The 54,732-nt window shown below is 58.3% G+C and carries 54 protein-coding genes (2 of these 54 running past the window's edge); 29 read left to right on the top strand and 25 right to left on the bottom strand.

Annotated elements, in window-relative coordinates; all coding sequences use genetic code 11:
- The 3 genes from lepA to G6N80_RS09745 all read right to left on the bottom strand — a co-directional run.
- A protein-coding gene (lepA, locus tag G6N80_RS09755) for a translation elongation factor 4 (protein WP_062555083.1) crosses the window boundary here: on the bottom strand, positions 1 to 1,671 show its 5' portion. The gene continues 150 nt to the left of window position 1, outside the view; only the first 1,671 of its 1,821 coding nucleotides appear in the window; it begins with the start codon at positions 1,669 to 1,671; the stop codon falls past the left edge of the window.
- A gap of 75 nt (positions 1,672 to 1,746) precedes the next feature.
- Positions 1,747 to 2,628, bottom strand: a complete 882-nt coding sequence (locus tag G6N80_RS09750) for a carbon-nitrogen hydrolase family protein (protein ID WP_165133390.1) — start codon at positions 2,626 to 2,628, stop codon at positions 1,747 to 1,749.
- Entirely contained in the window at positions 2,625 to 3,218 is a 594-nt protein-coding gene (locus tag G6N80_RS09745) for a GNAT family N-acetyltransferase (RefSeq protein ID WP_165133387.1), read from the bottom strand. Before G6N80_RS09745 ends, G6N80_RS09750 begins: the two co-directional genes overlap by 4 nt.
- Before the next feature lie 81 nt (positions 3,219 to 3,299).
- Between G6N80_RS09745 and G6N80_RS09740 the strand changes: the two genes are divergently transcribed.
- The 3 genes from G6N80_RS09740 to G6N80_RS09730 are packed head-to-tail and all read left to right on the top strand — an operon-like array spanning position 3,300 to position 4,868.
- Complete coding sequence (locus G6N80_RS09740; protein ID WP_062555086.1) at positions 3,300 to 3,701, top strand: ketosteroid isomerase-related protein; 402 nt, start codon at positions 3,300 to 3,302, stop codon at positions 3,699 to 3,701.
- A 55-nt stretch (positions 3,702 to 3,756) separates the two neighbouring features.
- The gene (locus tag G6N80_RS09735; protein WP_165133384.1) at positions 3,757 to 4,335 is read left to right on the top strand and encodes a helix-turn-helix domain-containing protein; all 579 of its coding nucleotides are present in this window, start codon (positions 3,757 to 3,759) and stop codon (positions 4,333 to 4,335) included.
- A 14-nt stretch (positions 4,336 to 4,349) separates the two neighbouring features.
- Positions 4,350 to 4,868 (top strand): GNAT family N-acetyltransferase, encoded by a 519-nt coding sequence (locus tag G6N80_RS09730; protein WP_062555088.1) that lies wholly within the window; start codon positions 4,350 to 4,352, stop codon positions 4,866 to 4,868.
- On the opposite strand, the gene G6N80_RS09725 is transcribed toward G6N80_RS09730, so the two are convergent.
- The gene (locus G6N80_RS09725; protein WP_165133381.1) at positions 4,865 to 5,926 is read right to left on the bottom strand and encodes an alpha/beta hydrolase family protein; all 1,062 of its coding nucleotides are present in this window, start codon (positions 5,924 to 5,926) and stop codon (positions 4,865 to 4,867) included. The two genes, G6N80_RS09730 and G6N80_RS09725, sit on opposite strands and share 4 nt — an antisense overlap.
- Positions 5,927 to 6,102: 176 nt before the next feature.
- Between G6N80_RS09725 and G6N80_RS09720 the strand changes: the two genes are divergently transcribed.
- Positions 6,103 to 6,276, top strand: a complete 174-nt coding sequence (locus G6N80_RS09720; protein WP_165133378.1) for a hypothetical protein — start codon at positions 6,103 to 6,105, stop codon at positions 6,274 to 6,276.
- Between the two features lie 65 nt (positions 6,277 to 6,341).
- On the opposite strand, the gene G6N80_RS09715 is transcribed toward G6N80_RS09720, so the two are convergent.
- A complete protein-coding gene (locus G6N80_RS09715) occupies positions 6,342 to 7,448 on the bottom strand; it encodes a TRAP transporter substrate-binding protein (RefSeq protein WP_062555090.1) in 1,107 nt (368 codons plus the stop codon).
- Positions 7,449 to 7,698: 250 nt separating this feature from the next.
- Between G6N80_RS09715 and mbfA the strand changes: the two genes are divergently transcribed.
- Entirely contained in the window at positions 7,699 to 8,682 is a 984-nt protein-coding gene (gene mbfA / locus G6N80_RS09710; protein ID WP_165133375.1) for an iron exporter MbfA, read from the top strand.
- Positions 8,683 to 8,757: 75 nt separating this feature from the next.
- Here the strand turns inward: mbfA and G6N80_RS09705 are convergent, their stop codons facing one another.
- Both G6N80_RS09705 and G6N80_RS09700 read right to left on the bottom strand, forming a co-directional pair.
- Positions 8,758 to 9,375: a transglutaminase-like cysteine peptidase gene (locus G6N80_RS09705; protein ID WP_062555092.1), complete on the bottom strand. Its 618-nt coding sequence runs from the start codon at positions 9,373 to 9,375 to the stop codon at positions 8,758 to 8,760.
- Positions 9,376 to 9,517: 142 nt separating this feature from the next.
- Complete coding sequence (locus tag G6N80_RS09700; protein ID WP_165133372.1) at positions 9,518 to 10,309, bottom strand: alpha/beta hydrolase; 792 nt, start codon at positions 10,307 to 10,309, stop codon at positions 9,518 to 9,520.
- A gap of 183 nt (positions 10,310 to 10,492) precedes the next feature.
- Here G6N80_RS09700 and infC point away from each other — a divergent pair, with 183 nt between their 5' ends.
- The 5 genes from infC (at position 10,493) to pheT (ending at position 15,555) form a co-directional block, all read left to right on the top strand.
- Entirely contained in the window at positions 10,493 to 11,029 is a 537-nt protein-coding gene (infC, locus tag G6N80_RS09695) for a translation initiation factor IF-3 (protein WP_082547206.1), read from the top strand.
- Between the two features lie 193 nt (positions 11,030 to 11,222).
- Complete coding sequence (rpmI, locus tag G6N80_RS09690; protein ID WP_062555095.1) at positions 11,223 to 11,426, top strand: 50S ribosomal protein L35; 204 nt, start codon at positions 11,223 to 11,225, stop codon at positions 11,424 to 11,426.
- Positions 11,427 to 11,463: 37 nt separating this feature from the next.
- Positions 11,464 to 11,868 carry a 50S ribosomal protein L20 gene (gene rplT / locus G6N80_RS09685; RefSeq protein ID WP_137134867.1) on the top strand — a complete coding sequence of 135 codons (405 nt, stop codon included), beginning with the start codon at positions 11,464 to 11,466 and terminating at the stop codon, positions 11,866 to 11,868.
- 153 nt (positions 11,869 to 12,021) lie between these two features.
- Positions 12,022 to 13,107 (top strand): phenylalanine--tRNA ligase subunit alpha, encoded by a 1,086-nt coding sequence (pheS, locus tag G6N80_RS09680; protein WP_062555097.1) that lies wholly within the window; start codon positions 12,022 to 12,024, stop codon positions 13,105 to 13,107.
- A 21-nt stretch (positions 13,108 to 13,128) separates the two neighbouring features.
- Complete coding sequence (gene pheT / locus G6N80_RS09675; protein ID WP_165133369.1) at positions 13,129 to 15,555, top strand: phenylalanine--tRNA ligase subunit beta; 2,427 nt, start codon at positions 13,129 to 13,131, stop codon at positions 15,553 to 15,555.
- A gap of 39 nt (positions 15,556 to 15,594) precedes the next feature.
- Here pheT and G6N80_RS09670 read toward each other — a convergent pair whose 3' ends face one another.
- Positions 15,595 to 16,482, bottom strand: coding sequence for a helix-turn-helix transcriptional regulator (locus G6N80_RS09670; protein ID WP_484456045.1), 888 nt, complete (start codon positions 16,480 to 16,482; stop codon positions 15,595 to 15,597).
- Positions 16,483 to 16,649: 167 nt separating this feature from the next.
- Between G6N80_RS09670 and G6N80_RS09665 the strand changes: the two genes are divergently transcribed.
- Both G6N80_RS09665 and G6N80_RS09660 read left to right on the top strand, forming a co-directional pair.
- Complete coding sequence (locus tag G6N80_RS09665) at positions 16,650 to 17,555, top strand: DMT family transporter (RefSeq protein WP_165133367.1); 906 nt, start codon at positions 16,650 to 16,652, stop codon at positions 17,553 to 17,555.
- 89 nt (positions 17,556 to 17,644) lie between these two features.
- Positions 17,645 to 18,517: a PhnA-like protein gene (locus G6N80_RS09660; protein WP_165133365.1), complete on the top strand. Its 873-nt coding sequence runs from the start codon at positions 17,645 to 17,647 to the stop codon at positions 18,515 to 18,517.
- Between the two features lie 60 nt (positions 18,518 to 18,577).
- Here the strand turns inward: G6N80_RS09660 and G6N80_RS09655 are convergent, their stop codons facing one another.
- From G6N80_RS09655 to G6N80_RS09640, 4 genes are all read right to left on the bottom strand, one after another.
- Positions 18,578 to 20,305, bottom strand: a complete 1,728-nt coding sequence (locus G6N80_RS09655) for a methyl-accepting chemotaxis protein (RefSeq protein ID WP_165133363.1) — start codon at positions 20,303 to 20,305, stop codon at positions 18,578 to 18,580.
- 194 nt (positions 20,306 to 20,499) lie between these two features.
- The gene (locus G6N80_RS09650; RefSeq protein ID WP_165133361.1) at positions 20,500 to 21,495 is read right to left on the bottom strand and encodes an aldo/keto reductase; all 996 of its coding nucleotides are present in this window, start codon (positions 21,493 to 21,495) and stop codon (positions 20,500 to 20,502) included.
- A gap of 30 nt (positions 21,496 to 21,525) precedes the next feature.
- Positions 21,526 to 21,972: a GNAT family N-acetyltransferase gene (locus G6N80_RS09645; RefSeq protein ID WP_062555102.1), complete on the bottom strand. Its 447-nt coding sequence runs from the start codon at positions 21,970 to 21,972 to the stop codon at positions 21,526 to 21,528.
- Positions 21,972 to 22,922: an aldo/keto reductase gene (locus tag G6N80_RS09640; RefSeq protein ID WP_165133359.1), complete on the bottom strand. Its 951-nt coding sequence runs from the start codon at positions 22,920 to 22,922 to the stop codon at positions 21,972 to 21,974. Before G6N80_RS09640 ends, G6N80_RS09645 begins: the two co-directional genes overlap by 1 nt.
- Positions 22,923 to 23,113: 191 nt before the next feature.
- On the opposite strand from G6N80_RS09640, the gene G6N80_RS09635 reads away from it, so the two are divergent.
- On the top strand, positions 23,114 to 24,100 hold the full coding sequence (locus G6N80_RS09635; protein WP_062555104.1) for a Gfo/Idh/MocA family protein: 987 nt from the start codon (positions 23,114 to 23,116) through the stop codon (positions 24,098 to 24,100).
- Here the strand turns inward: G6N80_RS09635 and G6N80_RS09630 are convergent.
- The 4 genes from G6N80_RS09630 to G6N80_RS09615 are packed head-to-tail and all read right to left on the bottom strand — an operon-like array spanning position 24,097 to position 26,543.
- Entirely contained in the window at positions 24,097 to 24,492 is a 396-nt protein-coding gene (locus G6N80_RS09630) for a DUF4175 domain-containing protein (protein ID WP_165133357.1), read from the bottom strand. The genes G6N80_RS09635 and G6N80_RS09630 overlap by 4 nt on opposite strands.
- Entirely contained in the window at positions 24,485 to 24,850 is a 366-nt protein-coding gene (locus G6N80_RS09625; protein WP_165136996.1) for an EamA family transporter, read from the bottom strand. Before G6N80_RS09625 ends, G6N80_RS09630 begins: the two co-directional genes overlap by 8 nt.
- Before the next feature lie 5 nt (positions 24,851 to 24,855).
- The gene (locus G6N80_RS09620; RefSeq protein WP_165133355.1) at positions 24,856 to 25,554 is read right to left on the bottom strand and encodes a class I SAM-dependent methyltransferase; all 699 of its coding nucleotides are present in this window, start codon (positions 25,552 to 25,554) and stop codon (positions 24,856 to 24,858) included.
- Positions 25,551 to 26,543: a glycosyltransferase gene (locus tag G6N80_RS09615; protein WP_165133353.1), complete on the bottom strand. Its 993-nt coding sequence runs from the start codon at positions 26,541 to 26,543 to the stop codon at positions 25,551 to 25,553. The genes G6N80_RS09620 and G6N80_RS09615 overlap by 4 nt, the downstream gene beginning before the upstream one ends.
- Before the next feature lie 143 nt (positions 26,544 to 26,686).
- Here G6N80_RS09615 and G6N80_RS09610 point away from each other — a divergent pair, with 143 nt between their 5' ends.
- Positions 26,687 to 28,537 (top strand): hypothetical protein, encoded by a 1,851-nt coding sequence (locus G6N80_RS09610; RefSeq protein ID WP_165133351.1) that lies wholly within the window; start codon positions 26,687 to 26,689, stop codon positions 28,535 to 28,537.
- A 65-nt stretch (positions 28,538 to 28,602) separates the two neighbouring features.
- On the top strand, positions 28,603 to 30,213 hold the full coding sequence (xseA, locus tag G6N80_RS09605) for an exodeoxyribonuclease VII large subunit (protein WP_165133349.1): 1,611 nt from the start codon (positions 28,603 to 28,605) through the stop codon (positions 30,211 to 30,213).
- A gap of 43 nt (positions 30,214 to 30,256) precedes the next feature.
- On the opposite strand, the gene G6N80_RS09600 is transcribed toward xseA, so the two are convergent.
- From G6N80_RS09600 to G6N80_RS09590, 3 genes are read right to left on the bottom strand one after another with little or no spacing between them, the layout of a single operon-like run.
- A complete protein-coding gene (locus G6N80_RS09600; RefSeq protein WP_165133347.1) occupies positions 30,257 to 31,510 on the bottom strand; it encodes an aminopeptidase in 1,254 nt (417 codons plus the stop codon).
- 47 nt (positions 31,511 to 31,557) lie between these two features.
- Positions 31,558 to 32,037 (bottom strand): Cys-tRNA(Pro) deacylase, encoded by a 480-nt coding sequence (ybaK, locus tag G6N80_RS09595; protein ID WP_062555112.1) that lies wholly within the window; start codon positions 32,035 to 32,037, stop codon positions 31,558 to 31,560.
- 13 nt (positions 32,038 to 32,050) lie between these two features.
- Positions 32,051 to 32,404, bottom strand: a complete 354-nt coding sequence (locus G6N80_RS09590; RefSeq protein ID WP_062555113.1) for an ArsC family reductase — start codon at positions 32,402 to 32,404, stop codon at positions 32,051 to 32,053.
- A gap of 167 nt (positions 32,405 to 32,571) precedes the next feature.
- On the opposite strand from G6N80_RS09590, the gene G6N80_RS09585 reads away from it, so the two are divergent.
- Positions 32,572 to 32,736: a hypothetical protein gene (locus tag G6N80_RS09585; protein ID WP_165133345.1), complete on the top strand. Its 165-nt coding sequence runs from the start codon at positions 32,572 to 32,574 to the stop codon at positions 32,734 to 32,736.
- Positions 32,737 to 32,892: 156 nt separating this feature from the next.
- Positions 32,893 to 34,326 carry a methyl-accepting chemotaxis protein gene (locus tag G6N80_RS09580; RefSeq protein WP_062555114.1) on the top strand — a complete coding sequence of 478 codons (1,434 nt, stop codon included), beginning with the start codon at positions 32,893 to 32,895 and terminating at the stop codon, positions 34,324 to 34,326.
- Positions 34,327 to 34,333: 7 nt separating this feature from the next.
- Here the strand turns inward: G6N80_RS09580 and G6N80_RS09575 are convergent, their stop codons facing one another.
- Positions 34,334 to 35,386: a LacI family transcriptional regulator gene (locus G6N80_RS09575; protein ID WP_062555115.1), complete on the bottom strand. Its 1,053-nt coding sequence runs from the start codon at positions 35,384 to 35,386 to the stop codon at positions 34,334 to 34,336.
- A 400-nt stretch (positions 35,387 to 35,786) separates the two neighbouring features.
- Between G6N80_RS09575 and G6N80_RS09570 the strand changes: the two genes are divergently transcribed.
- From G6N80_RS09570 to G6N80_RS09515, 12 genes are all read left to right on the top strand, one after another.
- Positions 35,787 to 37,022, top strand: coding sequence for an ABC transporter substrate-binding protein (locus G6N80_RS09570; protein ID WP_062555116.1), 1,236 nt, complete (start codon positions 35,787 to 35,789; stop codon positions 37,020 to 37,022).
- A 138-nt stretch (positions 37,023 to 37,160) separates the two neighbouring features.
- A complete protein-coding gene (locus tag G6N80_RS09565) occupies positions 37,161 to 38,063 on the top strand; it encodes a carbohydrate ABC transporter permease (RefSeq protein WP_062555117.1) in 903 nt (300 codons plus the stop codon).
- Complete coding sequence (locus G6N80_RS09560; RefSeq protein WP_062555118.1) at positions 38,056 to 38,997, top strand: carbohydrate ABC transporter permease; 942 nt, start codon at positions 38,056 to 38,058, stop codon at positions 38,995 to 38,997. Before G6N80_RS09565 ends, G6N80_RS09560 begins: the two co-directional genes overlap by 8 nt.
- A 5-nt stretch (positions 38,998 to 39,002) precedes the next feature.
- Positions 39,003 to 40,091 carry an ABC transporter ATP-binding protein gene (locus G6N80_RS09555; protein ID WP_062555119.1) on the top strand — a complete coding sequence of 363 codons (1,089 nt, stop codon included), beginning with the start codon at positions 39,003 to 39,005 and terminating at the stop codon, positions 40,089 to 40,091.
- Positions 40,092 to 40,098: 7 nt separating this feature from the next.
- On the top strand, positions 40,099 to 42,528 hold the full coding sequence (locus G6N80_RS09550; protein ID WP_165133343.1) for a beta-mannosidase: 2,430 nt from the start codon (positions 40,099 to 40,101) through the stop codon (positions 42,526 to 42,528).
- A 54-nt stretch (positions 42,529 to 42,582) separates the two neighbouring features.
- A complete protein-coding gene (locus tag G6N80_RS09545; RefSeq protein WP_062555121.1) occupies positions 42,583 to 43,344 on the top strand; it encodes a sugar phosphate isomerase/epimerase family protein in 762 nt (253 codons plus the stop codon).
- A 24-nt stretch (positions 43,345 to 43,368) separates the two neighbouring features.
- On the top strand, positions 43,369 to 44,502 hold the full coding sequence (locus G6N80_RS09540) for a Gfo/Idh/MocA family protein (protein WP_165133341.1): 1,134 nt from the start codon (positions 43,369 to 43,371) through the stop codon (positions 44,500 to 44,502).
- 70 nt (positions 44,503 to 44,572) lie between these two features.
- A complete protein-coding gene (locus G6N80_RS09535; protein WP_165133339.1) occupies positions 44,573 to 46,180 on the top strand; it encodes a glycoside hydrolase family 43 protein in 1,608 nt (535 codons plus the stop codon).
- A 138-nt stretch (positions 46,181 to 46,318) separates the two neighbouring features.
- Positions 46,319 to 47,458, top strand: coding sequence for an 8-amino-7-oxononanoate synthase (locus G6N80_RS09530; protein WP_165133337.1), 1,140 nt, complete (start codon positions 46,319 to 46,321; stop codon positions 47,456 to 47,458).
- On the top strand, positions 47,455 to 48,093 hold the full coding sequence (gene bioD / locus G6N80_RS09525) for a dethiobiotin synthase (protein ID WP_165133335.1): 639 nt from the start codon (positions 47,455 to 47,457) through the stop codon (positions 48,091 to 48,093). The genes G6N80_RS09530 and bioD overlap by 4 nt, the downstream gene beginning before the upstream one ends.
- Complete coding sequence (locus G6N80_RS09520; RefSeq protein WP_165133332.1) at positions 48,090 to 49,355, top strand: adenosylmethionine--8-amino-7-oxononanoate transaminase; 1,266 nt, start codon at positions 48,090 to 48,092, stop codon at positions 49,353 to 49,355. The genes bioD and G6N80_RS09520 overlap by 4 nt, the downstream gene beginning before the upstream one ends.
- Positions 49,356 to 49,366: 11 nt before the next feature.
- Positions 49,367 to 50,332, top strand: a complete 966-nt coding sequence (locus G6N80_RS09515) for a beta-ketoacyl-ACP synthase III (protein WP_165133329.1) — start codon at positions 49,367 to 49,369, stop codon at positions 50,330 to 50,332.
- 53 nt (positions 50,333 to 50,385) lie between these two features.
- Here the strand turns inward: G6N80_RS09515 and guaA are convergent, their stop codons facing one another.
- The 5 genes from guaA to G6N80_RS09490 all read right to left on the bottom strand — a co-directional run.
- Positions 50,386 to 51,966, bottom strand: coding sequence for a glutamine-hydrolyzing GMP synthase (gene guaA, locus G6N80_RS09510; RefSeq protein ID WP_165133326.1), 1,581 nt, complete (start codon positions 51,964 to 51,966; stop codon positions 50,386 to 50,388).
- A 40-nt stretch (positions 51,967 to 52,006) separates the two neighbouring features.
- Entirely contained in the window at positions 52,007 to 52,645 is a 639-nt protein-coding gene (locus G6N80_RS09505) for a 5'-methylthioadenosine/S-adenosylhomocysteine nucleosidase (RefSeq protein WP_165133323.1), read from the bottom strand.
- A complete protein-coding gene (locus tag G6N80_RS09500; protein ID WP_062555130.1) occupies positions 52,642 to 53,091 on the bottom strand; it encodes a PaaI family thioesterase in 450 nt (149 codons plus the stop codon). The genes G6N80_RS09505 and G6N80_RS09500 overlap by 4 nt, the downstream gene beginning before the upstream one ends.
- 60 nt (positions 53,092 to 53,151) lie before the next feature.
- Positions 53,152 to 53,604, bottom strand: a complete 453-nt coding sequence (locus tag G6N80_RS09495) for a TspO/MBR family protein (protein WP_165133320.1) — start codon at positions 53,602 to 53,604, stop codon at positions 53,152 to 53,154.
- Positions 53,605 to 53,693: 89 nt separating this feature from the next.
- A protein-coding gene (locus G6N80_RS09490; protein ID WP_165133317.1) for a DUF1513 domain-containing protein crosses the window boundary here: on the bottom strand, positions 53,694 to 54,732 show its 3' portion. Its footprint extends 56 nt past the window's final position; only the last 1,039 of its 1,095 coding nucleotides appear in the window; its start codon lies beyond the right edge, outside the window; the stop codon is at positions 53,694 to 53,696.

The following is a 54,732-nucleotide window of genomic DNA, read 5'->3' as shown; positions in this document are numbered from 1 at the left end:
GTCCTTGCGTAGTGCGCGAACCGTTTCGCGGGCAATAACCTTGCCGCCCAATGCGGCCTGGATCGGGATCTGGAACATGTGCGGCGGAATGAGTTCCTTCAGCTTCTCGCACATGCCGCGACCGCGCCGATCCGCTGCCGAGCGGTGAACCAGCATGGAGAGCGCATCAACCGGATCGCCGTTGACGAGGATCGACATCTTGACGAGATCGCCCGCACGATAATCAGTGATCTGGTAGTCGAACGAAGCATAGCCCTTCGAGATCGACTTCAGGCGATCGTAGAAATCGAACACGACTTCGTTCAAAGGCAGCTCATAGGTCACCATGGCGCGCGTGCCGACATAGGTCAGTTCGGTCTGGATGCCGCGGCGATCCTGGCAGAGCTTCAGAACGGAACCGAGATATTCGTCCGGCGTCAGAATGGTCGCCTTGATCCAGGGCTCGCGGATCTCGTCGATCTTGACCACATCCGGCATATCCGCCGGATTGTGCAGTTCCTTCTCGGAGCCGTCCGTCAGCGTCATCTGGTAGACGACCGAAGGCGCGGTCGCGACGAGATCGAGGTTGAACTCGCGCTCCAGGCGCTCCTGAATGATTTCGAGGTGAAGCAGACCCAGGAAGCCGCAACGGAAGCCGAAGCCAAGAGCGGCAGAGCTTTCCATTTCAAAGGAGAAGGATGCGTCGTTCAGGCGCAGCTTGCCCATGGCAGCGCGCAGGTCTTCGAAGTCCGCGGCATCGACCGGGAAGAGACCGCAGAACACGACCGGCTGGGCAGGCTTGAAGCCCGGCAGCGCCTTTTCGGTCGGGCGCTTGTCGTCGGTAATCGTATCGCCAACACGCGTATCGGCCACTTCCTTGATGGAGGCGGTGATGAAACCGATCTCGCCGGGGCCGAGGCTATCCACATTGACCATCTTCGGGGTCAGAACGCCCACGCGCTCGACGCCGTATTTTGCGCCGGTGCCCATCATGCGGATCTGCTGGCCCTTGGTCAGCACACCATCGATGATGCGCACGAGGACCATGACGCCGAGATAGGTATCGTACCAGCTATCGACCAGCAGCGCCTTCAGGGGAGCCTTCTCGCCGCCTTCGCTCTTTGGCGCTGGCAGCTTGTTGACGATGGCCTCCAGGACATCGGGAATACCAAGGCCGGTCTTGGCGGAAATCAGCACTGCATCGGATGCGTCGATGCCGATGACTTCCTCGATCTGATCCTTGATGCGATCCGGCTCGGCGGCTGGCAGGTCGATCTTGTTGAGAACGGTCACCAGTTCATGATTGTTGTCAATCGCCTGATAGACGTTGGCGAGAGTCTGGGCTTCCACGCCCTGGGAGGCGTCGACGACCAGAAGCGAACCTTCGCAGGCCGATAGCGAACGCGAGACTTCGTAGGCGAAGTCCACGTGGCCGGGCGTGTCGATCAGGTTGAGAACATAGGTCTCGCCGTTGTTCGCCTTGTAGTGAAGGCGGACAGTCTGCGCCTTGATCGTAATGCCGCGCTCGCGCTCGATATCCATGGAATCAAGCACCTGTTCCGACATCTCACGTTCGGCAAGGCCGCCCGTGGATTGGATCAGGCGGTCGGCCAGCGTCGATTTGCCATGGTCGATATGGGCGACAATGGAAAAATTGCGGATGTGGTCAAGGGGCGTGCGATCGGTGCTCATGGCTGGCGCATATAGCAGCGAGCCGTATCATCGCAAAGCGGGAATTTGACTCAAAAGCCAGAAAACAAGGCGTTTTTACTGGCCATGCTCTGAGAATTGCTCGGCCCAGTCGCGCCGCGTCGCCACCTGACCTTCCGTCCTGAGCCGCGCAACCTGCGTCAGATCGATCTGCGTGATGAGCCAGTGGCTTTCCTCAACATCGTCGCTTTGGCTTTCGGCAAAGATTCCAGAGGGCGGCATGCCATAATCTGACGGAACATAGAGCGCGGCTCGCCCCTTGTTTTCATCGAGTGCCGGAGACCATGGTGCATCACCCGCCGTAGGGGCTGAGAGCACGGCATACTGATTTTCCAGCGCACGCGCCTGCGCACCGATTCGAACACGAAAGCTTCCAGCCAGCGTATCCGTGCAGGAGGGGGCAAGTACAAGCTCAACGCCAAGTTCCGCCAGCTTGCGGCCCAACATAGGGAATTCGTTATCGTAGCAGATCAGGATGCCGAGGCGACCAAGAGACGTATCGAAAGCTCTCAGACCTTCAACGCTCCTTGCAATATTCCATTTCTCGCGCTCGAAGCGTGTCATGATCTGCTTGTCCTGATGGCCGAGCAAGCCTTCAGGGCCGAAGAGCGGGGCGCGATTGCGATAGTGTCCATCCGCATCACGAACCGGCATGGTTCCCGGTTGGAAGACAATTCGATGCTTGCGGGCCAGATCTTCACATAGCTGCATCCAGCCGGGAGCGAGGGTCTGGATGCCCGCAATCGACCGATGCAGATCGCTGCGTTCGGTCTCCGGCAATAGCCCGGTCAGCACGAGGCCTGCATATTCCGGCAGAAGAAGCAGTTGCGCGCCTTGCGAGACAGCTTCTTCGACAAGCGCAGTGAGATGGGCGACGTAGGCATCCCAGCTTTTTATCAGGTCGATCTTATACTGGCAGGCGGCAAGCGTGATGGTCATGCGGTCAGACTCTTGATCCAGAAGGAGAGGGGCTTTGGGCTTTCTCGGTCTTCGTCCAAGTCGCGCCATGAGAATGTCGTGCGAAGCTCCGGGTGGTGCGTATAGCCGCGCTTCTGCCAGAAGCTGTTCAGCGGCACATAATGCTTCGGTCGGCGCGGGTGATCTGCCGGTCGTTCCACGGCGCAGAAGGTGCAATGCGGAAGCCCGAGCGTTCTGGCCTGTCTTTCCCGTCCTTCGAAGAAGGCAAGGCCGATGCCCTGTCCACGATAGGCGGGCAGCAATACGCTTTCGCCGAAGTACAGGAAATCCCGCGGATCACGACCGCTCGCGAGAAATGGCGCCTTCACCTCATCCGTCTCTGTCGCCATCGGTGTTGCGGTTGCCGCGCCAACGACGACGTCATCATCGAAAGCAAGCACGAAAACGGATCCTTCAGAGCGGGCATAGGTCGCAAGATAGGCCTGCTCATAAGTCGCGTCCCCGTCATAGAGATAGGGAAATTCCCGGAAGACAGTGATGCGCAACCGGGCGAGGTCGTCAAAGAAGGGGGTGGCGTCGCTGCCGGAAAAGGATTTGACGATGGGAGCCATAGACTATGTTCTGTTCCTGATCGGCGAGTTATAGCCTTGCGCCAAGATCATTTGAAGCTGCCAGAAAAAGGGAATTTCCGCATGAGCGCCAGCGACATCATCCGCGCCTATTACGATGCCTTCAACGCGCAGGATATGGACGCCTTCCTGAGCCTTCTGACAGATGACGTAGTGCACGACATTAACCAGGGTGAGCGGCAGGAAGGGAAGGCGGCCTTTGCGACTTTCATGGAGCACATGAACCGCTGCTACAAGGAAACGCTCACGGACATGGTGATCATGGCGAGCGAGACAGGAATCCGTGCGGCAGCAGAATTCATTGTGAATGGGCAGTACCTTGCAACCGATGAAGGGCTGCCGGAGGCCAAGGGTCAGACCTACAAATTGCCAGCAGGTGCCTTTTTTGAACTGCGCGACGGTAAAGTGTCCCGCGTCACCAACTACTACAATCTCAACGACTGGATCGCGCAGGTCGCAAAATAGAAATTCGCATATAAGACCTCTTGATTCTATTATAGTGGAATTGTAGCGTTGCTCCATGAGTGACGCACAGCAACAATTCGAAGAAGCCACGGGAAGCCGACTGAAAATCCTGCGGCAACGTGAAGGCCTGACGCTGGACGAACTGGCAAAAGCTTCCGGCGTCAGCCGAGCCATGATCTCACGCATCGAGCGAGGGGAGGTCAGCCCCACCGCCTCGCTTCTGGCGCGGCTATGCGAATCGCTTGGTTTGAGCCTGTCTCATTTCTTTGCGCCGGATAGTCCGGCGTCTGACCCTTTTGTCCGTCACGACGATCAAAGACTGTGGCGCGACCCGGTCACGGGCTACCTGCGGCGTTCGGTTTCTCCACCGGGAACCGCATCGGCTGTCGATATCGTCGAGGTCGAGTTTCCGGCCGGCGCACGGGTGTCGTTTCCGCCACGCGAGGAAAGCCGTGAGATGGCCCAGCATGTGTGGCTGTTCGAGGGGCGTCTGAACATGGTGCTGCCGGACCAGACCTATGAGATGCAGTCCGGCGATTGCCTCTACATGCATATCGGCGACGCCTTCGAATTTCACAACCCTTCCGATAAACCCGCCCGTTACGCTGTCATTCTGGATCGCGGAAGGCGCTGACAAAGGTATTCGACATGACGACAATCCATGTACTGGCGGCCGAGAACATGACACCTTATATCGACGATCTCTGTGAGGTGCTTGCCGATTGCGTTAACGGTGGGGCGTCGCTCGGCTTCATGCAGCCTTTTGCGCCTGAAGATGCGCGTTCCTATTGGCTGGATGTGCATAAGTCTGTCGCGGCTGGCCATACCGTGATCGCGGTGGCGGAGCATGAGGGCAGGGTCGTCGGGTCGGTTCAGGTGGGGCTTGCTCAGAAGCCCAACCAGCCGCATCGCGGCGATCTCATGAAGCTTCTCGTCCATCGGTCGGCCCGCGGGCTTGGTCTTTCCCGCAAGCTGATGGAGACGGTCGAGAAGGAGGCTGCGCGCCTCGGCCGCACGATCCTGGTACTGGATACGGCGACTGGCAGCGAAGCGGAGGCAATCTACCCCCGCTTCGGCTGGGAGCGTGTCGGCGTCATTCCAGATTACGCGCTCTGGCCGCAAGGCGGTTTTTGCGATTCGACCTTCTTCTACAAGCGCATCGGTTAGTTCATTGCTTTTCCGAACGCGTCGACAATCTGTTTCGCTGCATCCATGTGGACCTCGGCGCGCTCGCGCAAGCCTTTGCCAGCGCAAATCGGATCAACGTCACCGGCTTCGGAGAGGAAATCCTGCGCCCCCGCCTTGCACACCGGCAGGAAGCTGAAGTGGTTGGAGCCGGCAATCTGATGATAGGCCGCGCCCGCAATCTGGGCGACGAGTTTCGCCGCATCCACCGCTGCGGGTAACGTATCACTGCTGCCCAGATTGATGATTGTTGTGTTGGTCGTGATCTGCTTCAGGCTCTCCGGCTTGAAGGCCTGCGCTAGACCGGGATCGACAATGACGGCGGAGGTTACGCGCGGATCGATGTTCGATTGCTCGAACCGCTTGTCGAACTCCCGCAGTTTGACGACCGGTGAGGCAACGCGCTTGCCATCGACGAAACCGAAGCCGCCCGCAAACCACTGGCAATCCATCATCATGCTATAGCGATCGCAGTAGTCGGCATAGGCATTGAGATCGGCCCGCGCGCCAATGATTTCCAGCGCCGTGCTGCCGCCAAGGGAGAAGCCAAGCACGCCGATTTTCGACGCCTGGACGGACGGCGCCCATTTCGCATCGCCGGCCATCCAGGTGATGATGTTGGAGAGATCCTGGGTTCGCTCCCAGATCCGTGGTGTGGCGATGGGCGTGGAATCACCGCTGGTCGTGCCGGGGTGATCCGGTCCGGCTACGATAAAGCCTTTCTCAGCCAGACGTGCGGCAATCCATGTCATGCCTTGGGCGCGGGAGCCGGAACCGTGTGACAGCAGGATGAGCGGGTATTTGCCGGGGTTGATGGCAGCATCCGGCTTTGCGGGCGCGCCGGTGAAGATGCGGTTGTCGCCGACCAGGATCTCCGGCGCCTTGGCATCCGATGGATACCAGACATCGACGGACAAAGGTTTGCCACGCTGGGGTGAGGGTATGGAGATGGTGGTCCAGCCAATGCTGGTTTCGGCTGAGGCTGCGAACGGGATGACGCTGCTGGCAATAAGTGCGGCAAGCGAGAGAAGATGTTTCATGGGGGGGGTGCCTTTCGGTTTCGAGACGAACCGAAATTCCCGAACTGCCTGATCAAATGCGACCTTGAACCTGTTCAAGGTCGCCCAAGATCACGTTCTTGTCCGGGCGGGAAGGTGGAACATCTCGCAACGGCGATCGTTTTTCTCTCGCAACCCATCGAACAATGGAGACGAAAATGTCGAAAAGCGATGTGAAAGCAATGCAGGAACGCGCAAAAGCGCAGGTCGCCAATACAAGTGCCGGTGGGCATTTGGGCGGAACCTACTACGGACAGGAGCCGGACGGTAAAACTGTCACGACCAAGCTCCACTCGGGCGGCAAGGCCCGTTCGAATGATGGATCCAACTGATCCTTGATCGAATTCCTCTCTGAAGAACGCGGCGACGCCTCGCCGCGTTCTTTTTCATGTGAAGATTACAGCGTGCCTTTGCGCTGCTGCATCATCATGAAGGTATCAAAGCTGTAGTCTGCGATCTGCATCCAGAGATAGCCATCCTTTTTGAAGGCCTGCTGGCTGTCATAGATCTTCTTGAAATTCTCATTCTTGGCCGAGATTTCGGCATAGGTTTCCTGTGCGGCCTTGTAGCATACATCCATGATGTCCTGGCTGAAGGGCTTCAGGACGGCGCCCTGAGCCACCAGTTCGCGCAGTGCCTTGGCATTCAGCGCGTCGTAACGCTCCAGCATCAGCGCGTTCACGCGTGCGCAAGCATCCGTCAGAATACGCTGATAGCTCTTCGGCAGCGCATTGAACTTCTCGCGGTTGAAGAATGCATGAACCGTCGGGCCGCCTTCCCAGAAGGCCGGGTAGTAGTAGTACTTCGCAACCTTGTAGAAGCCGAGCTTGTGATCGTCATAAGGACCGACGAATTCCGTCGCGTCGATTGTGCCCTTTTCCAGAGCGGCATAGACATCGCCACCAGCGATTTGCTGCGGGGTGACGCCGACCTTTGTCAGAACCTGACCGGCCAGACCTGCGATGCGCATCTTCAGACCTTTCAGGTCGTCGACGGTCTTGATTTCCTTGCGGAACCAGCCGCCCATCTGCGCGCCCGTATTGCCAGCAGGCAGGGCATAAAGATTATGACCGGCTAGAAACTGGTTGAGCAGATCGTTGCCGCCGCCCACTGTGAACCATGAATTCGTCAGCCGCGCATTGAGGCCGAAGGGAATGGCCGTGCCCAGTGCGAATGTCGGGTCCTTGCCGACGTAATAATAGGCGCAGGTATGCGCCATCTCGACCGTTCCGGAAGAAACTGCATCGGCTGCCTGAAGCGGTGGAACGATTTCACCCGCCGCATAGGTCTGGATCTTGAACTTGCCGCCTGTTGCTTCGGATACGCTTTTGGCGATTTCCGTCGCGCTTTCAAACAGAACGTCCAGGCTCTTCGGGAAGGAGGACGTCAGGCGCCAAGTGATTTCCGGATTTTCCTGGGCGATTGCCGGGGCTGCCAGGGCGGTTGCGGCGGCGGCGCCAATGCCGGCAGTACCAGCTTGGCGAAAGAATGCTCTGCGGTTCATGAAATCAATGCCTTCACATCAGTAATGCAGGTGAGTCTCGCTCACATCGAGCTCTGCTAAAACATTTTGTTGCTGATGTCGCAAGTTGGAAATGACAGAAGTTACGCGTGTACCGTGCGTTCGCGACAGTTCCTTTCGCTCTCTCTGCAGGCACTGGTCGCAATGCCGCAGACCATACGTCGCACCGCAGCATCTTGCTTTCTTCTCACAGAAGACTAAGATTAGAATAATTCTAAAGAAGGTGGCTACCATGTTTGACTTGTTCCGGGGCTCGGGCCGGCGTCCGTTCGAAAGCCTGAGCGAAGACGAGATTCTTGCCCTGGCAATTTCGTCTGAAGAAGAGGACTCTCGCATCTATCTGTCCTACGCGCGGGCTCTGCAGGAACAGGCGCCGGCTTCGGCGAAGGTTTTCCGGGACATGGCGGAAGTCGAGCAGACGCACCGCAACATGCTGATCAATCAGTTTCGTCAGAGGTTTGGTGAGGAAATTCCGCTGATCCGGCGCGAGCATGTGCGTGGCTTTTATCAACGCAAGCCTGATTGGCTTGTGAAGAATTTGTCACTCGAAAAGATCCGTGCGCAGGCTGAACTCATGGAACAGCAGGCCTATAATTTTTACGTGGAAGCGCAAAAGCGTGTGACCGATGCCTCCACCCGGCAACTGCTCGGCGATCTTGCTCTTGCGGAACAGGGGCACAGCGATATTGCGCACATGCTGGGCGAGAAACATACGCCTGATGAAGTACGCGATGAGGAAGCCGCGGGCGAACGCCGGCAGTTCATTCTGACCTATGTTCAGCCCGGTCTCGCGGGGCTGATGGACGGCTCCGTCTCAACGCTGGCGCCGATTTTTGCTGCAGCCTTTGCCACGCAGGATACCTGGCAAACCTTCCTTGTTGGTCTTTCGGCCTCGGTCGGTGCCGGTATCTCGATGGGTTTCACGGAAGCCTCGCATGATGACGGAAAGCTTTCCGGTAGAGGCTCACCGCTCAAGCGCGGCCTTGCCTGCGGCATCATGACCACCATTGGTGGCCTGGGTCATGCGCTTCCCTACCTGATCCCGCATTTCTGGACGGCCACCATCGTCGCCGCCATTGTGGTGTTCATCGAACTCTGGGCCATTGCCTTCATCCAGAACAAATATATGGAAACGCCGTTCATGCGTGCAGTCTTCCAGGTTGTTTTTGGCGGTTCGCTGGTTCTTGCTGCCGGTATCCTCATCGGAAATTCGTAAGCACAGCCGGGTCGGACGCTTCAACGAAAAAGGCCGGGCAAATGCCCGGCCTCCAAAGGCTGGAAGCGCAAATTCTCAGCGCAATGCGCCGACGACCACTTCGCGGCCATCCTCGATCGATACCCAGCGTCCCGTGTTGAAGGACGCCTGGCGCTTGAGGAACGTGTAGGGCGTGTCGCTCCAGAGCTTGACCTCGTCGGAAAGATTGTCGAGCACGAAGTCACCTTCTGATGTGCGGACGGTCAGGACCGCATGACCTTCGCCATCAGGCTTGCGGACGACGGTGATCAGGAGGTCCGCGAGCGAGAAGCCCTTGTCCTTCAGTTCCTTGCGCTTCTGGAGCGCGTAATCTTCACAATCGCCAGCCGTCACCGGATAGGCCCAATATTCTTCGCGGCCATAGACTTCCATGTCCGTGCGGGCTTCAATGCGATGGTTCACCGAGAAATTGATCTGCTGGATCATTTCCCAGCCATACTCCGTAACCTTTGGCGCGGGAGTCGATGCAAAACGCTGATCGCACTCGGCAGGCAGGCGCTGGCAGAATTCATAATGGCCGATCGGCTGGGAGGTAATACCACCCACGATCATTTGTGCCGAAGATGTGCGTGGTGCCGGAACAGCCGCTGAAGCCGACACAAGCACAGTCGCGAGGATCACGGCCAATTGCCGTGCCTTCTGGGCATACATCATGAACCCGTCCCTTCAAATCCTAACGAAACGTTAAGATCGTCTGGGGGCCGGTGTCAATTATGAACGAAAGATTAACAAGCTTGCTCGTAATTTATGGTTAAGATCGATTCATTTCAGCAACATCTAATGTTGCGGCTGGAAATCAGATCAATCCGATGATTGCTGCCCGCATACGCTCGATATCCTGCGGTCGGGACAGGCGGTGATCACCGTCGCGGATCAGTGTCAGAACGACGTCATCAGCAGGCAGGAATTCCACGAGCTTCAGAGCATGCTGGAATGGGACATCCGCATCCTTCATGCCTTGCAGAATGTGAACCGGGCAGCCCGTTTCGATGATGCCGGTCAGAACGCGATTGCTGAAGCCGTCCTCCATCAGATCACGCGTAAAGATATTCGGCTCAGGACTATATTCAGAGTGCTCTTCGAAAAAGCCGCGCTCCTGGAGCGACTGGCGTTCGGTCTCGCTGAGCGCAGGCTCGATAAGGTCATGCGTGAAGTCGGGCGCCGGAGCGATGAGGAAGAGGCCCTTTATCGCGATCTCGCTTTGCTTGCGAAGTTCCTGAAGCGCTCGCAGGGCAATCCACCCGCCCATCGAGGATCCGATAAGGATGACGTCTCTGGCCGGATAAGCCTTGATGACGGCGAGTGCTTCCTCCAGCCAGCGCGAGATCGTGCCGTCGCGAAACGCGCCTCCAGAAACGCCATGGCCGGAATAGTCGAAACGCAAGGACGGCAGGCCGAGCTCTCCCGCCAGCCGCTCCATTTCCAGAGCCTTCGTGCCGCTCATGTCTGACCGGTACCCGCCGAGCCAGACGAGCATGGGGGAATCGGCTGCTCGCCCCTGTCGGTGAACCAGCGCGATCTGCCGGGCTTCTCCGCCCTCACCGACGGTGATGTGGGTGCTTTTTTCGGGCGCGACCGGCAGATTCATGGCTCATTCTCCTTCAAACAGATGCACCTATAAAACAGATTCGTAAAAACGCGGCACTAGGTGATTTATTGGCGACACTATGCTATTGACTTCGGAGCAGCGTTGACGAAATTGCCCTTTCATTGCGCCACGAGCGCAAGGGCCGCCGCTGCGACCCTTTAATTATTCGAGGAGAATACGACCATTCGCAGACCATTCAAGACCGACGCTCCTGTCAAAGACGGACCGCGCTCTAACCGGGAAATCCGCATTCCTCGCGTCCAGCTGATCGACGCAGAGGGTCAAAACCTCGGCATCGTGCCGACAGACCAGGCGCTGAGAATGGCCGAGGAGGCAGGTCTCGATCTCGTCGAGATCTCTCCGAACACCGAGCCGCCGGTCTGCAAGATTCTCGATCTCGGCAAGCTGAAGTATGCCAACCAGAAAAAGGCTGCCGAAGCACGCAAGAAGCAGAAGATCGTCGAAATCAAAGAAATCAAGATGCGTCCGAACATCGACACTCATGACTATGAGGTGAAGATGAAGGCCATCCTTCGGTTCTTCGAAGATGGCGACAAGGTCCGCGTCACGCTTCGTTTCCGTGGTCGCGAAATGGCGCACCAGGAACTCGGTATGAAGCTTCTTCTTCAGGTCAAGGAAGATACCGCGGCAATCGCCAAGGTTGAAGCCGAGCCGAAGCTGGAAGGCCGCCAGATGATGATGGTTCTGGCACCGCGCTGATCGGTGCCTTTCCATCCTGTGCCGGTCCATTTGCAGCCGCGCACGCAATTCTGTTCACCCCCATTGCGCTTTTACCGGTCTGTCGGTATAAGCGCGCGTCCGAACGGTCCGGCAGGGCATGCCGTGGCCGTTTTTGAATAGCTTGAAGCCAGCCTCATCAGCCAGCTTCGATACAAGAATACGGAGTAGCAAAATGCCCAAGATGAAGACGAAATCGTCCGCCAAGAAGCGGTTCAAGGTCACTGCGACGGGCAAGGTTCTCGCCGCTGCTGCTGGCAAGCGCCACGGCATGATCAAGCGTTCCAACAAGTTCATCCGCGATGCTCGCGGTACGATGGTTCTGGCCGAAGCTGACGGCAAGAAGGTCATCAAGAACTACCTGCCAAACGGTCTCTGAGACCATTTCGCTTTCGGAACATTAAGGAGATCATGACATGGCACGCGTAAAACGTGGCGTAACCTCACGCGCAAAGCACACCAAGACCCTGAAGGCCGCAAAGGGCTTCTACGGTCGTCGTAAGAACACCATCCGCGCCGCAAAGGCAGCTGTCGATCGTTCGCGTCAGTTCGCAACGCGCGACCGTCGCGTCAAGAAGCGCAACTTCCGCGCTCTGTGGATCCAGCGTATCAACGCTGCTGTCCGCGAATTCGGCCTGACCTATGGTCGTTTCATCGACGGCTTGAACAAGGCTGGCATCGAAGTGGACCGCAAGGTTCTGTCTGACATGGCAATCCATGAGCCGGCAGCATTCGGCGCTCTCGTCGAAGCTTCCAAGAAGGCGCTCGCCTACCTCAAGGATGCCGGTACGGCAAACGAGTTTGAAAGCGCGGTTCGTTAACCAGCGCTTCCCAAGCTTCACGAGCTTCATTGATTTGGGAAACCCGCGCTGGTTTGGGCTGGCGCGGGTTTTTCATTTGACCGTTACGACCACATGTCGCAAGCAGCGATCCAAACCTGTCTGCTCACTGCCCGGCATCAAACGGAAATCATCATGTCCGATCTGGAAAACCTGAAATCCTCGCTTCTGGCTGAAATCAACGATGCGTCCGACGAGGCGACCCTGGAAGGCGTTCGCGTTTCGGCGCTGGGCAAGAAAGGCTCCGTCTCCGAACTGCTGAAGACGCTGGGGTCGATGAGCCCGGAAGAGCGCCAGACTCGCGGTGCTGCCATCAATGCCTTGAAGACCGAGGTGACGGAGGCGTTGAACGCGCGCAAGACTGTGCTGCGCGACGCCGCCATCAACGCCCGGCTTGCAGCGGAGACGCTGGATGTAACCCTGCCGGTGCGCTCTTCGCCCGCCGAGCGTGGACGCATTCACCCGATCAGCCAGATCGTCGATGAAATCACCGCCATCTTTGCAGATATGGGTTTTTCGATCGCGGAAGGTCCGGATATCGAGACCGACTATTACAATTTCACGGCGCTGAACTTCCCGGAGGGTCACCCGGCCCGCGAGATGCACGACACCTTCTTTCTCCCGACGGACGAGAAGGGTGAGCGCAAGGTTCTGCGCACGCACACCTCGCCTGTGCAGGTGCGCACCATGGAAGCCCAGAAGCCGCCGATCCGCATCATCATTCCTGGCAAGACCTACCGTCAGGACAGCGATGCCACCCATTCGCCCATGTTCCACCAGGTGGAAGGCCTGGTCGTCGACAAGAAGAGCCATGTCGGTAACATGCGCTGGATCCTCGAAGAGTTCTGCAAGGCCTTTTTTGAGGTGGACAGCGTCACCATGCGCTTTCGCCCCTCCTTCTTCCCGTTCACCGAACCCAGCTTCGAGGTGGATATCCAGTGTGACCGTTCTTCCGGCCCGATCGTCAAGTTCGGCGAGGGAACTGACTGGATGGAAATCCTCGGCTGCGGCATGGTTCACCCGAATGTCCTGCGTGCCGGCGGTCTAGATCCCGACGAGTATCAGGGCTTTGCCTGGGGCATGGGGCTCGACCGCATCGCCATGCTGAAATACGGCATGCCGGACCTGCGTGACTTCTTCAACGCGGACGTGCGCTGGATGAGCCACTACGGGTTCCGTCCGCTCGACATGCCGACACTGTTCGGCGGTTTGAGCCAGTAATTCAGCACGGAGGATAAACATATGAAATTCACGCTCTCCTGGCTGAAGGAACATCTGGACACCAATGCCTCGTTGGAAGAGGTCTGCGAGCGCTTGACGGCGATCGGCCTCGAAGTCGAGGATGTTGATGATCGCGCAGCTTACAAGCCTTTCGTCATTGCCAAGGTTGTTTCCGCTGAAAAGCACCCCTCCGCTGACCGGCTGAAGGTACTGATGGTCGATACGGGCGATGGCAAGCCGGTTCAGGTCGTCTGCGGCGCGCCGAATGCCCGCGCTGGCCTTGTCGGCGCTCTGGCACGCCCGGGCACCTATGTGCCGGGTATCGATGTGACGCTCGCTGTCGGCAATATTCGCGGCGTCGAAAGCCATGGCATGATGTGCTCCGAAAAGGAGCTGAACATCTCCGATAATCATGACGGCATCATCGATCTGCCGGAAGATGCTCCGGTCGGTCAGACCTTTGCATCCTTTGCGGGGCTCGATGATCCGGTCATCGAGATCAACCTCACGCCTAATCGCCCGGATTGCACGAGCGTATTCGGTATCGCCCGCGATCTGGCCGCCTCTGGTCTCGGCACGCTGAAGCAGCCAAAGGCACCCAGCTTCAAGGTGGACGGGGAAACTCCGGTCGAAGTCTCCATTGATCTCGACGACGAGAGCCTGTGCCCCGGTTTCGCGCTGCGCCTTGTCCGCGGCGTGAAGAATGGCCCGAGCCCTGCCTGGATGCAGCAGCGTCTGAAGGCGATCGGTCTTCGTCCAATCAATGCGCTGGTCGACATCACCAACTATATGACCTTCGACCAGGGTCGCCCCATGCACGTTTTCGATGCGGCCAAGGTGAAGGGCAATCTCACCGTTCGCCGTGCGACGGAAGGAGAGGAAATCCTTGCGCTCGATACGCGTACCTACAAGCTCTCGTCGAACAATGTGATTATCGCCGATGATAACGGCGTCGAATCCATCGGCGGCATCATGGGCGGCGAGCATTCCGGCTGCGATGAAAACACGGTGGATGTGCTGATTGAGTCGGCCTTGTGGGATCCGATCAACATCGCCAAGTCCGGCCGTGCGTTGGGCATCATCACTGATGCCCGCTATCGTTTCGAGCGCGGCGTGGATCCCGAATACATGATGCCGGGTCTTGAGCGCACCACCGAACTGGTGCTGGAGCTGTGCGGGGGCACCGCTGCAAAGGCGCGTGTTTCCGGCTACAAGGGACATGATCGCAAGCTTGTGGACTTCCCCTTCTCGGAAGTGAAACGCCTGACCGGCCTCAACGTTTCCGTTGAGGAGAGCCGTCAGATCCTGACTGGTCTCGGCTTCGAGATCCTCTCCGGCGACGAAGAGCGCGTGCAGGTCGCTGTGCCTTCCTGGCGTCCCGATGTCGATGGCAAGGCGGATCTCGTGGAAGAGGTCATGCGCGTCCACGGTGTCGACAACATCAAGCCGGAACCGCTTGCTGCGAAGGACACGGTCAATGCGCGTATCCTGACCACGCTGCAGATCCGTACCCGTGTTGCCAAGCGCGCGCTTGCCTCGCGCGGCATGCTGGAAGCTGTCACCTGGTCCTTCATCCCGGAAGATCAGGCGAAGCTGTTCGGTGGTGGAAGCCCGGCATTGAAGCTGGTCAATCCGATTGCAGCCGATATGTCGGACATGCGTCCATCGCTACTGCCCGGTTTGCTGACTGCCGCCCAGCGCAACGCCGACAAGGGTTATGGCGACGTGGCGATCTTCGAGGTATCGGGCACCTATGAGGGCGATACACCCGAAAAGCAGCGTCGCGTTGCCGGTGGCATTCGCCGCGGCACGGCCTCGCTTTCCGGTTCAGGCCGTTTATGGTCCAACGCAGCCAAGGGTGGCGGAAAGCCGGTCGATGTGTTCGATGCAAAGGCAGATGCCTTGGCTGTTCTCGAAGCGTGCGGCATGCCGATGGCGAATGTGCAGGTCGAGCAGGGCGGTCCATCCTGGTATCATCCGGGTCGTTCCGGCACGATAAAGATGGGCCCGAAAGTGGTGCTTGGGCACTTCGGTGAATTCCATCCGAACACGCTGTCGGCTCTGGATGTCTCCGGCGCACTGGCCGGCTTCGAGGTCTATCTGGATGTCATGCCGGAACCGAAGAAGAAGGCAACCCGCACCAAGGCTGCTCTCGAACTGTCACCCTTCCAGATGGTGAAGCGCGACTTCGCCTTCGTGGTCGAGAAAGCCGTGGATGCTGGCTCCATCATCAAGGCTGCCACGAGTGCCGACCGCAAGCTCATCACCGGTGTCAACGTTTTCGACGTGTTCGAAGGTGCATCTCTTGGCGAAGGCAAGAAGTCCATCGCGATCGAGGTTCTGATCCAGCCGACGGACAAGACCCTGACGGATGAGGATTTTGACGCGCTGACGAAGAAGATTGTCGGCAATGTCGAGAAGACAACAGGCGGCGTTCTTCGCGCTTGATCAAATTAGGCGGGTCGGCAGTCAGTGAGGCTGCCGACTTCAGCTGCCTGGTAGCTCGCAAGCTATGCCATTGGCCATCAGGCGGTAGGCCAATGGCGTCATTCCCGTCATTGTCTTGAAGGCGCGTGTGAGGTGGCTCTGGCTGCTGAAACCGCAGGCAGTGGCGATCTGGGCAATGGGCTCAGCCCCGGTCAGCATCAGCCGTGCCCTTTCCATCCGGCGATTGAGCAAATAGCCGTAGGGGCTGATACCACAACTCTGCTTGAACATCCGTTGCAGATGGAATTCGCTGAGGTCCGCAACCGCGGCGAGATCGCGCAGCGAAATCTGGCTCTGCAGATGCGCCTCGATGTAGTCGAGCAGGCGACGGCGGATATGTGCTGCAAGACCACCGCGCAACTGTCGCAGGTTGTGATCGCCGTATCGATGATCGCTGAAGAGATGCTGCACCGTCGATACGATGGCCTGTTCTGCCAGGATCCGGTTGTCGCTCTGGAGCGCCGTTGCAAGCCTACCCAGACCATCGGCAATACGAGGCGCGTCCTCGAAGGTCGCTTCCGGGAGAAGCATCAGCCGTGCGTCCCGATCGAAGATCTCCGAGAACAATCGTTTCAGTTCGTCGTCGGCAAGATAGAGATGGACGAAGTCAAAGCGGTCCGTGATTTCCCATTCCGAAGATGCGCCCTGCGGCATGATGCACACCGCGCCAGGCCGCCCGGATAATCTTTTGCCGTCGACCCGCCGGGTTCCGTCGCCGCCACGCAGATAACAGCTGAAGGCATGGCCGTCAGGCCGTTCATAGCGCATCCGGTCATGACTGTTGCTCCACAGCGCTGCTGCCCTGCCGCTACCCATATCGAGAGCGCCCAGGCTCACAGCCCGGGAGGAAGCAGACAGGGAACCAAAAACGGATGCAGTGTTCAGCATGGCAAGCTCAGTGGTGGCAGGCCTTATTCCTACAATTGAAAGCGGCTGCCTGACCATGGAAAATGTGCTGCAATCTGGACGCAAAGAGAGATCGCCGCAAGATCCTGCAAGAGCGAGCCTCTTTCGGTGCGTTAGGGTTTGCCCTGAAGTCTCATTCAGGTGCCATCATGACCAATCTGCTGCTTTTCTCCTCCACCGTGCTCATCTGGGGAACGACCTGGATTGCGATTGCGCTGCAGATCGGGCCTGTTCCGGTGCTGGTGTCCGTTTTCTACCGTTTCGCCCTCGCTGCCCTCATTCTTGTTGGGGCGCTCGTGCTCTCTGGCCGGTTGAAGGTTCCGACACTCCAGCAGCAGCCTTTCGTGGTCGTTCAGGCGCTATCACTCTTCTGCTGCAACTTTCTTTGCTTTTATCATGCGGCTGCCTATGTGCCGTCAGGACTGATCTCCGTCGTCTTCTCTCTGGCCACCGTCTATAATGCCGTGAATGCCAGGATCTTTTTCGGCGATCCCATCAAATCACGGACGCTCGTTGCAGCTGCTTTGGGTGTGGCAGGCCTTTGCCTGCTTTTTGGACCGGATGTGTTTCTGGCGGTCAAGCCGGACAGCTGGAAGGGTATAGCGCTCTCGGCTCTTGGAACGCTCTTCTTTTCCTTTGGCAACATGGCGTCGCGCCGCAATAGTGCCGCTGGTCTCTCGCCCATCACGGCCAATGCCTGGGGCATGACATACGGATCTCTGGCCTTGCTGTTTCTGGTTGCTGTCACGCAAACACCTGTCGTCGCGCCGCCGGACAGAACCTACATGGCTGCACTGATCTATCTCTCGGCGATCGGCTCAGTCGTAGGTTTCACAACCTATCTCATGCTGGTCTCGCGTCTCGGCTCACAGAAGGCGGCCTATGCAACGGTTCTCTTTCCCGTCGTGGCACTGACATTGTCGAGCATCTTCGAGGATTATCACTGGACATGGCCGGGGGTTTTCGGCCTCTGCCTGACGCTCGCCGGAAATGCCGTGATGTTCGCCAAGGTCCCGCTTACCCTTCGCACGCGAGAGAAAGAAAGAATAGCCTAGAAGATTCTGCGTTATGTGGCGGGAACCAACAGTCTAATTCGTCGTTCCTGAGCGCCGTGACAGTCACGGTGGTTCCAGGAGTGTCGAATATGACAGATTTCACTTCAACCCATCCCGTCTCATCCACCCATCGCGAAGGTCTTCTGTTAAACTCTGCCAGAAGTTGTTCCTGGGGCGCAATATTCGCTGGCGTTGCAATTGCAATCTCCTCGCAATTTGTGCTGAACCTACTCGGAGCAGGCATCGGGACAGCCATTATCAACCCCGTCGGCCAGAGCGCGCCTGATGCCTCAACGGTCTCGACAACATCCGCCATCTGGTTTGTCGTCTCTGCCGTCATTTCCGTATTTTTGGGCGCTTATGTTGCCGGTCGGCTGTCACATCGCATTCCCCGGAGCGGTGGTCTGCATGGCCTGACCGTCTGGGCAGCGACGACTATACTGTTGCTCTATCTCGTAACGACGTCGATTGGCGCACTCGTTTCCGGTGCCTTCGGAGGAGTCTCCACCATTCTCAGCGGAACGGGCTCGACGATTGCGACAGCTGCAACCGCCGCCGCACCATCCATCGCCAATGCCACCAATCCCCTGCAAAGCATCGAACAGCAGGTTCGCAACGTCAGCGGCGGAAATGACCCCGCAGCGCTGCGTGATGCGGCCGTTGCTTCCATGCAGGCTCTGCTCACGGGTGATGCCGCGAAGCAGGAAGAGGCCCGCAACCGTGCTGCCGATGCCTTGGCCAAGGCGCAGAACATCTCTGTCGATGATGCCCGCCAACAGGTCACGCAGTACGAGCAGCAGTACCGTCAGTCCGTTGAACAGGCGAAGCAGGCCGCAGCCAAGGCCGCAACAGAAGCATCCGCTGCATTTTCCAAGGGTGCACTGATGTCTGCCCTGGCGCTGGTCATTGGTGCCCTTGCCGGTTTCCTCGGCGGTTCGCTTGGTGGCCGCGTGCGCGCCTGATCAAAATCATTTCCTCCCAAGGGAAGGGGCTGGGCGACACGCGTCGCCCGGCCTTTTTTGTCAGGATGCCTGACGCAGCTGACCAATCCGGCGGGCGCGTTCTTCCGGTGTCCAGATCTCGCGCTTGTCTTCGCGTTGAGTGCCGCGCCTGTTCAGCTTGAACCGCGAAACCAGCTCGGTCAGGACGGCGGTGCCGTCCGACAGCGATTGGCTGATTTGGGTCGAATGCGCGACCATTTCGGCATTCGCCTTGGCCATACGATCGACATCCATAACCGAATTATTGATCTCGTCCAGTGCTAGCGCTTCCTCGGCAGAGGAGGTGGCGACGCCATCGACGTTGCGGTCGATCGCTTCCACGAAGCTTTCGATCTCCTGCAATGCCCTGCCTGTCTCACCGACCAGCCGGACGCCATCTTTCACTTCGTCCGCTGACGTGCTGACCAGCGTCTTGATTTCCTTTGCAGCGCTTGCGGAACGTTGCGCAAGCTCCCGTACCTCCTGCGCCACGACGGCAAAGCCCTTGCCGGCGTCACCGGCCCGGGCAGCTTCTACCCCGGCATTGAGAGCCAGCAGGTTTGTCTGGAAGGCGATTTCGTCGATCACCCCGATGATCTTGCCGATCTCGTTCGAGGCCGCCTCGATGCGCTCCATGGCGCTCACCGTGTTGCGAACCACCTCGACGGATGAAGCCGCAGCCAGACGCGCATCGCTTGCAAGCTTTCGTGTTTCGCGCGTGCGTTCGGTGGCGGAGCGAACATTCGATGTCGCCTGGGCAAGCGCGGTGGCCGTGTTTTCCAGAGCGGCAACCTGCTGGCGCGTGCGGGCAGACAGTTCTTCGGCAGACTTGCTCATGGCCTCGCCGTTTTCCATCAGGAATTCGGTCTGGTTGAGCACGCCGGAAAGGGTTTGCTGGAAGGCACCGATTGAACTGTTGAAGTCCTGTCGCAGGGGTTCGAATTCGGCACTGAAGGCGTTGTCGAGTGTCATGCGAATATTGCATTCGGCAAGGCGGTGCAGGCCGGCGCCGAGTTCTTCAATGACGCGAACCCGTTCCGAAACATCCGTTGCAAACTTGACCACTTTTAGCACTTTGCCATCGCGGTCGACGATCGGGTTGTAGGACGCCTGAATGTTGACGCGCTTTCCGCCTTTGCCAAAACGGGTGAATTGGTCCGCGATGAAAGCACCAGTGCCCAGCGTTTCCCAGAACTCGCGATAATCGCGGGAAGCGGCGTAGTCGCGGTCGCAGAACATTGAGTGGTGTCGACCAATGATCTCTTCGCGCGAATAGCCCATGGCGTGCAGGAAGTTTGAATTCGCCTCGATGATCTCGCCGGTCGGCGTAAATTCGATGATGGCCTGGGCACGATCCAGTGCTGCCAGCTTTCCCTCCGCATCCAGCGTCCGGAGCTTTTGTGTCGTGATATCCGTCGCGAACTTCACGACCTTGAACGGCTTTCCGCCGCGATAGACCGGGTTGTAGGAGGCTTCGATCCAGATTTCCCGGCCACCTTTCGCCACGCGCTTGTATTGACGCTGGTCGAAACGACCCTCTGCAAGACCCGACCAAAACTGTTTGTATTCGCGGGATCCAGCCTCGGCAGGCAGCACGAACATTCGATGATGCTGCCCAACGATGTCCGACAGCTGATATCCCATGGCGTTGAGGAAGTTCTCGTTCGCGTGCAGGATCCGACCGCTGAGGTCGAACTCGATGATTGCCTGCGAGCGGTTGAGCGCTGCGAGGACAGACCGCGCATCGCCGCCAAGATCAAAAATGGACATGAAAGCCTCATAGGCTGAAAGGAAACTAACTGTCAGAAAATAAAGAGTAAGATTTTACTAATCTCTTAAAATCGAGAGGCTCATGTCAGAAATCATCGATGAATTTCAACATTTTGGCGCCTCGCCCATCGCCTGAATGAAGGACAGTACTCCGGAAGATTTATACCCTCCCGGAGTACGATGCAGCGGTTGTGCTACTTGTTGGCCATCTTCGCCATGCTCTCCGGATAGCGTTCGCCCTTGACCTTGGAGGGAGCCAGCAGGTCACCCAGTTCGGCCAGTTCCTGCGCAGACAAATCGATATCTGCTGCGGCGATATTCTTCTCAAGATTGGCAATTTTCGTGGTGCCGGGAATTGGCACGATGAAATCGCCCTGCGCCAGCACCCAGGCTAAAGCCAGTTGACCTGCGGAAACATCTTTCTTCGCGGCCATCTCTTCAAGCAGATGAACCAGCGCAAGGTTCGCATCGAAATTCTCGCCCTGGAAACGAGGAAGACCACGGCGGAAATCATTTTCAGCAAGGCCATCAAGGTTCTTGAGCGCGCCGGTCAACGCCCCTCGACCGAGTGGCGAGAACGGAACGAAGCCGATACCGAGTTCCCTGCAGGTATCCAGAACACCGTTTTCCTCGGGGTCACGAGTCCACAGGGAATACTCGCTCTGGATGGCGGCGATGGGATGGACGGCATGTGCCCGCTTGAGCGTTGCGGCGCTCGCCTCGGAAAGTCCGAGTGCCCGCACCTTGCCTTCCTTCACGAGTTCCGCCATGGCGCCGACGGTTTCCTCGATCGGGACATCCGGATCGACGCGGTGCTGATAAAGCAGGTCGATCACCTCGACGCCAAGCCGCTTGAGGGAAGCTTCCGCCACTTGCCGCACATGGTCCGGGCGGCTGTCGACGCCTGAAGGGCGTGCGGCCTTTGCTTCATCGCCGATGGTGAAGCCGAACTTGGTCGCGATCAGCACCTTGTCTCGGTAGGGCTTGAGACCCTTGCCCACCAGTTCCTCATTGGTGAACGGTCCATAGACTTCCGCCGTGTCGAACAGCGTCACGCCCAGTTCCACGGCGCGTGCCAGCGTCTTGATAGAAGCCTGCTCGTCGATCACGGGTGTATAGGCATGGGTCATGCCCATGCAGCCCAGCCCGAGAGCGGAGGTTTCCAGGGATCCAAGTTTTCTCTTCTGCATGGTCTAACCCTTCCGGTTGACGGCTCGGCCTTAGCCGATCGTGATGCGATATCTGATATGCCCGTCCGACTGGACGAAGCTGTCATAGAGTTTCCGCGCCGTGACATTCGTCTCGGCTGTGTGCCAATAGAGCCGGGACCAACCATTGGCTTTCGACAGATCGACCAGATCCTGCAACAGCGCGCGCCCCACGCCTTTGCCGCGCTGGCTTGCATCGACAAACAGGTCTTCGAGATAGAGATCCTTGCCGAGAATCCATGTGCCTTCATGGGTCAGGCAAAGCGCGAAGCCTTCGACGCGCCCATCGACCTCTGCAACTTGCATGAAGATGCTGCTATCGGGACTGAGCGCCTTGGAAAATGTCGAGGCCGTGATCTCGTCCGAAACCGTGACCTGATAAAAATCCAGATAGCTGGCCCAGAGTTCGCGAAAGCGCGCCTCATCGCCAGCCGTGGCATTGCGGATCAAGATGCCCATCAGAGACCGGCCTCGTTCAAGCGCGCCATCTGGTCGGCAGACAATTGAAGCGAGCCCGCGGCCACGATCGATTCCAGCTGTCGCAGGGATGTTGCAGAGGCAATCGGTGCGGTGATTCCGGGCCGTGCCGCCACCCAGGCGATCGCGATGCTGGCCGCAGACGCATTGGTTTCGACCGAGATCTCATCCAGCGCCGCCAGGATACGCATTCCCTTGTCGTTGAGGTAATCGGCGACGCGGTAGGAGCGCGCCACACCCTCGGTATCCTTCTTTTCACGATACTTGCCGGTCAAAAATCCCGCAGCCAGTGCATAGTAGCTGATGACGCCGATCTCCTCACGCTGGCAGAGGTCCGCAAGCTCTCCCTCGAATTTCTCGCGGGTGTAGAGATTGTATTCCGGCTGAAGCACGTCGTAGCGCGGTAGGCCCTTGCTGGCAGCAGCGTCGAGCGAGGCCTGCAACTGCGTCGCATCATAGTTCGAGCACCCGATGGCGCGCACCTTCCCGGCCTGTTTCAGCTTTGCGAAGGCCTCCAGGCTCTCCTCGACAGGAACTTCGGCATCCGGCTTGTGGGCCAGATAGAGATCGACATAGTCGGTTCCGAGCCGCTTCAGGGAAGCGTCGATCGCCTGCTCGATCCACCCCTTGGAAAGCCCTGTCTTCTGGCCGCGATTATCGAAGCCGACCTTGGTGACGATGATGGCCTTGTCACGGCTGACGCTTCCGCGCTTCAGCCACCTGCCAATGACCTCTTCGCTCTCGCCGCCCTTGTGACCATCGACCCAGGCCGAATAGACATCGGCGGTATCAATGGTGTTGAAGCCCGCGTCGAAGAAGCGATCGAGCAGGTCGAAGGATGTCTTCTCGTCGGCGGTCCAGCCAAAGACATTACCGCCGAAAACGACAGGGGCGATCGAAAGGCCTGTGCGGCCAAGGGCGCGGTGTTGCATGAAATCTGCTCCTGGGATTCAATGGATAGGTGGGGGATATGGAGCAACGCTATCCTGATGGAAGGTCATGCACCAATCAAAAGGCGTTATGGAGGATCACGGAAATAAATCGATTGGATTGAGGTCCGAACAGCAATTGCATCCGTCTCATGCGGTTCGTAAGGTAGACCGAAAATAGTGAGGAGATCCCCATGTTCCGTTTCGGAATCCTGTCCACCGCCCGTATCGGTCAGAATGCTGTCATTCCCTCCATTCAGGATGCGGAGAATGCGGTCGTCAGCGCGATTGCCAGCCGCGACATAACCCGCGCCCGTGCCATGGCGGACCGATTTTCAGTGCCGCATGCCTTTGGTTCCTATGAGGAAATGCTGGCATCCGATTTAATCGATGCCGTCTATATACCGCTGCCCACCAGTCAGCATGTGGAATGGACCATCAAGGCGGCAGAAGCGGGCAAGCATGTGCTGTGCGAAAAGCCGATTTCCTTGAAGGCCAGTGAAATCGACAGGCTTATCGAGGCAAGAGATCGCAACAAGGTGCTGATCTCGGAAGCCTTCATGATCACCTATGCCCCCGTGTGGCACAAGGTGCGGGACCTTCTGCGCAATGAGGCCATCGGGCGTCTGCGCCACGTGCAGGGTGCGTTCAGCTATTTCAACCGCGATCCCTCCAACATGCGAAACATTCCGGAGTTGGGCGGCGGTGGCTTGCCGGATATCGGCGTCTATCCGACCATGGCAACCCGTTTCGCCACCGGCAAGGAGCCATTGCGGGTTCAGGCCACGACGGAGCGTGATCCGGAGTTCGGAACCGACATTTATTCCAGCGTGAAAGCCGATTTCGGAGATTTCGATCTGACCTTCTATACCGCGACCCAGATGGCCGCCCGCCAGATCATGGTGTTCCACGGCACCAAGGGCTTCATCGAGGTCAAGTCGCCGTTCAATGCGGATCGTTACGGGGCCGAAGAGGTCGAGTTGACTGACCAGGGTCACGGACGCTCAGAGGTCTTTCGCTTCCAGGATAGCAGGCAGTACAAGCGTCAGGCAGAGGCCTTCGCTCGCGCCGCAACCGGCAACCAGGCCGAGGTGGTCACGCTGGAAAGCTCGCGTGCCAACCAGCAATTCATCGATGCCATCTATCGCGCAAGCGAACACGACGGCTGGGAAAAGGTCTAGTTTTGTCCGTCTGGTCGCTGGAAACGGCGTATTCGCTTCAGGCCGAAGGCAAGAAACGCCAGAGAGCCGAGCCACGACAAGACGAGATGGACGACCGGCTGAACAATCGGTGCTCTTTCGCTCAAGACAACGAATAGCCCCGTATTGAGGACAACGGTGATGACAACGAGCGGCCAGAGACCGGGCCGCTCGACAAAGGCGCGTGGTGGCTTGCCGAAACCGGTGAGCAGGCGAATGGCCTGGGCAATCCCGTAAGCCAGGACGAGCGACATGAGCCGCGAGACGACTAGGCCTTGCATGCTTGTATCGAGGACCATGAAGAGCAGCAGGTCGGCAAGCACTGTAACACCGGCCATGACCAGCCAGTCTGTTCTCTGGCGCTGTTCAGACATTGATGGTCAGCAATCCCGCAATGATCAGCAAAGCTCCCACAGCGTATCGTAGGCTCAAGGGCTCGCCGAAGAAGATTTGCGCCAGCACCGGCACAAAGCAGAAGGTGAGGCCCATGAAGGAATAGGCGATCGTCAGCGGCACCGATTTGAGCACATAGATCCAGATGATGGTGCCGAGCCCGTAAAGAACAAGGGCTGTGATAAGGATAGGGTTCAGCGCCAGTGACAGGAGGCCGTTGACCGAAAAGGAACCCGCGGTCTGGCTCGTCATCTTGAAGAGCACCTGGCCCATGGCGATCATCAGCGGGGTGCCGATAAGCCCGAGCCAGAGTACCGGTGTGAGGCTGGAAAAATCCATCACGCTCAGCCTTCTCTGTCTTCCAGGTAGAAGATGTCACGCCCGATATCTTCGCACATATAGCGTAACGGGACCGGGTGGACGGCGCGCAGGAAGGAGTGCGTATAGGGGAAGAAGTTGAAGTGCGGATTGAACGTGTAGCGATATTCCCGTTCGCGCGGCACGACGATGATCAGACGCTTGCGCGCAATCCGGCGAAGCTCTGCAATGGCTTGCCGATACTCCAGCACATGCTCGATAACATGCGTACACACTACCGTATCGAACTCACCATCGGCAAAGGGCAGCGCTTCAATCTTGGCGGCCACATACTCGACACCCGGCAAGGCCGCCGCATCATCTATGACGAAGTCGACACCCGTCATGCGGGCAAGATCCGGGTTGCCTGCCTTTATATGCGTCAACAGCGCGCCCGTACCGCAACCGACATCGCAGACACTCGATCCGGCAATTTCGCTGACAATGCGTCGGATGCAGGCATCGGAATTATCCGTGCCAGCATGCACACGCGGATGATTGCGGTAAAGCTCGGCATATTCATCCGCTGTCAGGAAAGGCGCGCGTTCGCGAAATCTGGCAAGGTGCGAGATGTGTGAGCCCCATGCACTCTGCGCAAGCCAGAGAAACAATCTGGAATCCCGCAAGATAGGCGGCAGGATGTCTTCGATGACGAAGCGGATCTTGTTGGTCGTTTCGCGCTTCATGCGGCGTCCCGCTTCACATCAGTGGCGGCAACCGGGGAGCGTTGTCGTTCGGAAAACAGGGAAGGCAGATTGATGTAGTTCAGCCGAAGCACTTCGTTTCGGCCTCGTGCAACCGAATCCAGGATCACGCCCGCTGCGAAGGAGACGAAGCCCAGACCATAAAGGCTGAGGGAGAAAACCCAGGTCGGCATGCGCGGAACGAGGCCCGTCTTGAAATATTCGATGAGAACCGGTGCCGAGAACAGCAGGCCCGCGCAGCAGAAGAGGGCCGCAATCACTGCGAAGAAGGCAAACGGACGCGTTTCCTTCATCAGCATGGCGAACATTCGAAGAATGCGAAAGCCATCCCGAAATGTGGAGAGCTTCGAAAACGACCCCTCCGGCCGCCGCCCGTAATCCAGTTCAAGCTCCGTCACCGGCAGCTTCAGGCGGGAGGCGTGAACGGACATTTCCGTTTCGATCTCGAAGCCGCCGGAAACTGCCGGAAAGCTTTTGACGAAACGCCGCGTGAAGATCCTGTAGCCCGAAAAGATATCGGTGAAATCCGAGCCGAACATCTGCCGGTAGAGAAGATTGAACAGCCGGTTGCCCGCTGCATGCCCCTGGCGGCCTGCGTCGGCATGCACCCCGCGACGGGTTCCAACAACCATGTCGACGCGCTCGGTCAATAGCGTTCGGACCAGTTCGTCGGCATCTTCCGGTGCGTAGGTGCCGTCGCCATCTGCCATGATGTAGAGATCGGCTTCGATGTCTGCAAACATGCGGCGCACCACATGCCCCTTGCCCTGACGCCGCTCACGGCGAACCTCGGCGCCTGCCAGCATGGCCGCGAGTGCCGTGCCATCGGTAGAATTGTTATCGTAGACGTAGATCCGGGCGGAGGGGAGAGCAGATTTGAAACCCTGGACGACGGATGCGATGGTGGAAGCCTCGTTGAAGCAAGGCAGAAGGACGGCGATCTTCAGTTCGCCCGATGCGGCATCATCCATGATCTGTTCTACTCGGTACACTGCAAATGGAGGCGACGCCGGAAGAAGGGCCGGGTACTCGCGCTTTACTATTTCTTGAGAAGGTTAAGGCTAGGTTTCGACCGCGCATCACGTGGCATGCCTTTGCCGGAGATTGACCGATTATGACCATCTGGACGAGCGAAAGCGGCCTTCATGGCGATGAACGTCAAAGATCGAAAGGCATGTTCAGTCGGCTTCTGCCAAGCGTCCTCGTCTATGCGGTCGTTCTGATTGGCCTGATCCTGTTCTTTCATCTACCGACCGCCAGTGATTATGTCGGCGGTGACAATGATGATGTGGTGCGGCTCGTTCAGGTTCGTGATCTGTTGAACGGTCAGGGATGGTTCGACTTGCATCAGTATCGTCTCGGTCTGGAGGGCGGCACGCTGATGCACTGGTCGCGCTTTGTCGATCTGCCGATCGCAGCCCTGATCCGTTTCTTTTCCCTCTTCACTGGATCATCCGTCGAAGCTGAGACACTCGCCCTCATTGTCTGGCCACTTTCCACCGCTGCGGTTCTTCTGGCGGCTGCCGGTCTGGCCGGTCGGCGGCTTGGCGGCATCCCCGCCATGCATATTTCGCTGGGTTTGGCCTGCCTCTACATCTTCACGATGAAGCGCTTCTATCCCGGCAACATCGATCATCATAACGTGCAACTGGCGACGCTCATGGTGATGACGGCAATGTTGCTGGACAGGCGATGGAGTGGTTCAAGCCATCTGTGTGCGGGTATTGCGGCAGCTTTTGCCATTGCCATTGGGGCCGAAACCGTACCGGTGGTCGCCGTCGGCTGTATGGTCGTCACCTTGCAATGGTGCTGGCATGGCAAGGAATTCGCTCCGGCGGCGCGCAGCTTCGGTCTTGCCTTTGCTCTTTCCATCTCGGCCTTCTTCTTTGCGACGGTGCCGCCCAGTGCCTATGGCGCGGTAACCTGTGATAACCTGTCGCTTGGCTTCTATTCGCTTTCAGCCGTTGGCGGGGCCGGGCTTTTCCTGGCCGGACGCCTGACCGGTCTGGTGACGTTCAGGCAGCGCATCCTTGCTGTGGCGCTCATCGGGGCCGCCGTTTTGGCAACCGGGCTGTTGATCGCCCCTCAATGCCTTGGAAATCCGCTTGCCAATCTCGACCCTATGCTGGTGGAGCTGTGGCTCGATAACACGACGGAAGCGCAGTCGGCCCGCACATTGCTGGCGACCTCGCCGGATACTTTTGGAGCCTTTTATCTCGTCGGCCTGTTTGCTGTGGCCGTTTGCGTGTTCAGGATCATCCAGAAGGACAGAGCAGAGGCGCATCTGCTGCTTCTGGCACTTGTTGGAACCGCATGGCTGATTTCTCTCGTGCAGGTCCGTGGCGCCGCCATCACCAATGCCTTGACCATCCTTCCGCTTTCGTTGTTGATCAGCGATCTGAAGCGCCATTCCAATGCCGAGCCGGAAAACATGAATGCAGGTCTGGCCTACATTCTCGCCGCTCTGTTTTCCGTTCCGGTTGTCTGGGCCTTGTTCGGTGCGGTTGCGACGAACGGAATACGGGATGCCCTCAGTCTCAAGACGCTGCTCGGCCAGGACAAGTCTGTTGCAGAGGAGGAAGCCGACTGCCGATCGAGCGCCGATGGTCTTGCGCTTGCGGGTTATCCCACGGGGGTCGTCGCTGCCCCCTCCGATAGTGGCGCTACCATTCTTCGCTATACGCCGCACCGGGTTTTGAGTGCGCCCTACCATCGCAATCAGGCAGGCATGCTGACCGAGCTTCACATAGGACTTTCGAAGCCGAGCGAGGCGGAGGCTTTCCTGAAGGGCGCGAAGGTAACAGTTCTTGCTTTCTGTGCTGGCGACCCGCAGACCCGAAACCTTATGAAGGTGAACCCGCAAGGCCTCTATGCGCAGCTTGCCAAGGGAAATGTTCCCGATTTCCTTCAGCCTCAACCCGCGAAGGAAGGGTCACATTTCCGCATTTACACCGTTCGCCCTTAAGAAAAGTGCAGGACAATCCATCGCGGTCGGATGAAAATCACATCCAGATACGATAGATAGGGCCTATGAGCAGATCCCTTTTCTCTGATCAGCCGACGAACCTGGCCGAAATTTCGGTGTCGGAACTCTCCGGCTCGATCAAGCGTACCGTTGAAACCGCGTTCGATCATGTGCGCGTGCGCGGCGAGATTTCCGGCTATCGTGGTCCCCATTCGTCCGGCCATGCCTATTTCGCCCTGAAGGACGACAAGGCGCGCATTGATGCTGTGATCTGGAAAGGGTCCTTCACCAAGCTGAAATTTCGCCCGGAAGAGGGCATGGAAGTGATCGCGACCGGTAAGGTCACGACCTTCCCCGGCTCGTCAAAATATCAGATCGTCATCGAGACACTGGAGCCCGCAGGGGCCGGTGCGCTGATGGCGCTGCTGGAAGAGCGCAAGCGCAAACTTGGTGCCGAAGGGCTTTTTGATCCGGCGCGCAAGCGGCGGCTCCCCTTCATGCCCAAGGTGATCGGCGTCGTCACGTCACCAACCGGCGCCGTCATTCGCGATATTCTTCACCGCATCACCGACCGCTTTCCGGTGCATGTCGTGGTCTGGCCCGTCAAAGTGCAGGGGGAGGGATCGGGCGACGAGGTTGCGAACGCGATCCGCGGCTTCAATGCCCTTGATCCCTTGGGTGCGGTTCGCAGGCCCGATGTCCTGATCGTTGCCCGCGGTGGCGGCAGCCTCGAGGATCTCTGGAGTTTCAACGACGAGGCTGTCGTACGCGCCGCGGCGGACAGCGAGATTCCGCTCATTTCTGCTGTGGGTCACGAAACCGACTGGACGCTGATCGATTACGCCGCCGACGTGCGAGCGCCCACACCGACCGGGGCTGCCGAAATGGCGGTTCCGGTAAAGGCCGATCTCGATGCGCAGATTTCCAATCTTGCGGCACGGCTTCGCGGCAGTTCTTCGCGTCAGATGGATAGCCGTCGGCAGAACCTGCGAGCGCTGGTGCGGGCGCTTCCCTCTCTTGATCAACTGCTGGCCTTGCCGCGCCGCCGTTTCGATGAGGCGTCTGCCGGGCTTGGTCGAGGTTTGGAGAGAACCACCCTTGCCAAGCGCCGGATAATGGAGCGGGCGACGGCGGGCTTGCGACTGGAACTTCTTTCCGGTCGCATTGCGGATGGTCGCCGGCGTATTGCAGAGCAGGTCTTGCGCAAGGATCGCTGCCTGGAGCGGCATCTGCTACGCGAACGCAGCCGTCTGGCCAAAGCGGAGGTTAGCTTGCTTTCGCTGCCACAGCGGCTAAGCGGGCAGATCGAACGCGACCGTCTGAAGCTTCAATCCTTGGTCCGGCATGCAGACACGGCCTTGGTCCATGCGCTGTCGAGGCGGACTGCTGCTGTGCTGGCCCATGACCGGATGCTGCAATCTCTGTCCTACAAGAATGTTCTGAAGCGCGGCTATGCTGTCATTCGCGGCGAGGATGATCAACCATTGACGCGAGCCGCCAATATCGCTGCCGGACAAATGCTGTCCGTCGAATTTGCGGATGGACGGATTAGCGCAAGTGCGGTGGAGGGAAGTGAGCCCCCCACATCTACGCCATTGCCTGAAGCGCCGGTAGCGCGCAAGCGGGTAGCCAAATCGGCTTCCGCTAAAGGGCCGGAACAGGGTTCCCTGTTCTAGCGCGAGCAGCCCGAGCCGCTCGCACATTGTTTGCCGATTGCTTTTACGCCCATTCACCCTTGCGCATGACGGGTACGCGACTGCCGTCTTCGCGCAGGCCATCGATGTCGACCTGATCGGAGCCAATCATCCAGTCGATATGGATGAGAGAGGAATTGCCGCCCTGAGCCTTGATCTGCTCCGGGGTCAGAGATGCGCCGTCCAGGAAGCATTTCGAGTAGCATTGGCCAAGTGCGATGTGGCAGGAGGCGTTTTCGTCGAACAGCGTGTTGTAGAACAGCACACCTGATGTCGAGATCGGCGACGAATGAGGAACGAGCGCCACTTCACCTAAACGGCGCGCACCTTCATCCGTATCCAGCACCTTGTTCAGAACACCCTCGCCCTTTGAAGCCTTGGCTTCCACGATGCGGCCCGCCTCGAAGCGCACCTGGATATTATCGATCAGCGTACCCTGATGCGAGAGAGGCTTGGTGGAGGAGACGGTGCCTTCAACCTTCAGGGCATGCGGCGTCGTGAATACTTCTTCGGTCGGTATGTTCGGGTTGCAGATGACCCCGTTCTTGGCCTTCGAGGCGCCGCCATGCCACTCGTGACCATCTGCGAGACCGACCGTCAGGTCAGTGCCCGGGCCTGAAAAGTGCAGCGCCGAGAATCGTTCGGTGTTCAACCAGCTGGAGCGCTTCTTCAGATTGGCGTTGTGCTCTGCCCAGGCAGCGATCGGATCAGGCGTATTGATGCGCGAAGCCGCGAAAATCGCTTCAGCCAGTTTGTGGACGGCTTCTTCTTCAGGAAGATCCGGGAAGACCTGTCGTGCCCAGGCCGGGTTCGGATAGGAGCAGATGTGCCAGTTGATGTCGAAGTTGGAAATCTTCTCCAAAGCTGGTTTGTAGGCAATGGATGTTGCCTTGTTGGCGCGGGCAACCTTCTCCGGATCCTCGTTGGCCAGCATCATGGGGTTATCGCCGGAGATGGCGAGACGTGCAGCGCCTCCGGCATAGGCTTTGGCCATACCTTCGTAGAGCCAGTCGGCGGCCTTGTCGAAGCTCGCATCCTGTCCGTAACGGAAGCGCGCAAGCGTCGTTTCTTCATCCGAATAGAACGTGGAAACAATACCGGCGCCCGCGCTGTAGGCATGCTTGGTGATGAGGCGGACAAGGGGAAGGGCCGCCAGCGGCGCCGTGATAACCAGATCCTGCCCCTGCTGCAATTGAAGGCCCACCTTGACGGCGACCTCTGCCAGCTTTTCCAGTTTGTTTGGGTCGACGGGGCTCTTGATCTCGGTGTGAAGGGTCATGGTCTGCCTGCTTTTGTAATTGCGAAAAACGGAAGATAGGCCGGGCCTCAACGCTCTGCAATGACAGACACGATGATCGCGTTGAGTGTGCGCTGTGCATCTGTTGGCGCAAGGCGCACCTGGAGCCCGCGCTGGCCACCATTCATGTAAACCAGCGTTTCGTTCATCGCGGCCTCCTCGATTGCGGTCGGAACCTGCTTCTTCTGTCCGAAGGGGCTTATGCCGCCAACCACGTAGCCGGTCGCCTTTTCTGCCATGGCGGGTTTCATCATGGCTGCGGATTTGCCGCCAAACGCAGCCGCCAGTTTTTTCATCGAAACCTCGCTGTCTGACGGCACGACCACGCAGACCGGCTTCCCATCGACCTCCGCCATCAGCGTCTTGAGAACCCGGTGCGGCTCTTCACCAATGGCTTCCGCCGCCTGAAGCCCGACCCGCTCCGCATTGGGGTCGTAAGCATAGGTGTGGACGGTAAAAGCGATGCCCGCCTTCTCAAGGGTCTGCGTCGCGCGTGTAGTCTTGGACATCGCAACCTCGGGATCAACGAGAGGACGAGAAAAGAGCCTCGTAGAGCTCTGGCTTGAAGCCGATGGTGATGGCGCCGTTGGCCTCCAGAACAGGACGCTTGATCAGGGAGGGCTGCGCAATCATCAATGCGATTGCCTTGTCTTCGCTTAAGTTGGCTTTGTCTTCGTCGGTCAACTTCCGGAACGTTGTGCCCGCGCGGTTCAAGACAACGTCAATCCCCTCGGATGCAATCCATTTGGCAAGATGCGCCTCGTCGATCCCTTCAGACTTGTAATCATGGAATCGATAGCCAATGCCGTGGCTGTCCAGCCAGTTGCGCGCCTTCTTCATGGTGTCGCAGTTCCTGATGCCGAAGATGGTGATCATGGCTGCTCTTCTCCTGTGCGATTCTGGTGCGCAGAATGCCGCAGGAATGATCAGATCGTAAAGCTTATTTACCGGTCATGCGACAATCGCATGGCTCCCATCCTTTCTTGTGCATTGCAAAAAGACGCGCCAATATCGATATTCTCTTCAGACAAAAGGAGAGAAAAATGTCTACGAACACAAACAGAATGCGCGGTGGTTTCATTGGTCGTGCGATTGCTGTTTTTGGCGCCGCCGCTTCCGCTTCCGCCGCCGTCGAGGCTGGTCGCAAGCCGCTGAAGCGCGATCTGGTAACGCTGGGGATCGACCCCAAGGCTTTTGATCGCGGCTGATATCTGGCCGTTCCAGTGTTGCTCATGAATGCAAGCCGCGCCCGTCGCGGCTTTTCTGTTTTTCGAGATATTTGCATTATTTATGATATTATGATGATCGGTATACTGAGCCTTAACCATCGCAACTGATACTTCCAATAGCTTTGGGAGAAACGCGTGGTCGCATCTGCACAGCATGCTTCGAACTCTGAAGATAATGTTACGGTGGACAATCCGCTCCGCCATGCTGTGTCACGGCTTGCCGCCGAAGCCTCAGATCTCGGCGTTCATCTCGTCGATATAGCAGGCGCGATCCAGGATACCGCTACCCAATCCGGCGAGCACGCCGCGCTGCTGAGGCGGATGACGGACGCGGCTCAGGCCATGGCGCAGACAAATCGTCAGATCGCTTCATCGTTAGGTGAAACAGACAGTCTTGCCACGAGTGCCCGACAAGTGCTGGGCGTGCAGGCGAGGCAGTTGGACGGTTCCATCCATGCCATTGACGACATGGTCACAGCCTCGCAGGAAATCGGGACCGAAATCCGGTCCTTTTCGTCGGCTCTCAGCGAGGTTGGACGATTGGCCGAAGACATTGGGACAATCGCCCGCCAGACCAATCTTCTTGCGCTGAATGCAGCCATCGAGGCGGCCCGCGCAGGAGACGCTGGAAAGGGCTTTGCCGTTGTTGCGGCGGAAGTTCGGGCACTCTCATTGCAGACCTCACAAACAACCTCTTCGATCCAGCAGACCCTGCAGAAGCTTGGCGAGCGCATCGAGATGCTGATAAAAGCGGGCGAAGGCGCGCGAACCTCTGCCGAAGGGGTACGATCCACCTCCAAGGAGGTGCAGGGTTCGTTCCATGAGGTTGAAACGGTCATGGCGCGTATTCTGGATAGCGCATCGTCTCTTGCTCACACCACAGATGCCGTCGACCGTCAGTGCGGCGAGTTCGCAACGACAATTGCCGTGGCTGCAAATGCAATCCTGAAATCCAACGATCAACTCCAGACCACGTCGGCGCGGGTCAACGATGTGGTGAACATATCGGAGCGTATGATCCAGGCCGTTGCCAGCACCGGCATTGAGACACCCGACATGCCTTACATCCGCACCGTCATGTCCGTGGCGCAGGAGGTAAGCCGCGCTTTCGAGGATGCGGTGCGTTCTGGTCGAATTGACATGGGAGCGTTGTTCGACCGCAATTATCAGCCGATCCGTGGCACCGATCCGGTCCAGTACATGACGCGATTTACCGAATTCACCGATGCCGTTCTCCCCAATATTCAGGAACGCGTTGCTTCCAGCGATGAGCGTATCGCATTCTGCGCAGCCGTCGATGAGAACGGATACTTGCCGACCCATAACCGCAAGTTCGCCCAGCCGCAGCGGCCGGGAGATGTGACGTGGAACACGGCGAACTGCCGCAATCGCCGTATCTTCAATGATCGCGTCGGTCTGGCTGCCGGACGAGGCAAGGAACCCTTCCTGATGCAGACCTATCGCCGCGACATGGGTGGTGGAGTCTTCGTCCTGATGAAGGACATATCTGCGCCGATCACCGTCAATGGCAGACATTGGGGTGGCGTTCGCCTCGCAATCAAGGCCTGATCGAGCTTTAGTCTCTTGGCGCCATGGAGGACCACACGGGGCTGCTGACGCTTTGAAGCAATTCTGGCGCTACGCCATCGATACGGGCAATCACGGCCTTTGCCAGTTCGCGCCCGGCCAGGCGCACGCTCTCGTTGACCGTATGAATCTCGGGCCGGATCCAGTTCAGGAACTCCGCCGACTGTTTCGAGACCATGTCTACATCATGGCCGAGACGCTTGCCTGCCGCCTCGATCCCCGCAACGAGCGCGATGCTTGAACTGCCGCTGATGGAGATAATGCCATCGGGTGGATCGGCAGACCGCATGAGATCGGAGGAATAGCTGCGCAGGTCTGACAAGGGCGCTTCGCTCGTCATGCGCCCCATGGATACTTCCGTCGCTCCGAAGGCGGCAAGGCCGCGCTCGAACCCGATGCGCGTGTGAATGTAATAGGATAGCTTCGCCGGTGGCGCGAGCAGTGCGATACGCCGCCGGCCACTCGCAACAAGCCTCTTCACTGCTTCGAAAGCATAGGCTTCATTGTCGAAATCATGGAACGGGTGGCAGACGCCCATATCCGTCCGCCCATGCGTTGCGAACGGAAAATTTCGTTCCGTCATCAAGGCCACGCGCGGGTCGTCCGGCAGTGTGCGCGAGATGATCATGCCGTCGGCGGAAGCCGTGTCGAGAATGTAGCGCACAGGCACCATTGGGTCCTTCTGGTGCACATGCGGGGTCAGGACGAGATGATATTGGGTTCCGGCCAGCACTTCCGAAATGCCGAACATCATCTGGCTTGTGAAGCCCATCAGTTCCTCGTCGATACTGAGGACAAGCGCGATGACATTGGTCTTGCCGGTCCTGAGACGAACGCCTGCACGGTTTGGCTGATAGCCGAGTTGCGCTGCTACCAGTCGCACCCTTTCCTTCGTCTCCATGCCGATGTCCGGCGCATCTTTGAGCGCGCGAGACACAGTGGTGATGCCGAGACCGGTCATAAAGGCGATCGTTTTCAAGGTAGGACGCGCACCAGGCTCGAGAGCCTTCCCGGAAGATTTAAGCTGATGATTGTCGTCCATGCGTTCCCACCATTTCGAGGGGGCTGATTATAGACATCTGTCGGATGCCTGAAAACGGCAGCGGCCCTTTCCCTGAAAAGAATTTCAGGTCATCAAACTGAAACGTTACAGTCGGTTTGTCGAGCGCCATTTTCGCTGACTGGGCCTTGCTTTCCGCTCTCAGTTGTACAACGCAGGCGCACAAATTTTCTGTGCGTTTGCGAATGCAAAGACGTAGAAATCCCACATATATGCGCATTTAATGAGATTTTTGTGATCAAAGGGATCGATGGGAATTCTCTTAATACAATCAAAAATAGAAATTCAGAATTTGATAATTTTTTGATCGCTAGGCCGTTGCGCTCGCCCCGAAACTCGCATAGCTTTTTTTACGGCAACGTTTCAGTGAGGGAGGAGACTCATGAATTTGCGTGCATTGAAAGCTATTCTCGTGGCGGGCGTCATGCTGCCGGCAGCTCAGGCTGCTGCAACGGACCTCGAAGTCACACATTGGTGGACGTCCGGCGGCGAAGCAGCCGCGGTCAAGGAACTTGCGAAAGGGTTCGACGCAACGGGCAACAAATGGGTGGATGGTGCTATCGCCGGTTCTGGCGGTACGGCCCGTCCGATCATGATCAGCCGGATCACCGGCGGCGATCCCATGGGTGCGACCCAGTTCAACCACGGTCGTCAAGCGCAGGAACTGGTGGAGGCCGGTTTGATGCGCGATCTCACGGCGGTTGCGGAAAAGGGCAAGTGGAAGGACATCATCAAGCCCGCCAGCCTGCTGGAAAGCTGCACGATCAAGGGCAAGATCTATTGCGCCCCGGTCAACATTCATTCCTGGCAGTGGCTCTGGCTCTCCAATGAGGCCTTCAAGAAGGCTGGCGTGGAGGTTCCGAAGAACTGGAACGAGTTTGTAGCGGCAGGTCCGGCGCTCCAGAAGGCCGGTATCCAGCCGCTGGCGCTTGGCGGTCAGCCCTGGCAGGCAACCGGCGCCTTCGATACGCTCATCATTTCGTTGGGCGGCAAGGACCTTTACATGAAGGTCTTCAAGGACAAGGACGCCAAGGCTGCCGCAGGCCCGGAAATGGCAGCCATCTTCAAGGCGGCCAATGAAGCGCGCAAGCTCGCCAAGGGCACCAATGTGCAGGATTGGAACCAGGCCACCAATATGGTCGTCACCGGCAAGGCCGGTGGCCAGATCATGGGTGACTGGGCGCAGGGCGAGTTCCAGCTGGCAGGCAAGAAGGCCGGTACGGATTATACCTGCTTGCCCGGCCTGGGTCTGAACCAGTACCTGACAGCCGGTGGCGATGCCTTCTATTTCCCTGTCCTGAAGGACAAGGCAAAATCTGAGGCGCAGGACAAACTGGCGGAAACGATCGTTGATCCCAAGGTTCAGGTCGCGTTCAACCTGAAGAAGGGTTCGCTACCGGTGCGCGGCGACGTGGATCTTTCGGCGGCCAACGACTGCATGAAGAAGGGTCTCGAGGTCCTGGCAAAGGGCAATATTCTGTCCAGTACTGACCAGCTTCTCTCGCCTGACACGCAGAAGCAGAAGGAAGACCTGTTCTCGCAGTTCTTCGCAAACGAATCGATCACGCCGGAAGCGGCGCAGAAGCGTTTCGCCGACATCATCGCATCGGCGAACTGATCACCCCAGGGAGGGCCGGTCGTTTCTTTCCATCGGAAGCGGTCGGCTCTCTGCCCCACACAGGACGAGAATGAAGAGACGGCGGGTCCGGCCCCGATCCGCCTGCTCTGCCCGTTTTCGATGCGGAGGTCTTGCTTCATGACGCCACACTCTTCGGCTGGCCGCCCCAGCCAGTTGTTCAAAAATCTGAATTCGAAAATTGCCCTGATCCCGATGATGCTTGTTGCGCTCGTCGTATTCTTGGGCGGGACGGTTTGGACCGTTGTCTACTCATTCACGCGTTCGGGCCTTTTGCCACGCCTCAGCTTCGTCGGGCTTGATCAATACGAGCGCCTCTGGGCTGCTCCCCGCTGGATCATCTCGATCCAGAATCTGGCCATCTACGGCATTCTGTCCCTGATCTTCAGCCTTGTGATCGGCTTTGTTCTCGCCGCGCTGATGGACCAGAAAATCCGTTTCGAGAACACGTTCAGAACCATTTTTCTCTATCCCTTCGCGCTGTCTTTCATCGTGACGGGGCTGGTCTGGCAATGGATCCTCAACCCGGAATTCGGCGTCCAGTCCATTATACGCAGCCTCGGCTGGTCCACGTTCGAGTTTGATCCGCTCTACAATTCCGATATCGTCATCTACGGCATCCTGATCGCCGGTCTCTGGCAGGGCACCGGGCTTGTCATGTGCCTCATGCTGGCCGGTCTTCGCGGCATAGACGAGGATATCTGGAAGGCTTCTCGAGTCGACGGCATTCCGATGTGGAAGACTTACGTTCTGATCATCATTCCGATGATGCGCCCCGTCTTTATCACCACGCTGGTGCTGATCGCATCCGGTATCGTCAAGGTCTACGATCTCGTGGTGGCGCAGACCAGCGGTGGCCCCGGTATCGCCTCCGAAGTTCCTGCGAAATACGTCTACGACTACATGTTCCAGGCGCAGAACCTCGGTCAGGGATTTGCAGCCTCCACTATGATGCTGGTCACGGTCGCCATCATCATCATCCCCTGGGCCTATCTCGAATTCGGAGGGAAGAAGCGTGGCTAACATCTCCACCCTCAACAGCACGGCGGCCGGTTTCGATGCGGTCTCACCCCAGGTGGCTGGCCCCAACGGACGCAAACCGCGCAAGGTGCTCTCAAGGCGCAACATCATTCTCTACGGCCTGCTGATCGTCGCAGCACTTTATTATCTGCTGCCGCTTTACGTGATGTTCGTCACCTCCATGAAGGGCATGCCCGAAATCCGCATGGGCAATATCTTCTCGCCACCGATGGAAATTACGTTCGAGCCCTGGGCGAAGGCCTGGGCCAGCGCCTGCACCGGTCTGAACTGCGATGGCCTTTCACGCGGCTTCTGGAATTCAGTCCGCATTCTGGTGCCTTCTGTTCTGGTGTCCATCGCTGTCGCGTCCGTCAGTGGATATGCATTGGCGAACTGGCGCTTCAAGGGTTCGGAACTGTTCTTCTCGATCCTGATCGTCGGCGCCTTCATTCCCTATCAGGTGATGATCTACCCCATTGTCATCATTCTGCGTGAACTGGGCATCTACGGCACGCTGACCGGCCTTGTGATTGTTCATACCATCTTCGGCATGCCGATCCTGACACTTCTCTTCCGAAACTACTTCACGTCTTTGCCGGAAGAATTGTTCAAGGCTGCCCGCATCGATGGGGCAGGGTTCTGGCAGATCTATTTCCGCATCATGCTGCCCATGGCGCTACCCATCTTTGTCGTAGCAATGATTTTGCAGGTGACCGGCATCTGGAACGACTTCCTGTTCGGTGTCGTCTTCACCCGCCCGGATAGCTATCCGATGACCGTGCAGCTCAACAATATCGTCAACTCCGTCCAGGGCGTGAAGGAGTACAACGTCAACATGGCAGCCACTCTGCTGACTGGTGCCGTACCGTTGATCGTTTACTTCGTCTCCGGGCGCTTGTTTGTCCGCGGCATTGCCGCCGGCGCAGTAAAGGGCTGATTCTCATGGCCAACAGCGTTTCAATTCGTAACCTTTCGCTTTCCTTCGGAGCCGTGACCGTTCTCAAGGATCTGAACCTTGATATTCGTGATGGCGAGTTCATCGTTCTTCTGGGCTCATCCGGTTGCGGGAAATCCACCCTTCTGAACTGTATTGCCGGATTGCTGGAGCCAACCGAAGGCCAGATCTTCATCAAGGATCGGAACGTCACCTGGGAAGAACCGAAGGATCGCGGCATCGGCATGGTGTTCCAGTCCTATGCGCTCTATCCGCAGATGACGGTCGAGAAAAATCTGTCCTTCGGGCTTCAGGTTGCGAAAGTACCAAAGCCCGAGATCGACAAACGCGTTGCCCGTGCTGCGGAGATCCTGCAAATCGGGCCGCTTCTGAAGCGTCGCCCTGCCGCTCTCTCCGGCGGTCAGCGTCAACGCGTTGCCATCGGTCGCGCATTGGTACGTGATGTGGATGTCTTCCTCTTCGATGAGCCGCTGTCGAACCTCGACGCCAAGCTCCGCTCGGAACTACGCGTCGAGATCAAGCGTCTGCATCAGAGCCTGAAGAACACGATGATCTACGTGACTCACGACCAGATCGAGGCGCTGACGCTGGCAGACCGAATTGCCATCATGAAGAATGGTGTCATCCAGCAGCTTGATGATCCGATCGCCATCTACAACAAGCCGAGGAATCTCTTCGTGGCAGGCTTCATCGGGTCGCCGTCGATGAACTTTCTGCGGGGAGAACTGATAGAGACGGGCGGCAAGACTGTCTTTCGCACCAACGGTGTCGATTTCCTGCTCGATGGCTATGAGGCAAACGGTCCGCTGGCCGCTGGTCGCCAAGTCGTGCTTGGTCTGCGTCCGGAGCATATCGGCATCGACCAGCCGGAAGCCGATCGGGAACTTCATCAGGCAGTCGTTGATATCGAAGAGCCGATGGGAGCGGACAATCTCCTTTGGCTCAAGCATGCAGGTCATACCATGTCTGTCCGCATTGCCGGTGCGCGACGATATGCGCCCGGTTCGCAGGTTCGTATGAGCTTCGATATGCGACTTGCATCCTTGTTTGACGCGCAAACCGAAGACCGCATCTGAGGATCCCATGTCGCAGTCGATCATCGATCTGTCAGGAAACTGGCGGCTTTCGTCTCTGGACGATGCAACGCAGGCGCTGATGCCCATTCCGGGTGATGTGCATACGGCCCTGAAAAATGCGGGGCTCATTCCTGATCCCTATTTCGGGCGCAATGAACTCGACCTTCGATGGGTTGCGGAACAGGACTGGCAGATCGAGCAGGACTTCGTTCTCGAGGATGCCGGGGGCGACTGGTATCTCGACATCACTGATCTCGATACGGTCGCGACTGTCGAAATCAATGGCGAGGTTGTGCTGGAAGCTGACAATTGCTTCCGGCGCTGGCGTCCAGATGTCTCCCGCAGCTTGCGCACCGGCGAGAACAGAATTCGCATTCTGTTTCATTCCAGTATTCGCGAGGGGGCGGATCGGCAGGCAAAGCAGCCCTTCTTCGTGCCCTATCACGAAGGCAACTCCCCCATTCCCAACGGCAATATGCTGCGCAAACCGCAATGCCATTTTGGTTGGGACTGGAATATCGCGATTGCGCCACTGGGCCTCTACGGCACCATTGCGCTGAAAAAGCTGGAAGAATCCCGCATCGAAAGCGTGGCGGCGCGTCAAACCCACACGGCGGACGGCGTAGATGTCAGCGTCACCGTTACGCTGTTTGCGAAATTTCCCGGTACGACGCCCATCTTCTTCTCGTTTGGCGAAGACCGGGTGCGCCTCGATATGGGATTAAGACCCGGCGAAAATACAGTAAGCCATGTCTTTCATATCGATGCGCCAAAACTCTGGTGGCCGTCTGGCAGTGGTGAACAGGCGCTCTACGAACTGGCCGTCGAAATTCCGTCCGAAACCGTTATCCGGCAGATCGGCTTGCGCCAGGTGGAACTGCTGACGGACAAGGATGAGGCCGGCAGCCGCTTTGCATTTCGCATCAACGGTCGTGAGATCTTCTGCCGGGGAGCGAACTGGATCCCTGCCGACGCATTGTATTCGTTGACCAGTTACGAAAAGACGCGCGACCTGCTGCAGTCTGCTGTCGATGCCAATATGAACATGATCCGTGTCTGGGGCGGCGGCTTTTACGAAGCGGACTGGTTCTACGACCTCTGCGACCAGATGGGGCTGATGGTCTGGCAGGATTTCCAGTTCTCCTGCAATCTCTACCCCTCCACGCCCGATTTTCTGGAGAATGTCGCGGCGGAAGTCGATTATCAGGTGCGACGCCTCATCACGCATCCGTCCATCGTTCTCTGGTGCGGCGATAACGAGCTGGTCGGGGCGCTTACCTGGTTCAAGCAATCCATCGAGAACCGCGATCGATATCTGGTCTCCTATGATCGGCTGAACAGAACCATAGAGCAGGCGCTTCTGAAAGCTGCACCCGATGCGCTCTGGTGGCCGTCCAGTCCTGCCACGGGCTATATGGACTATGGCGATGCCTGGCATGCCGATGGCTCCGGCGATATGCATTACTGGTCTGTCTGGCACGAAAACAAGCCGTTCGAGGATTATCGCAAGGTCAGGCCGCGCTTCTGTTCGGAGTTCGGCTTCCAGTCCTACACCTCGCTGCCCGTCATTCGCACCTATGCGAGGGAGGGGGATATGAATATCGCCTCTCCGGTCATCGAGCTGCATCAGAAAAACGTGGGCGGCAATGAGCGGATCGCCGCGACAATGTTCCGTTACTTCCGCTTTCCGGAAGGCTTTGCCAATTTCGTCTACCTCAGTCAGATCCAGCAGGCGCTCGCCATCAGGACGGCCGTCGATTACTGGCGCTCTCTGAAACCCCATTGCATGGGCACGCTTTATTGGCAGCTGAACGATACATGGCCTGTCGCCTCCTGGTCGAGCCTCGACTATGGCGGCGGCTGGAAAGCACTTCACTATGTCGCCCGCCGCTTCTTCCAGCCCGTGAATGTTGCAGCCATTCCCTCCGAAGATGGTTCCGAGATCCGGCTCTCGCTGGTCAATGACAAAATGGACGATGTGACGGTGTCGCTCAGTCTGTCGCTGCTTTCGCTGAATGGGGAGCGCACTGAATTGAAGCGCCTGGATGCCGTCTGCACACCGGACGCGGCGGTCATTGCGACAACTGTTGCCGCTTCTGAAATTCCCGCTGGCAGTCTTCTGGCTTGGAGCTTCACGGCGAGCAATGGCATGGGAGGCGAAGGCCACCATGTACACGGCACCTACAAGTCGCTGGATTTGCAACCGGCAGGGCTTGGCCTTGATGTTCAGCCTGCGCCGACAGGTGGTTATGACCTCACCGTGCAATCGGCAGGCCTTGCGCTTTACGTGATGATCGAGAGCGAAACGCCAGGACGCTTCTCCGACAACGCATTCGACCTTGCCGCGGGAGAAACCCGCCGCATCACCTTCACACCTTCCGATCCCGCAGCGGCGGAGCCGAGTTTCCGCCTCTACGACCTGCAATCCTGCTCCTGAGCGAGCAGGCCAACCTTTGATGAACATGGGCTGCCCTCAGCCCGGGAGGATGACATGACTGACCTTGGCTTCCAGCTCTACAGCGCCCGCAATTTCCCGCCTCTGTCCGAAACTCTCAAGAAGCTCGCGGCAGCTGGTTATAAGACGGTTGAAGGTTATGGCGGCATCTACGCCACGATGGACGATGCCGCACTTCAGGCTCTTCGCGCCGATCTGGATGCAAACGGCCTGACGATGCCGACAGGCCATTTCGGCCTCGATCTTCTGGAAAAGGATCCGGAACAGGCGCTCAAGATCGCAAAAGCCCTTGGTATCGAAGCGATCTACTGCCCTTATCTGATGCCCGATCAGCGGCCTGCGGACGCCAAGGGCTGGCACGCCTTTGGCCAAAGACTGGGAGAAGCTGGCAAGCGCTATCAGGATGCCGGTTTTGTCTTCGGCTGGCACAACCATGATTTCGAATTTCAGGCGCTGGAAGACGGCTCCACCCCGCAGGAACAGATTTTTGCCGGTGGACCGGATCTCGCCTGGGAGGCGGACATCGCGTGGGTGGTGCGCGGCAAGGCAGATCCTTTCAGCTGGATCGAAAAGGAAGCCAAGCGCATTCATGCCGTCCATGTGAAGGACATCGCGCCTGCCGGTGAAAACACCGATGAGGATGGCTGGACAGACGTAGGGCACGGCATCGTTCCCTGGCGGGACCTGATGGCGAAACTGCGCCTGACCTCTGCCCGGCATTTCGTGCTCGAGCACGACAACCCGAAGGATCTCGACCGCCTGATCACGCGCTCGATGACCTCTTTCAAGACCTACTAACAAAGATCGGGCACGGAGACCTCCATGACCAAGGAACTCGGCGTCGGCATCATTGGATGCGGCAATATCTCGACCACCTACCTGTCGCTGGCCCCGCTCTTCAAGGGATTGAAGATGCTGGCTTGCGCAGACATCAACTCCAATGCAGCGCAACTACGCGCCGAGGAATATGGCGTGACGGCGCAGACCGTAGACGAGCTGCTGGCGAATGACGAACTGGACGTCATCGTCAACCTCACGATCCCGGCTACGCATTTTTCCGTTTCCAAGGCCATTCTGGAGGCGGGCAAGCACGTCTATTCCGAAAAGCCGCTCGTGCTCTCGCTGCAAGAGGGCGAAGAATTGCGGGCGCTTGCCAGGGCGAAGAACCTTGCGATCGGTTGCGCGCCGGACACCTTCCTGGGCGGGTCGCACCAGCTTGCGCGCAAGACGATAGACGATGGCGCGGTCGGGCGCATCACGTCCGGCACCTGCCATGTCATGAGCCCCGGCATGGAAATGTGGCATCCAAACCCCGGCTTCTTCTTCCTGGCCGGCGGTGGTCCCATTCTTGATCTCGGCCCGTACTACATTGCAAACCTCATCAACCTCATTGGACCGGTCAAACGCGTTGGTGCGCTGACATCTATGGCGAACCCGACCCGCACCGTTACCAGCCAGCCGCTGGCCGGAACCCAGATCCCCGTGGAAACGCCAACCAATATCCATGCGCTTCTGGAATTCCAGAATGGGGCGACCATCACCCTGTCGGCAAGCTGGGATGTGTGGTCTCACCGCCATGCCAATATGGAGCTCTATGGCACCGAGGGCTCCATCTATGTGCCGGACCCGAACTTCTTCGGCGGCAAGGTGGAAACATCCGGCCGCAACATGGATATCCAGCCGCTGGACATGTGGGACCACCCCTTCGCCAAGGACAATCAGGAAAGCCCGCGTGGCCCGCGCGCCAACTACCGGACCGCAGGCCTTGCCGACATGGCCATGGCATTGATCGAAGGCCGCGACGCGCGCTGCTCTCTGGACCGTGCCCTGCACGGCATCGATGTCATGACCTCGATCCTGAAATCAGGCGAGGAAGGGCGCTTCATCGATATGACGACCACCTGCACTCAGCCAGCAGCGCTCGGTATCGACGAGGCCTTGGCGCTTTTGCGGTAGGATGCAAGACAAGCCGGTCCCGCTTGAGGAGGTGAGACCGGCTTGAAGGCACTTCAAGGAGGAAATGACGATGATTCGCAATCCCATCCTGCCCGGTTTCAACCCGGACCCCTCCATCTGCCGGTTGGGTGACGACTATTACATCGCGACCTCGACCTTCGAATGGTATCCGGGCGTGCAGATCCACCATTCCCGCGATCTGGTGAACTGGACGCTGGTGCGCCGCCCGCTGGAGCGCAAAAGCCAGCTGGATATGCGTGGCAACCCGGATAGCTGTGGCATCTGGGCGCCGTGCCTTTCCCATGCCGATGGTCTGTTCTGGCTGGTCTATACCGACGTGAAGCGGCTGGATGGTAATTTCAAGGATGCCCACAATTACATCGTGACCTCACCGACGATCGAAGGCGACTGGTCGGATCCTGTCTATGTGAACTCCTCCGGTTTCGATCCGTCGCTCTTTCACGATGATGACGGGCGCAAGTGGTTCCTGAACATGCAATGGAACCACCGCACCGAAAGCTATGGTGGTGCGCCCAAACATCCGGCCTTCGATGGCATCCTCCTGCAGGAATGGGATGCGCAGACGCAAAGCCTGAAAGGGCCGATCAAGAACATCTTTGCCGGCAGTCCTCTGGGTCTGGTCGAAGGACCCCACCTCTTCAAGCGCAATGGCTGGTACTATCTCACCACCGCGGAAGGCGGCACCGGCTATGACCATGCGGTGACCATGGCGCGCTCCAGGCAGATCGATGGCCCCTATGAGATGCATCCGGATGTGCATCTCATCACCTCCAAGGATGCGCCGGACGCCGTGCTTCAGCGAGCCGGGCATGGCCAATATGTCGAGACACCGGATGGTGAGGCCTATCACACGCATCTCTGCGGACGCCCGATGGCCCCTAAACGCCGCTGCACGCTGGGGCGTGAAACGGCACTTCAAAAATGCGTCTGGCGTGACGATTGGCTGTATTTGGCCCATGGCAGCGCCGTGCCAGCAGTGCATGTGCCCGCGCCCAAGGATGTGGAGCCGTTGAAACAGCCGGTTCGGATTGATTATTCCTTCGATCAGCCCGAGCTTCCGAAAGATTTCCAGTGGTTGCGCACGCCTGAGCCGGCACGCATCTTCTCGCTGACGGAGCGGTCGGGTGCTTTGCGGCTGATCGGGCGCGAAAGCATCGGTTCCTGGTTCGAACAGGCGCTTGTGGCGCGCAGGCAGGAGCACCACAGTTTCCGTGCAGAGACGGTTCTGGAGTTTGAGCCTGAAACCTATCAGCAGGCAGCAGGCCTCACTCACTATTATAACCGGCACAAGTTTCACGCGCTCGTCGTGACATGGCATGAGAAGCTTGGACGCGTGGTGACGATCTTCTCCTGCCCCGGTGACTTCCCGCATGCCCGCATGCAGTTTCCCATTGAAAGTGGAGTTGCCTTACCCGAGGGGCCTGTGCATCTCGCGATGGAAATTCGCGAGAACGACTTGCAATTCTTTTATCGTTTTTCGCAGGAGGCGGACTGGACGCCGATTGGTCCGCTTCTGGACGCGGGTGTCGTTTCCGATGAAGGCGGTCGAGGGGAGCACGGTTCCTTCACCGGAGCCTTTGCCGGCATGTTCGCGTTCGATGTGACAGGGCGCGCAAAGACCGCCGATTTCCTGAGTTTTTCCTACGAGTGCATCTAAATTCCCAGCGCAGTCACCTCAACAAAGGCGGGCCTCGGTCCGCCTTCTTTTTTGCCACCAAATTTTTATCTATAAAAAATTCTGCGACTGGGTTAGATACTCCTGATTGGACAGGGCTTTCGAAGAATTATCTATAATATGGCGACGATCACTAACGCTTTTGAGGATAAACTGGATGCTCTGGCATCAAGGGGTCGTCTGCGCCGACTGAACCTTCCCGCAGGGGCAGATTTCAGTTCCAACGACTATCTCGGCCTTGCCCGCTCCCCTGAGCTAGCTGCCCGAATGATCGACGCTTTGCATAGGGGCGTTGCAACAGGCTCGGGAGGGTCGCGCCTCTTGCGCGGACATCATGAAGAACACGAGGCATTGGAGGAAGAGGCTGCCCGCTTTTTCGGCTCAGGGCGGATGCTGTACTTTGGCGGTGGCTTCAGTGCCAATGTCGCCATCCTGTCCACGCTTCCGCAGCCTGGCGATCTGATCCTTCATGACATGCTGGTCCACGCCAGTGCGCACGACGGCATGCGGGCAAGTCGCGCCGATGTTCGAGGTGTTGCACATAATGAAGCTGCGGCGTTCGAAGACGCAATCCGGCTTTGGAGAAAGGAAGGCGGCAAGGGGCATCCCTGGATTGTCGTTGAAAGTCTCTATTCCATGGATGGCGATATCGCTCCGCTGGCCGATCTCGCGGAGATCGCGGATCGCCACGATGCCTTTCTGGTGATCGATGAAGCCCATGCGACGGGTGTGCACGGGCCGGATGGTCGTGGGCTTGCAGCGGAGCTGGAGGGAAGAGAGAACGTCATCACACTGCACACCTGCGGCAAGGCACTGGGTGCGTTCGGCGGTCTGGTCGGTGCCAGCCGCACACTTTGCGACTTCCTGATCAACCGCGCCCGTCCATTCATCTACGCCACGGCCCCTCCGCCATTGCAGGCACTTGCAGTGCTGGAGGCGCTGACGCTCGTCCAGTCGCGGCCGGAGCGCCGGACGGCACTTCAGGATCTTGCAAGCTTTGCGAACCGGCGGATTGGCGAGCGCCTCGGTATTGCGACCAGTAGAACCCAGATCATTCCCATTCACCTTGGGGAGGATGCCAAGGCTGTTCGAGTGGCGGAGCGGCTTCAATCGGCGGGATTTGATATTCGCGCCATTCGCCCGCCAACGGTGCCAGCGCGCACGGCGCGGCTGCGCATCACCATTACCCTCAACGTCGACCAGGGGACGATTGAACGAATGGTCGATCAACTGGCACACATTCTGGAAGACGAGAGATGAGCAAAACCTTCGTCGTAACCGGTACCGATACCGGCATTGGGAAAACCGTATTCTCAGCAGCGCTCGTACAGGCGCTGGATGCCCATTACTGGAAGCCGGTGCAGAGCGGGCTGGAGGAGGAAACCGATAGCGAACTGGTCGCGCGTCTTGCCGGGGCCGAACCGGTTCGAATCCTACCGGAGGCGTGGAAGCTGAAGACGCCTGCCTCTCCCCATCTGGCCGCGCAGATAGATGGTGTCGAGATCGATCCGCTCGCGCTTGTTCCGCCGCAGCTTGAAAGGCCATTGGTGATCGAAGGGGCGGGCGGGCTTCTGGTGCCGTTGACCCGACGCATCACCTATGCGGATGTCTTCGCCCGCTGGCAGTTGCCGACCATACTTTGCGCCCGAACGGCGCTCGGCACCATCAATCACACACTTCTGTCTCTGGAAGCCATGCGGGTGCGAAGGATCCCGGTCCTCGGTGTAGTCTTCATCGGCGATGAGGTTCGCGACAGCCAGGCAATCATTTCCGAACTGGGGATGGTCAGGGTTCTCGGGCGTCTGCCCAAGCTCGACAGACTGGACACTGAGACATTGCGGCAAGCCTTCAGCGCCCACTTTGATATGGATGACTTTGTGGGAGAAAAGGCATGACATCGCCCGTCTGGCATCCCTTTACGCAACACGCGCTCGAACCAACCCTCCAGAAGATAGCCGCCACCGACGGAGCCTACCTCATCGAGGAAAGCGGCAGGCGCGTGCTGGATGCGATCTCCTCCTGGTGGGTCATCACCCATGGTCACCGGCATCCGCTGATCATGCAGGCAATCCGCCACGCGCTCGACCGATATGACCAGATCATCTTCGCCGAGTACAGCCATGAACCGGCGGAGGATTTGGCAAGGGGACTGGTAAAGCTCGCACCGGCGGGCCTGAACCACGTGTTTTACTCCGATAGCGGATCAACGGCGGTCGAGGTGGCGCTGAAGATGGCGCTCGGCACCTTCCACAATCGAGGCCTGACGCGGTCCCGCATTGTGGTGATGGAGCACAGCTATCACGGCGATACGATCGGCACGATGTCGACCGGAGAACGTGGCGTGTTCAACGCCGCCTACGAGCCCTTGCTGTTCGGCGTCGATACGATCCCGTTTCCCGATCCAGGCGAGGAGCAGCAGACGCTGGATGCCCTGGAACACCTTTGCAGTTCGGGTCAGACCGCGGCGCTCCTCATCGAGCCGCTTGTGCTGGGTGCAGGCGGCATGAAGATTTACGCGCCGCAACTTCTCGTCCAGTTTCGAGAGATTACCAAGCGTCACGACGTATTGCTGATTGCGGATGAGGTGATGACCGGCTGGGGGCGAACAGGCACAGTGCTGGCCTGCGAACAGGCGAGCGTTGCGCCGGACATCTTATGTCTGTCCAAGGGCATCACGGGCGGTGCATTGCCACTGGCTGCCACATTGGCGACATCGGAGATCTTCGAGGCGCATTACTCGACAGAGCGCCGGAAGACCTTCTTCCACTCCTCGTCCTATACGGCCAACCCGATCGCCTGTGCGGCGGCGGTCGCCAATCTGGATGTTTGGTGCAATGAACCGGTTCTGGACCGGATCGGAAAAATCGAGACCCTGCATCGCGAGAGGCTGCGACGTTTCGAAAACAATGCAGACGTTGCTGATATTCGCCAGATTGGAACCATTGCCGTTGTCGAACTGGCTGTTCCGGCGAGCGGTTACCTCTCCGATGTGGGGCCAAAACTTCGGCGCTTCTTCCGTGAGCGCGGCGTACTTATTCGACCGCTCGGCAATGTCGTCTATCTGATGTCACCTTATTGCGTGACGGAGGCGGATCTGAACCTCGCCTATGATGCAATTTCGGAAGGCATCGATCAGCTTGCTAGAGGTGCACTGTGATCGGAAGCTATATGGCTGGCTTCGGTCATTACGTGCCCGAGCGCCGCGTGGAGAATGCGGAACTGGAAGCTCATTTCAATATCGAGACTGGCTGGATCGAGAGGCGAACCGGAATCCGCGCAAGGCATTGGACAATGCCTGGGGATCGATTGACGGATATGGCTGCCAAGGCCGGGGCCATGGCGCTGCATCAGTCAGGGCTAGATCGGCGAGATATTGGCATGGTGCTGCTGGCCACCTCCACGCCGGATCATCTCCTGCCTCCGTCAGCGCCGCTTCTGGCTCATCGTCTGGAATTGAAACAATCAGGTGCGGTGGATCTCGCTGGCGCCTGTTCCGGCTTTATCCAGGCACTCGTTCTGGCTGACGGATTTGTGCGAACGCAGGCAAAGCCGGTACTCGTCGTTGCCGCCAATATTCTGAGCCGCCGCATCAACTGGCAGGAGCGGGCAAGCGCAATTTTGTTTGCTGATGCGGCGGGTGCTGTGGTTCTGTCACCCTCGACGCAGCCGGGTCGTGGTCTGCTCAGCTCGGAACTCGTTTCCGACGGGTCAAATTACGAGCTGATCGGCATTGCCGCGGGCGGATCTGTCCAGCCCTTTGAAATGGCGATGGATCTGGAGGAAACGCGGATGTCGATGCGTGATGGCCGCAAGGTCTTTTCGCTGGCGGTCGAGATGATGGGAGATTGCGCGACAAAGGCGCTGACAAGCGCGAACCTGTCACCCTCCTCCATTGATCGTTTCATCCCGCATCAGGCCAACAGTCGTATCATCGATGCGCTGGAGGAGCGACTTGAGTTGGATACAGATCTCTCCATCCGAACGCTCGGTGAGTATGGCAATTCATCCGCCGCCACCATTCCGCTTTCGCTTTCTATTGCGAATGCACAAGCTCAGTTCAAAGGCGGCGAAACGCTGCTGATGACGGCCGCAGGTGCGGGCATGTCCGGCGGCGCCGTTGTCTGGCGCATGTGACAGCAAAAAGGCCGGAAATTTATCCCCGGCCTTCGATTGACTGTTCTCTGGGGTCATTCCCACTCGATCGTGCCCGGAGGCTTCGAGGTAATGTCATAGGTCACGCGGTTGATGCCCTCGACTTCGTTGATGATGCGGGTTGCCGTCTCACCAAGGAATTCATGCGTGAAGGGATAATAATCCGCTGTCATACCATCGACCGAGGTCACGGCGCGCAGAGCGCAGGCATAGTCATAGGTACGTCCGTCGCCCATCACGCCCACCGTGCGCACCGGAAGGATCGCCACGAAAGCCTGCCAGATCTCGTCATAAAGACCGTGCTTGCGGATCTGGTCGATATAGACCGCATCGGCCTTGCGCAGGATTTCCAGCTTGGCTCGGGTAATTTCGCCGGGGCAGCGGATCGCAAGGCCGGGACCGGGGAAGGGATGGCGGCCGATGAACTTCTCCGGCAGCCCAAGCTCGCGGCCCAGCGCACGCACTTCGTCCTTGAAGAGTTCGCGAAGCGGCTCGACCAGCTTCAGACCCATCTTTTCCGGCAGGCCGCCTACATTGTGGTGGCTCTTGATCGTGACGGATGGGCCACCCGAGAAGGATACGCTTTCGATCACGTCCGGATAGAGCGTGCCCTGAGCGAGGAATTCGGCACCCTCGATGGTGTTCGCGTGCTTCTGGAACACATCGATGAAGAGACGACCGATGGTCTTCCGCTTCACCTCCGGATCGGTCACGCCTTCCAACTCGCCCAGAAACAGGTCCTGTTCGTCCGCATGGATCAGCGGGATATTGTAGTTGTCCCGGAACATGGTGACGACCTCTTGGGCCTCATCCTGACGCAGCAGGCCATGATCCACGAAAACGCAGGTCAGCTGTTCGCCGATTGCCTCATGGATAAGAACCGCAGCAACCGAACTATCGACGCCACCGGAAAGACCGCAGATAACCTTTTTGTCACCTACCTGAGCCCGGATCTTGGCGATGGCCTCGGCGCGATAGGCGCCCATGGTCCAGTCGCCCTCGAAGCCCGCCAGCTTGACGAAGTTCTCATACAGCGTCTTGCCGTTTGGCGTATGATGCACTTCCGGGTGGAACTGCACGGCGTAGAAATGCCGCTTCGGATCGGCAGTGATCGCGAAAGGCGCATTGGGCGACGTGCCATAAACCTCGAAACCGGGAGCGATGCGGCTCACATGGTCGCCATGGCTCATCCACACCTGCTCGCGGCCTTCCGCAAACCAGCCGTTGAGAAACGGATCGGTCTGGTCGGCTGGCGTCACATAGGCGCGGCCGAATTCTGCTGTGCCGCCGCCGCCGGAAATCTTTCCGCCTTCAACCTGGCCGCCGAGATCCTGCATCATGACCTGCTGTCCATAGCAGATGCCGAGAACCGGAACGCCCAGCGTGTAGACCGACTGCGGCGGACGCGGCGAACCCTCGCGCGTCACCGAATCCGGTCCACCGGAGAAGATCACTGCACGCGGCTTGAAGTCAGCCAGAAAGGCGTCGGTGACGTTCTGATAGGGATGGATTTCGCAATAGACGTTCAGTTCGCGCAGCCGACGCGCGATAAGCTGCGTCACCTGGGAGCCAAAATCGATGATGAGGAGGCGGTCGTGATGGGCTATCTGGGTCATGGCGAGCCTTTAATGAAGAACGGGCATTTTTGCAACTGACTCAGAGGCTCAAAGTGCCGGATTCTAGTGCCTGCGTTAGACGGTCGATTGTTTTGGCAAGCTTCTCGTCGATGACATGAAGGTATTCGGTCCAGTCGCCGACATGCCGCAATTCTGCTTTCCCATCGGAAATGCCCCGCAAGCCGATGAGGGGCACATCGAAGGATTGGCAGGCGCGCAGGATCGCGAAGGTTTCCATCTCCACCAGATCGGCGTCGATCAAGTCATAGGCGTCGCCGGAAACGATGTTTGCACCGGTCGAAAGACTGGCTACTGGAACGCCGGGAATGCGTAGCGGCAGCTCGATGACGGCGGGCAGGTCGAGAAGCGGCGTTCTGCCCTTCTCGAATCCAAGCGGCGAGGCGTCCATGTCGCGATAGGATACCGAGCTGATCTGATAGACTTCCGTCTGCGCCAGTGTCCGGGAGCCGGCAGAGCCGAGGCAGACAACGAGATCCGGCAATTCCTGTCTGGCGCTGAGCGCGCTCAATGCCTTTGTCAACGTAACGGCCGCTTCCACAGGCCCGATGCCGGTAATCAGCGGCTTGAACCGCGCCTTCAGGTGTGGGCCATATTCGGGCAGTGCCGCCATGACAAAGAGCAGCCGTTTTCCGGCAATCGTCTTCAACTCGAACGTCATCCGGTCACATCCTCGCGCCCGCGGATCACCATCATGCTGCCGCTCATGGAAGCGATCAGCTTGGCCGGGCCGTTGGTCAGCGCATAGGCCCTGCCATCTGCGACGATGATGGTGGAACCCGGTTTTGTGATTTCGCCACGAAACAGAAAGCGTTCGCCACGTCCAGGAGACAAGAGGTTAACCTTGAACTCGATGGTCAGGATGGACGCATCCGGATCGATGACCGTATAGGCCGCATAGCCACAGGCCGCATCCAGTGCTGCGGAAATCACTCCCGCATGCAGGAAGCCATGTTGCTGCGTGAGCTTTGCATCGAACGGCATTTCAATTTCGACCATGGCATGCTCGACGCGTGTCAGGTCCGCGCCAAGCGTTTCCATGAAAGCCTGTCGCCCGAAACTCTGCCTTACCCTTGTCCGGAAATCTCCGGGATCGACCTCATCCATCCTGTGCCCCTTTGTCGGCGCGAAACTGGCACGGCATCGGGAAGGCTGCAAGAGACAGGATCAATTCAGGATGAACAGGGAAAGGTTCAGAAGCGTCGCGAAGCTGACCCAGGCAATATAGGGAAGGAACAGGAGCGCGCTGATCCTGTCCTTGTTCCAGCTACGCTGGATGAAGAGCACGATGAGCACCAGCATCGGAATGATGACGATCAGCCCGAGCACCGTGCTTTCCATGCCGAAGAAAGCAGGGGACCACAGGAAATTCAGAACCATCTGGCCAAACCAGATCTGCATCCGCGACGAGGACGGCGAGTCAAGCCACGTCCGGGCACCCGCAATGCCGATCAGCACATAGAGCGTAGTCCAGACCGGACCGAAGATCCAGTTGGGCGGATTGAAGGGTGGCTTGTTGAGAGCCTGATACCATTCGCCCGGAATATTGGCGATGCCGATCAAGGCGCCAAGCCCGACCACAACGGCGACGAAGAGGACATGGATGAGGATCTTTTTCATGATGCCGGATTTAGGGTGGTGTCAGGAAAAGTGTAGTCGCAGGCTCGTTCGGATGCTCACGAAACGTGTCGCTACGAACCATGATTTGCTCACCCAAGCCGGACAAGATGCTGGTCCCAGTTCACGTTCGAACGGGTTCCCTCGAGCTCGCCGCTATAGGTAGAGACTGCGATGCCGGTTGGCGCTCTGGCGACCCCTGCCGCATCCGGGACAGGATCCTCCCTCAACACCTGCCCCGTCACTGCATCGAGAATGACCGCATAGCCACCCTTCGGTGAGGTTAGGCCAACCAGACGCTCACGACGGTTGACGGCAATTGCACCGACATAGTTCGCCAGCTTTTCGGTCGTTTCCGGCGGAATATCGATGAAGGTGATATCGTCGCCAAGAGCAAAGTATCCGGTCAAAGGCGGATGATCGGTGCGCGGACCTTCATACTGGCAGGCGAACCAGATCCGGCCACGCCGATCCACATCCAGATGCCGTGTGGAAAGCTGCCTCAGATGGTCCGGCATTGGGTGCCGCTCGATGATCTCGCCGCTCGCGGCATCGAGAATGGCAAGGGACGGCTGCATGCGGTCGAGATTGAGCTTGGTGCGGCCGAAATCCGGATGTGTCTCGATGCCGCCATTGGCAACGATCAGCAGGCGTCCGTCATCGGACACTGTCATGTCGTGGGTGCCGATGCCACCTGCATCGAACTCGGCAATCCGGCGAAACTGGGACTTGGCATCGTACACGCCAATCACGCCCCGGTTCCCATCGAAATCGTTCTCGCTTGCATAGAGCAGTCGACCGTCCGGGGAAAAGTGACCGTGTCCGTAAAAATGACGTCCGGAGGGAGTGCTGATCAAGACCGGCTCATCCTGTCCTGATGGGTCGAAGATCAACGCAAATGTGCCGGGACGGCGCGCGAAGACGACGCACCGACCTGTCAGCAGACAGTAGGAGAGGCCATGAGCCCGCGCGGGCAAGGCGATCCGTTCTATGATCTCGCCCCGTTCGGTTATCGTCGCGACACCGTAGCTTCCGTCGGGAGCGCGGAAGGCGGACGCAAAAACTGCATCCGATCGATCGAGCGCCATCAGCTTTTCCGGGGAAAGTGCGGCCAGAAAACCTACGCCCGCA

Origin of the sequence: Rhizobium rhizoryzae (genome assembly GCF_011046895.1) — a bacterium.
Taxonomy (GTDB): domain Bacteria; phylum Pseudomonadota; class Alphaproteobacteria; order Rhizobiales; family Rhizobiaceae; genus Neorhizobium; species Neorhizobium rhizoryzae.
Note: the sequence above shows the minus strand (reverse complement) of the source record. Positions and strands in the feature narration are given on the sequence as shown.

Excerpts from the sequence above, each read along its gene's own strand:
- G6N80_RS09750 (WP_165133390.1), bottom strand. The coding sequence starts at position 2,628 with ATGACCATCACGCTTGCCGCCTGCCAGTATAAGATCGACCTGATAAAA.
- G6N80_RS09745 (WP_165133387.1), bottom strand. The coding sequence starts at position 3,218 with ATGGCTCCCATCGTCAAATCCTTTTCCGGCAGCGACGCCACCCCCTTC.
- G6N80_RS09740 (WP_062555086.1), top strand. The coding sequence starts at position 3,300 with ATGAGCGCCAGCGACATCATCCGCGCCTATTACGATGCCTTCAACGCG.
- G6N80_RS09735 (WP_165133384.1), top strand. The coding sequence starts at position 3,757 with ATGAGTGACGCACAGCAACAATTCGAAGAAGCCACGGGAAGCCGACTG.
- G6N80_RS09730 (WP_062555088.1), top strand. The coding sequence starts at position 4,350 with ATGACGACAATCCATGTACTGGCGGCCGAGAACATGACACCTTATATC.
- G6N80_RS09725 (WP_165133381.1), bottom strand. The coding sequence starts at position 5,926 with ATGAAACATCTTCTCTCGCTTGCCGCACTTATTGCCAGCAGCGTCATC.
- G6N80_RS09720 (WP_165133378.1), top strand. The coding sequence starts at position 6,103 with ATGTCGAAAAGCGATGTGAAAGCAATGCAGGAACGCGCAAAAGCGCAG.
- G6N80_RS09715 (WP_062555090.1), bottom strand. The coding sequence starts at position 7,448 with ATGAACCGCAGAGCATTCTTTCGCCAAGCTGGTACTGCCGGCATTGGC.
- mbfA (WP_165133375.1), top strand. The coding sequence starts at position 7,699 with ATGTTTGACTTGTTCCGGGGCTCGGGCCGGCGTCCGTTCGAAAGCCTG.
- G6N80_RS09705 (WP_062555092.1), bottom strand. The coding sequence starts at position 9,375 with ATGATGTATGCCCAGAAGGCACGGCAATTGGCCGTGATCCTCGCGACT.
- G6N80_RS09700 (WP_165133372.1), bottom strand. The coding sequence starts at position 10,309 with ATGAATCTGCCGGTCGCGCCCGAAAAAAGCACCCACATCACCGTCGGT.
- rpmI (WP_062555095.1), top strand. The coding sequence starts at position 11,223 with ATGCCCAAGATGAAGACGAAATCGTCCGCCAAGAAGCGGTTCAAGGTC.
- rplT (WP_137134867.1), top strand. The coding sequence starts at position 11,464 with ATGGCACGCGTAAAACGTGGCGTAACCTCACGCGCAAAGCACACCAAG.
- pheS (WP_062555097.1), top strand. The coding sequence starts at position 12,022 with ATGTCCGATCTGGAAAACCTGAAATCCTCGCTTCTGGCTGAAATCAAC.
- pheT (WP_165133369.1), top strand. The coding sequence starts at position 13,129 with ATGAAATTCACGCTCTCCTGGCTGAAGGAACATCTGGACACCAATGCC.
- G6N80_RS09670 (WP_484456045.1), bottom strand. The coding sequence starts at position 16,482 with ATGCTGAACACTGCATCCGTTTTTGGTTCCCTGTCTGCTTCCTCCCGG.
- G6N80_RS09665 (WP_165133367.1), top strand. The coding sequence starts at position 16,650 with ATGACCAATCTGCTGCTTTTCTCCTCCACCGTGCTCATCTGGGGAACG.
- G6N80_RS09660 (WP_165133365.1), top strand. The coding sequence starts at position 17,645 with ATGACAGATTTCACTTCAACCCATCCCGTCTCATCCACCCATCGCGAA.
- G6N80_RS09655 (WP_165133363.1), bottom strand. The coding sequence starts at position 20,305 with ATGTCCATTTTTGATCTTGGCGGCGATGCGCGGTCTGTCCTCGCAGCG.
- G6N80_RS09650 (WP_165133361.1), bottom strand. The coding sequence starts at position 21,495 with ATGCAGAAGAGAAAACTTGGATCCCTGGAAACCTCCGCTCTCGGGCTG.
- G6N80_RS09645 (WP_062555102.1), bottom strand. The coding sequence starts at position 21,972 with ATGGGCATCTTGATCCGCAATGCCACGGCTGGCGATGAGGCGCGCTTT.
- G6N80_RS09640 (WP_165133359.1), bottom strand. The coding sequence starts at position 22,922 with ATGCAACACCGCGCCCTTGGCCGCACAGGCCTTTCGATCGCCCCTGTC.
- G6N80_RS09635 (WP_062555104.1), top strand. The coding sequence starts at position 23,114 with ATGTTCCGTTTCGGAATCCTGTCCACCGCCCGTATCGGTCAGAATGCT.
- G6N80_RS09630 (WP_165133357.1), bottom strand. The coding sequence starts at position 24,492 with ATGTCTGAACAGCGCCAGAGAACAGACTGGCTGGTCATGGCCGGTGTT.
- G6N80_RS09625 (WP_165136996.1), bottom strand. The coding sequence starts at position 24,850 with ATGGATTTTTCCAGCCTCACACCGGTACTCTGGCTCGGGCTTATCGGC.
- G6N80_RS09620 (WP_165133355.1), bottom strand. The coding sequence starts at position 25,554 with ATGAAGCGCGAAACGACCAACAAGATCCGCTTCGTCATCGAAGACATC.
- G6N80_RS09615 (WP_165133353.1), bottom strand. The coding sequence starts at position 26,543 with ATGGATGATGCCGCATCGGGCGAACTGAAGATCGCCGTCCTTCTGCCT.
- G6N80_RS09610 (WP_165133351.1), top strand. The coding sequence starts at position 26,687 with ATGACCATCTGGACGAGCGAAAGCGGCCTTCATGGCGATGAACGTCAA.
- xseA (WP_165133349.1), top strand. The coding sequence starts at position 28,603 with ATGAGCAGATCCCTTTTCTCTGATCAGCCGACGAACCTGGCCGAAATT.
- G6N80_RS09600 (WP_165133347.1), bottom strand. The coding sequence starts at position 31,510 with ATGACCCTTCACACCGAGATCAAGAGCCCCGTCGACCCAAACAAACTG.
- ybaK (WP_062555112.1), bottom strand. The coding sequence starts at position 32,037 with ATGTCCAAGACTACACGCGCGACGCAGACCCTTGAGAAGGCGGGCATC.
- G6N80_RS09590 (WP_062555113.1), bottom strand. The coding sequence starts at position 32,404 with ATGATCACCATCTTCGGCATCAGGAACTGCGACACCATGAAGAAGGCG.
- G6N80_RS09585 (WP_165133345.1), top strand. The coding sequence starts at position 32,572 with ATGTCTACGAACACAAACAGAATGCGCGGTGGTTTCATTGGTCGTGCG.
- G6N80_RS09575 (WP_062555115.1), bottom strand. The coding sequence starts at position 35,386 with ATGGACGACAATCATCAGCTTAAATCTTCCGGGAAGGCTCTCGAGCCT.
- G6N80_RS09570 (WP_062555116.1), top strand. The coding sequence starts at position 35,787 with ATGAATTTGCGTGCATTGAAAGCTATTCTCGTGGCGGGCGTCATGCTG.
- G6N80_RS09565 (WP_062555117.1), top strand. The coding sequence starts at position 37,161 with ATGACGCCACACTCTTCGGCTGGCCGCCCCAGCCAGTTGTTCAAAAAT.
- G6N80_RS09555 (WP_062555119.1), top strand. The coding sequence starts at position 39,003 with ATGGCCAACAGCGTTTCAATTCGTAACCTTTCGCTTTCCTTCGGAGCC.
- G6N80_RS09550 (WP_165133343.1), top strand. The coding sequence starts at position 40,099 with ATGTCGCAGTCGATCATCGATCTGTCAGGAAACTGGCGGCTTTCGTCT.
- G6N80_RS09545 (WP_062555121.1), top strand. The coding sequence starts at position 42,583 with ATGACTGACCTTGGCTTCCAGCTCTACAGCGCCCGCAATTTCCCGCCT.
- G6N80_RS09540 (WP_165133341.1), top strand. The coding sequence starts at position 43,369 with ATGACCAAGGAACTCGGCGTCGGCATCATTGGATGCGGCAATATCTCG.
- G6N80_RS09535 (WP_165133339.1), top strand. The coding sequence starts at position 44,573 with ATGATTCGCAATCCCATCCTGCCCGGTTTCAACCCGGACCCCTCCATC.
- G6N80_RS09530 (WP_165133337.1), top strand. The coding sequence starts at position 46,319 with ATGGCGACGATCACTAACGCTTTTGAGGATAAACTGGATGCTCTGGCA.
- bioD (WP_165133335.1), top strand. The coding sequence starts at position 47,455 with ATGAGCAAAACCTTCGTCGTAACCGGTACCGATACCGGCATTGGGAAA.
- G6N80_RS09520 (WP_165133332.1), top strand. The coding sequence starts at position 48,090 with ATGACATCGCCCGTCTGGCATCCCTTTACGCAACACGCGCTCGAACCA.
- G6N80_RS09515 (WP_165133329.1), top strand. The coding sequence starts at position 49,367 with ATGGCTGGCTTCGGTCATTACGTGCCCGAGCGCCGCGTGGAGAATGCG.
- guaA (WP_165133326.1), bottom strand. The coding sequence starts at position 51,966 with ATGACCCAGATAGCCCATCACGACCGCCTCCTCATCATCGATTTTGGC.
- G6N80_RS09505 (WP_165133323.1), bottom strand. The coding sequence starts at position 52,645 with ATGACGTTCGAGTTGAAGACGATTGCCGGAAAACGGCTGCTCTTTGTC.
- G6N80_RS09500 (WP_062555130.1), bottom strand. The coding sequence starts at position 53,091 with ATGGATGAGGTCGATCCCGGAGATTTCCGGACAAGGGTAAGGCAGAGT.
- G6N80_RS09495 (WP_165133320.1), bottom strand. The coding sequence starts at position 53,604 with ATGAAAAAGATCCTCATCCATGTCCTCTTCGTCGCCGTTGTGGTCGGG.